This window comes from Nocardioides bruguierae (assembly GCF_023656415.1).
Classification (GTDB): Bacteria; Actinomycetota; Actinomycetes; order Propionibacteriales; family Nocardioidaceae; genus Nocardioides; species Nocardioides bruguierae.
The window spans coordinates 54580-107977 of the sequence record NZ_JAMOIL010000006.1 but is presented as its reverse complement, the minus strand read 5'-3'; the positions used below and the strand labels follow the sequence as shown (position 1 = coordinate 107977).

At 72.7% G+C, this 53398-nt stretch carries 63 protein-coding genes (1 of these 63 cut by a window edge); 18 read left to right on the top strand and 45 right to left on the bottom strand.

What is annotated here, in order from left to right:
- Positions 1-78 precede the first annotated feature (78 nt).
- From M8330_RS06425 to rpsJ, 32 genes are all read right to left on the bottom strand, one after another.
- Positions 79-1095 (bottom strand): DNA-directed RNA polymerase subunit alpha, encoded by a 1017-nt coding sequence (locus tag M8330_RS06425; protein ID WP_250051665.1) that lies wholly within the window; start codon positions 1093-1095, stop codon positions 79-81.
- 121 nt (positions 1096-1216) lie between these two features.
- Positions 1217-1825, bottom strand: coding sequence for a 30S ribosomal protein S4 (gene rpsD, locus M8330_RS06420; RefSeq protein WP_250826637.1), 609 nt, complete (start codon positions 1823-1825; stop codon positions 1217-1219).
- A 30-nt stretch (positions 1826-1855) separates the two neighbouring features.
- Positions 1856-2263, bottom strand: a complete 408-nt coding sequence (rpsK, locus tag M8330_RS06415; protein ID WP_250051661.1) for a 30S ribosomal protein S11 — start codon at positions 2261-2263, stop codon at positions 1856-1858.
- A 68-nt stretch (positions 2264-2331) separates the two neighbouring features.
- The gene (gene rpsM, locus M8330_RS06410; RefSeq protein ID WP_250051659.1) at positions 2332-2706 is read right to left on the bottom strand and encodes a 30S ribosomal protein S13; all 375 of its coding nucleotides are present in this window, start codon (positions 2704-2706) and stop codon (positions 2332-2334) included.
- A 209-nt stretch (positions 2707-2915) separates the two neighbouring features.
- Positions 2916-3029, bottom strand: a complete 114-nt coding sequence (gene rpmJ / locus M8330_RS06405; RefSeq protein WP_136569981.1) for a 50S ribosomal protein L36 — start codon at positions 3027-3029, stop codon at positions 2916-2918.
- Positions 3030-3070: 41 nt separating this feature from the next.
- Positions 3071-3292 (bottom strand): translation initiation factor IF-1, encoded by a 222-nt coding sequence (infA, locus tag M8330_RS06400; RefSeq protein ID WP_136569982.1) that lies wholly within the window; start codon positions 3290-3292, stop codon positions 3071-3073.
- 276 nt (positions 3293-3568) lie between these two features.
- Positions 3569-4621: an LLM class flavin-dependent oxidoreductase gene (locus M8330_RS06395; protein ID WP_250826636.1), complete on the bottom strand. Its 1053-nt coding sequence runs from the start codon at positions 4619-4621 to the stop codon at positions 3569-3571.
- Positions 4622-4699: 78 nt separating this feature from the next.
- Positions 4700-5680, bottom strand: coding sequence for a TerC family protein (locus M8330_RS06390; protein WP_250826635.1), 981 nt, complete (start codon positions 5678-5680; stop codon positions 4700-4702).
- 117 nt (positions 5681-5797) lie between these two features.
- Positions 5798-6637 (bottom strand): type I methionyl aminopeptidase, encoded by an 840-nt coding sequence (gene map, locus M8330_RS06385; RefSeq protein WP_250826634.1) that lies wholly within the window; start codon positions 6635-6637, stop codon positions 5798-5800.
- A 6-nt stretch (positions 6638-6643) separates the two neighbouring features.
- The gene (locus M8330_RS06380) at positions 6644-7213 is read right to left on the bottom strand and encodes an adenylate kinase (protein ID WP_250826633.1); all 570 of its coding nucleotides are present in this window, start codon (positions 7211-7213) and stop codon (positions 6644-6646) included.
- Positions 7213-8514: a preprotein translocase subunit SecY gene (gene secY / locus M8330_RS06375; RefSeq protein ID WP_250051650.1), complete on the bottom strand. Its 1302-nt coding sequence runs from the start codon at positions 8512-8514 to the stop codon at positions 7213-7215. The genes M8330_RS06380 and secY overlap by 1 nt, the downstream gene beginning before the upstream one ends.
- A 186-nt stretch (positions 8515-8700) precedes the next feature.
- Complete coding sequence (gene rplO, locus M8330_RS06370; protein ID WP_250051648.1) at positions 8701-9141, bottom strand: 50S ribosomal protein L15; 441 nt, start codon at positions 9139-9141, stop codon at positions 8701-8703.
- Position 9142: 1 nt separating this feature from the next.
- On the bottom strand, positions 9143-9325 hold the full coding sequence (gene rpmD, locus M8330_RS06365; RefSeq protein WP_250051646.1) for a 50S ribosomal protein L30: 183 nt from the start codon (positions 9323-9325) through the stop codon (positions 9143-9145).
- On the bottom strand, positions 9325-9942 hold the full coding sequence (rpsE, locus tag M8330_RS06360; RefSeq protein ID WP_250051644.1) for a 30S ribosomal protein S5: 618 nt from the start codon (positions 9940-9942) through the stop codon (positions 9325-9327). Before rpsE ends, rpmD begins: the two co-directional genes overlap by 1 nt.
- A gap of 31 nt (positions 9943-9973) precedes the next feature.
- A complete protein-coding gene (gene rplR / locus M8330_RS06355) occupies positions 9974-10357 on the bottom strand; it encodes a 50S ribosomal protein L18 (protein WP_136570116.1) in 384 nt (127 codons plus the stop codon).
- Positions 10358-10359: 2 nt separating this feature from the next.
- The gene (rplF, locus tag M8330_RS06350) at positions 10360-10899 is read right to left on the bottom strand and encodes a 50S ribosomal protein L6 (protein WP_250051642.1); all 540 of its coding nucleotides are present in this window, start codon (positions 10897-10899) and stop codon (positions 10360-10362) included.
- Between the two features lie 30 nt (positions 10900-10929).
- Positions 10930-11337 (bottom strand): 30S ribosomal protein S8, encoded by a 408-nt coding sequence (rpsH, locus tag M8330_RS06345; RefSeq protein WP_250051640.1) that lies wholly within the window; start codon positions 11335-11337, stop codon positions 10930-10932.
- 97 nt (positions 11338-11434) lie between these two features.
- Complete coding sequence (locus M8330_RS06340; protein WP_250051638.1) at positions 11435-11620, bottom strand: type Z 30S ribosomal protein S14; 186 nt, start codon at positions 11618-11620, stop codon at positions 11435-11437.
- Position 11621: 1 nt separating this feature from the next.
- Entirely contained in the window at positions 11622-12206 is a 585-nt protein-coding gene (gene rplE / locus M8330_RS06335) for a 50S ribosomal protein L5 (protein ID WP_250051636.1), read from the bottom strand.
- A 1-nt stretch (position 12207) separates the two neighbouring features.
- Entirely contained in the window at positions 12208-12570 is a 363-nt protein-coding gene (gene rplX / locus M8330_RS06330; RefSeq protein WP_250051634.1) for a 50S ribosomal protein L24, read from the bottom strand.
- Positions 12571-12572: 2 nt separating this feature from the next.
- Positions 12573-12941, bottom strand: coding sequence for a 50S ribosomal protein L14 (gene rplN / locus M8330_RS06325; RefSeq protein ID WP_136569994.1), 369 nt, complete (start codon positions 12939-12941; stop codon positions 12573-12575).
- Positions 12942-13038: 97 nt separating this feature from the next.
- Complete coding sequence (gene rpsQ / locus M8330_RS06320) at positions 13039-13308, bottom strand: 30S ribosomal protein S17 (RefSeq protein WP_250051632.1); 270 nt, start codon at positions 13306-13308, stop codon at positions 13039-13041.
- On the bottom strand, positions 13305-13547 hold the full coding sequence (rpmC, locus tag M8330_RS06315; RefSeq protein ID WP_250051630.1) for a 50S ribosomal protein L29: 243 nt from the start codon (positions 13545-13547) through the stop codon (positions 13305-13307). Before rpmC ends, rpsQ begins: the two co-directional genes overlap by 4 nt.
- Positions 13547-13966, bottom strand: coding sequence for a 50S ribosomal protein L16 (gene rplP / locus M8330_RS06310; RefSeq protein ID WP_250051629.1), 420 nt, complete (start codon positions 13964-13966; stop codon positions 13547-13549). The genes rpmC and rplP overlap by 1 nt, the downstream gene beginning before the upstream one ends.
- A gap of 1 nt (position 13967) precedes the next feature.
- Positions 13968-14792 carry a 30S ribosomal protein S3 gene (gene rpsC / locus M8330_RS06305; RefSeq protein WP_250826632.1) on the bottom strand — a complete coding sequence of 275 codons (825 nt, stop codon included), beginning with the start codon at positions 14790-14792 and terminating at the stop codon, positions 13968-13970.
- Positions 14792-15202, bottom strand: coding sequence for a 50S ribosomal protein L22 (rplV, locus tag M8330_RS06300; RefSeq protein WP_250051627.1), 411 nt, complete (start codon positions 15200-15202; stop codon positions 14792-14794). Before rplV ends, rpsC begins: the two co-directional genes overlap by 1 nt.
- Before the next feature lie 37 nt (positions 15203-15239).
- Positions 15240-15521 (bottom strand): 30S ribosomal protein S19, encoded by a 282-nt coding sequence (gene rpsS / locus M8330_RS06295; protein ID WP_250051626.1) that lies wholly within the window; start codon positions 15519-15521, stop codon positions 15240-15242.
- Complete coding sequence (gene rplB / locus M8330_RS06290) at positions 15521-16357, bottom strand: 50S ribosomal protein L2 (RefSeq protein WP_250051625.1); 837 nt, start codon at positions 16355-16357, stop codon at positions 15521-15523. The genes rpsS and rplB overlap by 1 nt, the downstream gene beginning before the upstream one ends.
- A 26-nt stretch (positions 16358-16383) precedes the next feature.
- The gene (gene rplW / locus M8330_RS06285; protein WP_250051623.1) at positions 16384-16686 is read right to left on the bottom strand and encodes a 50S ribosomal protein L23; all 303 of its coding nucleotides are present in this window, start codon (positions 16684-16686) and stop codon (positions 16384-16386) included.
- 2 nt (positions 16687-16688) lie between these two features.
- A complete protein-coding gene (rplD, locus tag M8330_RS06280) occupies positions 16689-17300 on the bottom strand; it encodes a 50S ribosomal protein L4 (RefSeq protein WP_250051622.1) in 612 nt (203 codons plus the stop codon).
- Positions 17301-17302: 2 nt separating this feature from the next.
- Entirely contained in the window at positions 17303-17962 is a 660-nt protein-coding gene (gene rplC, locus M8330_RS06275) for a 50S ribosomal protein L3 (protein ID WP_250051620.1), read from the bottom strand.
- An 11-nt stretch (positions 17963-17973) separates the two neighbouring features.
- On the bottom strand, positions 17974-18282 hold the full coding sequence (rpsJ, locus tag M8330_RS06270; protein WP_008360994.1) for a 30S ribosomal protein S10: 309 nt from the start codon (positions 18280-18282) through the stop codon (positions 17974-17976).
- A gap of 538 nt (positions 18283-18820) precedes the next feature.
- Between rpsJ and M8330_RS06265 the strand changes: the two genes are divergently transcribed.
- From M8330_RS06265 to M8330_RS06240, 6 genes are all read left to right on the top strand, one after another.
- Positions 18821-20005 carry a hypothetical protein gene (locus M8330_RS06265; RefSeq protein WP_250826631.1) on the top strand — a complete coding sequence of 395 codons (1185 nt, stop codon included), beginning with the start codon at positions 18821-18823 and terminating at the stop codon, positions 20003-20005.
- A gap of 10 nt (positions 20006-20015) precedes the next feature.
- On the top strand, positions 20016-20711 hold the full coding sequence (locus M8330_RS06260) for a DUF4129 domain-containing protein (protein ID WP_250826630.1): 696 nt from the start codon (positions 20016-20018) through the stop codon (positions 20709-20711).
- On the top strand, positions 20708-21883 hold the full coding sequence (locus M8330_RS06255; protein ID WP_250826629.1) for a DUF4350 domain-containing protein: 1176 nt from the start codon (positions 20708-20710) through the stop codon (positions 21881-21883). Before M8330_RS06260 ends, M8330_RS06255 begins: the two co-directional genes overlap by 4 nt.
- Entirely contained in the window at positions 21880-22860 is a 981-nt protein-coding gene (locus tag M8330_RS06250) for an AAA family ATPase (RefSeq protein WP_250826628.1), read from the top strand. Before M8330_RS06255 ends, M8330_RS06250 begins: the two co-directional genes overlap by 4 nt.
- Before the next feature lie 8 nt (positions 22861-22868).
- Positions 22869-24155, top strand: coding sequence for a DUF58 domain-containing protein (locus M8330_RS06245; protein ID WP_250826627.1), 1287 nt, complete (start codon positions 22869-22871; stop codon positions 24153-24155).
- Between the two features lie 247 nt (positions 24156-24402).
- On the top strand, positions 24403-25710 hold the full coding sequence (locus M8330_RS06240; RefSeq protein ID WP_250826626.1) for an NtaA/DmoA family FMN-dependent monooxygenase: 1308 nt from the start codon (positions 24403-24405) through the stop codon (positions 25708-25710).
- Positions 25711-25742: 32 nt separating this feature from the next.
- Here M8330_RS06240 and M8330_RS06235 read toward each other — a convergent pair whose 3' ends face one another.
- A complete protein-coding gene (locus M8330_RS06235) occupies positions 25743-26738 on the bottom strand; it encodes a stage II sporulation protein M (protein ID WP_250826625.1) in 996 nt (331 codons plus the stop codon).
- Between the two features lie 24 nt (positions 26739-26762).
- On the opposite strand from M8330_RS06235, the gene M8330_RS06230 reads away from it, so the two are divergent.
- A complete protein-coding gene (locus tag M8330_RS06230) occupies positions 26763-27590 on the top strand; it encodes an RDD family protein (RefSeq protein WP_250826624.1) in 828 nt (275 codons plus the stop codon).
- Here M8330_RS06230 and M8330_RS06225 read toward each other — a convergent pair whose 3' ends face one another.
- The gene (locus M8330_RS06225; protein WP_250051604.1) at positions 27591-28226 is read right to left on the bottom strand and encodes a hypothetical protein; all 636 of its coding nucleotides are present in this window, start codon (positions 28224-28226) and stop codon (positions 27591-27593) included.
- Positions 28227-28361: 135 nt separating this feature from the next.
- On the opposite strand from M8330_RS06225, the gene M8330_RS22350 reads away from it, so the two are divergent.
- Complete coding sequence (locus M8330_RS22350; protein WP_250826623.1) at positions 28362-29117, top strand: tetratricopeptide repeat protein; 756 nt, start codon at positions 28362-28364, stop codon at positions 29115-29117.
- Here M8330_RS22350 and trmB read toward each other — a convergent pair.
- The 5 genes from trmB to rpsL form a co-directional block, all read right to left on the bottom strand.
- Positions 29081-29824, bottom strand: coding sequence for a tRNA (guanosine(46)-N7)-methyltransferase TrmB (gene trmB / locus M8330_RS06215; RefSeq protein ID WP_250826622.1), 744 nt, complete (start codon positions 29822-29824; stop codon positions 29081-29083). The genes M8330_RS22350 and trmB overlap by 37 nt on opposite strands.
- A gap of 120 nt (positions 29825-29944) precedes the next feature.
- Positions 29945-31138 (bottom strand): elongation factor Tu, encoded by a 1194-nt coding sequence (gene tuf, locus M8330_RS06210; protein WP_250826621.1) that lies wholly within the window; start codon positions 31136-31138, stop codon positions 29945-29947.
- 103 nt (positions 31139-31241) lie between these two features.
- Positions 31242-33314 (bottom strand): elongation factor G, encoded by a 2073-nt coding sequence (fusA, locus tag M8330_RS06205; protein WP_250826638.1) that lies wholly within the window; start codon positions 33312-33314, stop codon positions 31242-31244.
- A 211-nt stretch (positions 33315-33525) separates the two neighbouring features.
- The gene (gene rpsG / locus M8330_RS06200; RefSeq protein WP_250051554.1) at positions 33526-33996 is read right to left on the bottom strand and encodes a 30S ribosomal protein S7; all 471 of its coding nucleotides are present in this window, start codon (positions 33994-33996) and stop codon (positions 33526-33528) included.
- 1 nt (position 33997) lies between these two features.
- A complete protein-coding gene (rpsL, locus tag M8330_RS06195) occupies positions 33998-34372 on the bottom strand; it encodes a 30S ribosomal protein S12 (protein WP_011757353.1) in 375 nt (124 codons plus the stop codon).
- Positions 34373-34725: 353 nt separating this feature from the next.
- Here rpsL and M8330_RS06190 point away from each other — a divergent pair, with 353 nt between their 5' ends.
- Both M8330_RS06190 and M8330_RS06185 read left to right on the top strand, forming a co-directional pair.
- Entirely contained in the window at positions 34726-35028 is a 303-nt protein-coding gene (locus tag M8330_RS06190) for a DUF2530 domain-containing protein (RefSeq protein WP_250826620.1), read from the top strand.
- Positions 35025-35687: a class I SAM-dependent methyltransferase gene (locus tag M8330_RS06185; RefSeq protein ID WP_250826619.1), complete on the top strand. Its 663-nt coding sequence runs from the start codon at positions 35025-35027 to the stop codon at positions 35685-35687. The genes M8330_RS06190 and M8330_RS06185 overlap by 4 nt, the downstream gene beginning before the upstream one ends.
- Before the next feature lie 93 nt (positions 35688-35780).
- On the opposite strand, the gene M8330_RS06180 is transcribed toward M8330_RS06185, so the two are convergent.
- Positions 35781-36560, bottom strand: a complete 780-nt coding sequence (locus M8330_RS06180) for a DUF3027 domain-containing protein (protein ID WP_250826618.1) — start codon at positions 36558-36560, stop codon at positions 35781-35783.
- Positions 36561-36667: 107 nt separating this feature from the next.
- Between M8330_RS06180 and M8330_RS06175 the strand changes: the two genes are divergently transcribed.
- Positions 36668-38089, top strand: coding sequence for an MFS transporter (locus M8330_RS06175; RefSeq protein WP_250826617.1), 1422 nt, complete (start codon positions 36668-36670; stop codon positions 38087-38089).
- A gap of 18 nt (positions 38090-38107) precedes the next feature.
- Here M8330_RS06175 and M8330_RS06170 read toward each other — a convergent pair whose 3' ends face one another.
- From M8330_RS06170 to larE, 3 genes are all read right to left on the bottom strand, one after another.
- The gene (locus tag M8330_RS06170) at positions 38108-38500 is read right to left on the bottom strand and encodes a cold-shock protein (protein WP_250051541.1); all 393 of its coding nucleotides are present in this window, start codon (positions 38498-38500) and stop codon (positions 38108-38110) included.
- Positions 38501-38630: 130 nt separating this feature from the next.
- A complete protein-coding gene (locus M8330_RS06165) occupies positions 38631-39377 on the bottom strand; it encodes a M50 family metallopeptidase (protein WP_250826616.1) in 747 nt (248 codons plus the stop codon).
- On the bottom strand, positions 39374-40828 hold the full coding sequence (larE, locus tag M8330_RS06160) for an ATP-dependent sacrificial sulfur transferase LarE (RefSeq protein WP_250826615.1): 1455 nt from the start codon (positions 40826-40828) through the stop codon (positions 39374-39376). Before larE ends, M8330_RS06165 begins: the two co-directional genes overlap by 4 nt.
- A gap of 206 nt (positions 40829-41034) precedes the next feature.
- On the opposite strand from larE, the gene M8330_RS06155 reads away from it, so the two are divergent.
- On the top strand, positions 41035-43368 hold the full coding sequence (locus M8330_RS06155; RefSeq protein WP_250826613.1) for a S8 family serine peptidase: 2334 nt from the start codon (positions 41035-41037) through the stop codon (positions 43366-43368).
- 19 nt (positions 43369-43387) lie between these two features.
- Here the strand turns inward: M8330_RS06155 and M8330_RS06150 are convergent, their stop codons facing one another.
- On the bottom strand, positions 43388-44224 hold the full coding sequence (locus M8330_RS06150) for a PP2C family protein-serine/threonine phosphatase (protein ID WP_250826612.1): 837 nt from the start codon (positions 44222-44224) through the stop codon (positions 43388-43390).
- 92 nt (positions 44225-44316) lie between these two features.
- On the opposite strand from M8330_RS06150, the gene M8330_RS06145 reads away from it, so the two are divergent.
- Entirely contained in the window at positions 44317-46587 is a 2271-nt protein-coding gene (locus M8330_RS06145) for a helicase C-terminal domain-containing protein (protein ID WP_250826611.1), read from the top strand.
- A gap of 110 nt (positions 46588-46697) precedes the next feature.
- Positions 46698-48368 carry a DNA repair helicase XPB gene (locus M8330_RS06140; RefSeq protein ID WP_250826610.1) on the top strand — a complete coding sequence of 557 codons (1671 nt, stop codon included), beginning with the start codon at positions 46698-46700 and terminating at the stop codon, positions 48366-48368.
- A 153-nt stretch (positions 48369-48521) separates the two neighbouring features.
- Here M8330_RS06140 and M8330_RS06135 read toward each other — a convergent pair whose 3' ends face one another.
- Complete coding sequence (locus M8330_RS06135) at positions 48522-48740, bottom strand: DUF5999 family protein (RefSeq protein WP_250826609.1); 219 nt, start codon at positions 48738-48740, stop codon at positions 48522-48524.
- 131 nt (positions 48741-48871) lie between these two features.
- Here M8330_RS06135 and serA point away from each other — a divergent pair, with 131 nt between their 5' ends.
- From serA to M8330_RS06115, 4 genes are all read left to right on the top strand, one after another.
- Complete coding sequence (serA, locus tag M8330_RS06130) at positions 48872-50080, top strand: phosphoglycerate dehydrogenase (protein ID WP_250051524.1); 1209 nt, start codon at positions 48872-48874, stop codon at positions 50078-50080.
- A 103-nt stretch (positions 50081-50183) separates the two neighbouring features.
- The gene (locus M8330_RS06125) at positions 50184-51110 is read left to right on the top strand and encodes an oxygenase MpaB family protein (protein ID WP_250051522.1); all 927 of its coding nucleotides are present in this window, start codon (positions 50184-50186) and stop codon (positions 51108-51110) included.
- Positions 51111-51238: 128 nt separating this feature from the next.
- On the top strand, positions 51239-52477 hold the full coding sequence (locus M8330_RS06120) for an MSCRAMM family protein (protein ID WP_250826608.1): 1239 nt from the start codon (positions 51239-51241) through the stop codon (positions 52475-52477).
- Between the two features lie 307 nt (positions 52478-52784).
- On the top strand, positions 52785-53398 hold the 5' portion of the coding sequence (locus tag M8330_RS06115; protein ID WP_250826607.1) for a carboxypeptidase-like regulatory domain-containing protein. Its footprint extends 313 nt past the window's final position; only the first 614 of its 927 coding nucleotides appear in the window; it begins with the start codon at positions 52785-52787; its stop codon lies off the right edge, out of view.

Sequence of the window (53398 nt, the reverse complement as noted above, 5' to 3'; positions counted from 1 at the left end):
CCTGGGGGGGGCCCCCGGCGGGGCCGACCCGGGTGGGGCCCCTGCGCGCACGTCGTCGCGCAGGGCCACGTCACGGGGTCAGAACTGCTCGTCCTCCACGAACGCGTCGTCCTCGTCGTCGTTGTAGGCGGCGAGGGCGGCGTGCGGGTCGAAGCCGGGCGCGCTGTCCTTGAGGGACAGGCCCATCTCCACGAGCTTGGCCTTGACCTCGTCGATCGACTTCGCACCGAAGTTGCGGATGTCGAGGAGGTCCTGCTCCGAGCGACCGATGAGCTCACCCACGGTGTGGATGCCCTCGCGCTTGAGGCAGTTGTAGGAGCGGACGGTCAGCTGGAGGTCCTCGACCGGGAGGGCGAGGTCCGCGGCCAGCTGCTCGTCGACCGGCGACGGGCCGATGTCGATGCCCTCGGCCTCGACGTTCAGCTCACGCGCCAGGCCGAAGAGCTCGACCAGGGTCTTGCCGGCCGAGGCGAGGGCGTCGCGCGGGCGGATCGACGGCTTGGTCTCGACGTCGATGACCAGCTTGTCGAAGTCGGTGCGCTGCTCGACACGGGTGGCCTCGACCTTGTAGCTGACCTTCAGCACGGGGCTGTAGATCGAGTCGACCGGCATGCGGCCGATCTCGTTGTCGGCGCCCTTGTTCTGCGCGGACGAGACGTAGCCACGGCCGCGCTCGACGACGAGCTCCATCTCCAGCTTGCCCTTGTCGGACAGCGTGGCGATGCGCAGGTCGGGGTTGTGCACCTCGACACCGGCCGGCGGGGCGATGTCCGCGGCGGTCACGTCACCGGCACCCGACTTGCGCAGGTACATGGTGACGGGCTCGTCGTGCTCCGAGGAGACCACGAGCGCCTTGAGGTTCAGGATGATCTCGGTGACGTCCTCCTTGACCCCCTCGACCGTGGAGAACTCGTGGAGGACGTTGTCGATCTTGATGCTCGTGACCGAGGCGCCGGGGATGGAGCTGAGCAGCGTGCGGCGCATCGAGTTGCCGAGCGTGTAGCCGAAGCCGGGCTCGAGGGGCTCGATGACGAAGCGCGAGCGGAACTCGTCGACCGGCTCTTCCGAGAGGGTGGGGCGCTGTGCGATGAGCACTGATGTGTTCCTTTCCGGGACCGACCGCTATATGAGGGACCCGAACTGCGGGGGTGGAGGAGGTGGCGCGGGGGCGACGGAGCCCCGGCGGGTCGAAACCCGCCGGGGCGCCGTCACGAGGTCACTTCTTCGAGTAGAACTCGACGATGAGCTGCTCCTGCACCGGGACGTCGATCTGCGCCCGGACGGGGAGCTGGTGCACCAGGACGCGCATCCGCTGCGGCAGGGCCTCGAGCCACGCCGGGACGACGCGCTCACCGTGGGTCTCGCGGGCCACGATGAACGGGGTCATCTCCAGGGACTTCTCGCGGACGTCGATGACGTCGTGCGCGGAGACCTGGTACGAGGGGATGTCCACCTTCTTGCCGTTGACCAGGAAGTGGCCGTGGACCACGAGCTGGCGGGCGTGACGGCGGGTGCGCGCGAAGCCGGCGCGGTACACCACGTTGTCGAGGCGGGCCTCGAGCATGCGGAGCAGGTTGTCACCGGTCTTGCCGTCGCGGCGGGAGGCCTCGACGTAGTAGTTGTAGAACTGCTTCTCCATCACGCCGTAGGTGAAGCGAGCCTTCTGCTTCTCCTGGAGCTGAGTGCGGTACTCGGACTCCTTGATGCGGGCGCGGCCGTGCTGGCCGGGGGCGTACGGGCGACGCTCGAAAGCGGCGTCACCACCCACCAGGTCGACGCCGAGACGGCGCGACTTGCGGGTCATGGGGCCGGTGTAACGGGCCATTTCTCAAGTCTCCTGTTCTCGTGCGCGGGGTCAGACGCGGCGGCGCTTGGGCGGGCGGCAGCCGTTGTGGGGCGTCGGCGTGACGTCCTGGATGGTGCCGACCTCGAGGCCGATCGCACCCAGGGAACGGATCGCCGTCTCGCGGCCCGAGCCCGGGCCCTTGACGAAGACGTCGATCTTCTTCATGCCGTGCTCCATCGCCCGACGACCCGCGGCCTCGGCGGCCATCTGCGCGGCGAACGGGGTGGACTTGCGGGAGCCCTTGAAGCCGACGGTGCCGGCAGAGGCCCACGAGATCACCGCACCGGTCGGGTCGGTGATCGTGACGATGGTGTTGTTGAACGTGCTCTTGATGTGGGCTTCGCCCTGAGCGACGTTCTTCTTCTCCTTGCGGCGGATCTTGGTCTTCGCCGCAGCCTGACGGCTCTTGGGAGGCATTTCTCTCCTGAAGTTCTGGTCGAGTGTGGATCGAGGAAGTCAGCGGGAGGCGGCCGTGAGGCCCGCCGTCACTTCGCCTTCTTCTTGCCGGCGACCGTGCGCTTGGGGCCCTTGCGGGTACGCGCGTTGGTCTTGGTGCGCTGACCACGCACGGGCAGACCCATGCGGTGGCGGCGACCCTGGTAGCTACCGATCTCGATCTTGCGGCGGATGTCCGCCTGGACCTCACGGCGGAGGTCACCCTCGATCTGGTAGCTGGCCTCGATCGCGTCGCGAAGCTTGACCAGGTCGTCCTCGGTGAGCGCGTGGACCCGCGTGCTGGGGTCGACGCCGGTCACCTCGAGGACCTTCTTGGCGGAGGTACGGCCGATGCCGTAGATGTAGGTGAGAGCGACCTCGATGCGCTTGTCGCGCGGAAGGTCGACACCGACGAGGCGTGCCATGTCAGTGGCCTTTCTGGTTCTGCGGGAGTGTCGGTCGTGCCGCGCCCCGGGACGTCTCGTCGAGACCCGGGCTCCGGCTCCTGCTCCGGAGGTGGATGCCGGCACCGATCACCGAGGTGAGGGGCGCCTTAGCGGACACGTGTGTGGAGTTGTTGCGGTGGTGCTGGTGCGCGGCCCGTGGGCCACGCGGTGCGTCGAGACGCTCGGGCTCAGCCCTGGCGCTGCTTGTGACGCGGGTTGGAGCAGATGACCATGACGCGGCCGTGGCGACGGATCACCTGGCACTTGTCGCAGATCTTCTTGACGCTCGGCTTGACCTTCATGTCAGGTCCTTCCTGTGGCCCCGGGGGGGCCAGTCGGCTGGCTACTTGTAGCGGTAGACGATCCGACCGCGGGACAGGTCGTAGGGGGAGAGCTCCACCACCACGCGGTCCTCGGGGAGGATCCGGATGTAGTGCTGGCGCATCTTGCCGCTGATGTGGGCGAGAACCTTGTGGCCGTTGCTCAGCTCGACGCGGAACATGGCGTTGGGCAGGGCCTCCACGACGGTGCCCTCGATCTCGATCACGCCTTCTTTCTTCGGCATGTCCTCCGCAATCCGTTGTAGGTGTCTACCGTTGGTGCACCGGGCAGCAGGTCGCTGCTCGGGTGGTCCGGGAACCTCCGACCACGCAGGTGGTCGTGGACCTCGTGCCGCCGCCCACCTCCCTCTTGCCGTGCTGGGCACGGGCAGCCGCGAGGAAAGCGGTACGGCCCACGTTGGACCGACACGCCAGTGTAGGGCGAAGCCGTGTGGAACCACGAATCGGCCTCGCCGGGGCGGGTCCAGCAGTGTAGGCGCGCGGGTGCCCGCGCGCCAGCATCAGCCGGCGAGCAGCCGCAGCGTGTCGACGCGCGCCGGTGCGCTGCCCGGCTCGGTGCCCTCGTGGGCCCCGGCGACCGGGTTGACCATCACCTCGTCCACCGCGAAGCGAGCGGCCAGGTCTGCGACGCGGCGGCGCGCCTCGTCCCGGGCCCCGATCACCCAGCGCGACGCCATGGCGTCGACGATCTCCTGCTGGCCGGCGCCCAGGTCGACCTTCTCCGCCTCCTCCACCGAGGCCAGCGGACGCAGCGGAGCACCGGTGCGCAGCGCGAGCATGGTGAGCAGCTGGGGCAGGGCGAGCCGGTAGGCCTCGTCCGCGTCCTCGGCCACGCTGGCGTTGACGGTGAGGAACGTCCGCGGCTCGGCGAGCAGCTCGGAGGGCCGGAAGGACTCCCGGTACAGCCGCACCGCGTCCGCGGTGGCCCGCTCGTCCCCGCTGAAGTGGTGGGCGAAGACGTAGGGCAGGCCCTTCTCCGCCGCGAGGCGGGCCGAGTAGTCGCTGCTGCCCAGCAGCCAGACGGCGGCCACCGAGTCGGCAGCCGGCGTGGCCCGCAGCGCCTGGGTGCGGCCGGCGACGCTGACCGCGACGCCGTCGGTGTCCATCATCGCCAGCACGTCGTCCACGTACTGCGGGAACCGAGTGACGGCCTGGTCGTCCACTCCCCCGGCACCGTGGCGCAGCGCGTAGGACGTGATCGGGTCCGTGCCCGGGGCCCGCCCGATGCCGAGGTCGACGCGGCCGGGGAACGCGGCCTCGAGCAGTGCGAACTGCTCGGCCACCACCAGCGGGGCGTGGTTGGGCAGCATGACGCCGCCGCTGCCGACGCGGATGCGGCTCGTGGCCGAGCCGATCATCGCGAGCAGCACCGGCGGGTTGGTCGCCGCGACGGCGGGCATGTTGTGGTGCTCGGCCACCCAGTACCGGTGGTAGCCGAGGGCGTCCGCGGCCCGCGCGACCTCGAGGGTCGCGGCGAGGGCCTGCGCCGAGGACTGGTCACCGCGCACGGGGACGAGGTCGAGGACTGACAGGGTGGGGAGCTGCGTGGTCATCACCGGTCACAACACCGGCGCTACCGACGCTGTTCCTCGCGGGTCTCGCCGCGATGCCGCCCCGGCCCTCGACCGGCGTCAGCCGGCCGCGTCCACCCGGTCCTTGGCGTCCTTGAGCAGGCTGGCCACGGTGGTGACGCCCAGGATCACCACGATCGCCACCAGCGAGAGCCAGGTCGGCACCTCGGGCGCCCAGGAGATCGGCTCGCCGCCGTTGAGGAAGGGCAGCTCGTTGGTGTGCATCGCGTGCAGCACCAGCTTCACGCCGATGAAGGCGAGCAGCACGCTGAGGCCGTAGGACAGGTAGACCAGCCGCTCGAGCAGGTCGCCGATGAGGAAGTAGAGCTGGCGCAGGCCCATCAGGGCGAACACGTTGGCCGCGAAGACGAGGTACGCCTCACTGGTGAGCCCGTAGATCGCAGGGATCGAGTCCAGCGCGAAGAGCAGGTCGGTCATGCCCAGGGTGAGCACGACGATCAGCATCGGGGTGCCGAGTCGCCGGCCGTCGACCCGCGTGGACAGCTTCACGCCGTCGTAGTGGTCGGAGAACGGCAGGTGCGTGCGGACCCAGCGCACGGGCGCGGGCTCGGCGGGGTCCTCCTCGCCGTGGTCCAGGACGAGCTTGACGGCCGTGTACACGAGGAACAGGCCGAAGAGGTAGAACACCCAGCTGAACTGGTCGATCGCGGCCGCGCCGAGGGCGATGAAGACGCCACGGAGCACGAGGGCGATGACGATGCCGATGAGCAGGGCGGTGGCCTGGAACTGCCGCGGCACGTGCAGGCGGGCCATGATCAGCAGGAAGACGAAGAGGTTGTCGACCGAGAGGGAGTACTCGGTCAGCCACCCCGCGAAGAACTGGCCGGCGTAGTCGCCGCCGGAGAAGTACCAGACCCCCAGCCCGAACAGCACGGCCAGGCCGACGAAGCCGGCCAGGTGCCGCGCGGACTCCGCGGTGCTCGGCTCGTGCGGCCGCCGGCCGATCACCAGCACGTCGACGAGGAGCAGGGTGGTGGTCAGCACGACGGTGCCGACCCAGAGCCAGACGGGGACGTCCACAGGGGGCCTTTCAGGAACGGACGTCGCGACCCCGGGGCGGACGCGACCTGTTCACCGTACCCAGCCCCGCCCACGTCGACGCAGCCGGCGCCGACGTGACGCCGGACGCCCCGGCCGTCAGTCGGCGAGCGGGCCGAAGGTGGCGCCGAGCGCGGTCAGGCGCTCCTCTCCCCCGTCGAGCGCGGTGAGCACCCAGTGCCCGTGCTCGGTGAGCACGAAGGTGTGCTCGAAGTGGGCGGCGCGGGCACCGTCGGCGGTGACCACGGTCCACTCGTCCTCGAGGATGTCGGTCTCGGGGTCTCCCGCGGTGAGCATCGGCTCGACGGCCAGCGCGAGTCCGGGGACGAGACGCGGCCCGCGACCGGGCTTGCCGTAGTTCGGGACGTTGGGCGGCAGGTGCATCTCGGTGCCGATGCCGTGGCCCACGTAGTCCTCGACGATGCCGAGCGCGGTGCCGGTGGCGTCCTGGGAGCGGACGTAGGACTCGACCGCGTGACCGATGTCGGTGACCCGACCGCCGTCGCGGGCGGCGGCGATGCCGCGCCACATCGACTCCTGCGTGATGCGCAGGAGCTCGGCGTCCGCCGCGGACGGGGCACCACCGACGACCACGCTGAGCGCGGCGTCGCCGTGGAAGCCCTCCACGATCGCACCGCAGTCGATGGAGACGAGGTCACCCTCGGCCAGCACCCGGTCACCGGGGATGCCGTGGACGACCTCCTCGTTCACGGAGGCACAGATGCTCCCGGGGAAGCCCTGGTAGCCCAGGAACGAGGGCACCGCCCCCCGGGAGCGGATGCTGTCCTCCGCGATCGCGTCCAGCTCCCCGGTGGTCATGCCGGGGCGGACGCTCTCGGAGAGGAGCTGCAGCGTCGCGCCGACCACCAGGCCGGCGCGACGCATCAGCAGGAGCTGCTCGGGCGTCTTGATCTCGACGCCGCGGTCACGCCATCCCACGAGGACTCAGGCGCGCGCGTCGAGGGCGGCGAGGATGCGCTCGGTGACCTCGTCGACCTCGCCCATCCCGTCGACCTCGACGAGGAGGCCGCGCTCGCGGTAGACGTCGATCAGCGGGGCCGTCTGCTCCACGTACACCTGCTGGCGGTGACGGATGACGTCCTCGCTGTCGTCGCTGCGCCCGGAGGTCTCCGCGCGCTTGAGCAGACGCTGGACGAGCTCCTCGGAGTCGACCGTGAGCACGACCGCGACGTCGATGCTGTGCCCGGTGGCCGCGACCATCCCGTCGAGCTCCTCGACCTGCGCGGTGGTGCGCGGGTAGCCGTCGAGGAGGAAGCCGGGCTCGGCGTCGGCCTCGGCGATGCGGTTGCGCACCATCGAGTTGGTCACCGAGTCGGGCACGTACTCGCCGGCGTCCATGTACTTCTTCGCCTCCAGGCCGAGGGGCGTGCCCTGGCCGACGTTGGCGCGGAAGATGTCGCCGGTGGAGATGGCGGGGATGCCGTAGCGGCCCGCGACGAGGGCGGCCTGGGTGCCCTTGCCGGCACCGGGGGGACCCATGAAGATCATTCTCATCAGCGAAGGAATCCTTCGTAGTTGCGCTGCTGGAGCTGGCTCTCGATCTGCTTCACCGTGTCGAGCGCGACGCCCACCATGATGAGGATCGACGTGCCGCCGAACGGGAAGTTCTGGTTCGCGTTGATCAGGACCAGCGCGATGAGCGGCACGAGCGCGATGAGGCCGAGGTAGACGGCTCCGGGCAGCGTGATGCGGGACAGGACGTAGGACAGGTAGTCCTCGGTCGGCTTGCCCGCCCGGATCCCGGGGATGAAGCCGCCGTACTTCTTCATGTTGTCCGCGACCTCCACCGGGTTGAAGGTGATCGAGACGTAGAAGTAGGTGAAGAACACGATCAGCCCGAAGTAGGCGATCATGTAGAGCGGGTGGTCGCCCCGCACGAAGTAGGTGCTGATGAACTGGACCCAGCCCGCGTCGCTCGTCTGGTTGAACTGCACGGCCATGGCCGGCAGGTACAGCAGCGACGAGGCGAAGATGACCGGGATGATGCCGGCCTGGTTCACCTTGAGCGGGATGTAGGTCGAGGAGCCGCCGAACATCTTGCGACCCACCATCCGGCGGGCATACTGCACCGGGATGCGGCGCTGCGCCTGCTCGATGAGGATCACGGCGGCGACCAGCACGAGGCCGATCACGAGCACGATGCCGAAGGTCCACCAGCCCTGGCTGATCTGGACCTGCCACATGGCGCCCGGGAAGGTGGCGACGACCTGGGTGAAGATCAGGATCGACATGCCGTTGCCCACGCCGCGCTCGGTGATGAGCTCGCCCAGCCACATGATGACCGCGGTGCCGGCCGTCATGGTGATGACCATGACGAGGAACGCGGTGACGCCGTCGTCGTGCAGGAGGGGGAGCTCGCACTGGAGCAGGTCCCCCGACCGCGCCAGCGCCACGATGCCGGTCGCCTGGAGCAGGGCCAGGCCCAGCGTCAGGTACCGCGTGTACTGGGTGATCTTGGTCTGGCCGGCCTGGCCTTCCTGCTTCAGCGCCTCGAGCCGCGGGATCACCACGACGAGCAGCTGCAGGATGATGCTGGCCGTGATGTACGGCATGATCCCGAGCGCGAAGATGGTGAGCTGGAGGAGCGCACCACCGGAGAACAGGTTCACCAGGCTGTAGAGGCTGGCGTTGGCGCCGGACTGCGCAGCGTCGATGCACTGCTGGACGTTGGCGACGTCCACGCCCGGCGCGGGGATCTGCGACCCCGCTCGGAAGATCACGATGATGCCCAGGACGAAGAGCAGCTTGCGCCGCAGGTCCGGCGTCCTGAAAGCGTTGGCGAACGCGCCTAGCACGAGATCCTCTTTCTGCATTCAGACAACGACTCCCAGGTCACGCCCAGCGAGCCCGGGGAAGCCTAACAGGTGAGATGTTGCATCCACGTCCGACCCGGGAGCCCGTTCGACGAACGGTCCCCGGGGACGCACGAAGGGCGCGGGGCACGCACCGAAGTGGTGCCCCGCGCCCTTCGTCGCAGGGGTTCAGACGAGCGTCGTGGTCCCGCCGGCGGCCTGGATCTTCTCCGAGGCGGAGGACGAGAACGCGTTGGCGCTCACGTCGACCTTGACGGAGATGTCACCGGTGCCGAGCACCTTGACGGGCTGGTTCTTGCGAACCGCACCCTTCGCGACCAGGTCCTCGACGGTCACCGCGCCACCCTCGGGGTAGAGCGCGGAGAGCTTGTCGAGGTTGACGACCTGGAACTCGACCTTGAACGGGTTCTTGAAGCCCTTGAGCTTCGGCATGCGCATGTGGATGGGCATCTGGCCACCCTCGAACGCAGCCGGAACCTGGTAGCGGGCCTTCGTACCCTTGGTACCGCGGCCGGCCGTCTTGCCCTTCGAGGCCTCACCACGACCCACGCGGGTCTTGGCTGTCTTGGCGCCCGGGGCGGGCTTCAGGTTGTGCAGCTTGAGCGTCATGTCAGTCAACCTCCTCGACGGTCACGAGGTGACGCACCGTCTGGACCATCCCGCGGATCTCGGGGCGGTCCTCCTTGACGACGACGTCGCCGATCCGCTTGAGACCGAGCGAGCGCACGGTCTCGCGCTGGTTCTGCTTGCAGCCGATGGTCGACTTCAGCTGCTGGATCTTGAGCTGCGCCATCAGGAGGCCACCTCCTGCGAGGAGCCCTCGGGCACCTCGTTGCGCGCCTTCAGCAGCGCGGCGGGGGTGACAGCCTCGACGGGCAGGCCACGCCGGGCCGCGACGGCCTCGGGCTGCTCCAGCATCTTCAGCGCCTCGACGGTCGCGTGAACGATGTTGATCTGGTTCGACGACCCGAGCGACTTGCTCAGGATGTCGTGGATGCCGGCGCACTCCAGGACGGCACGCACCGGACCACCGGCGATCACACCGGTACCGGGGGCGGCCGGACGCAGCATGACCACGCCGGCAGCCTTCTCACCCTGGACGGGGTGAGGGATCGTGCCCTGGATGCGGGGGACCTGGAAGAACGCCTTCTTGGCCTCCTCCACACCCTTGGCGATGGCGGCCGGCACCTCCTTGGCCTTGCCGTAACCGACGCCGACGAGACCCTCGCCGTCACCGACGATCACGAGGGCGGTGAAGCTGAAGCGACGACCACCCTTCACGACCTTGGCGACACGGTTGATCGCGACGACACGCTCGATGTAGGCGGTCTTGTCCGCGCCCTGGTTGCCGCGACCGTTGTCGCGTCCACGGCGCTCGCCACCGCGCTGTCCGCGCTGGGCTCCGCTCATGAGACTACTTCCTCTACTCTCTCGTTCGCGATCAGAAGGTCAGGCCGCCCTCACGGGCGGCGTCGGCCAGGGCCGCGATGCGGCCGTGGTACTTGTTGCCGGCGCGGTCGAAGACCACGCCCTCCACACCAGCAGCCTTGGCCCGCTCGGCGACGAGCTCGCCGACCTTCTTGGCCTTGGCGGTCTTGTCGCCCTCGAGGGTGCGGACGTCGGCCTCCATGGAGGAGGCGCTGGCCAGCGTCTTGCCGACCAGGTCGTCGACGACCTGCACCGAGAGGTGCTTGGAGGAACGGGTGACGACCATGCGCGGACGCTCGGCCGTGCCGTGCAGCTTCTTGCGACCCCGGACCTGACGGCGCAGGCGGGAGCGGGTCTTCGCCGCGGTGTGCTTGTGGTTGGACAGGGAGATAGCCATCGTCACTTACCAGCCTTTCCGACCTTGCTGCGGACGTGCTCGCCCTCGTAACGCACACCCTTGCCCTTGTAGGGCTCGGGCTTGCGGAGCTTGCGGATGTTCGCGGCGACCTCGCCGACGAGCTGCTTGTCGATGCCCTGGACGCCGAGCTTGGTCGGGCCGTCCGTGGTGAAGGTGATCCCCTCGGGGGCGTCGAACACGATCGAGTGGCTGTAGCCGAGCTGGAACTCCAGCTGCGTGGGGCCCTTGGGCAGCACGCGGTAGCCGACGCCACGGATCTCGAGCTTCTTCTCGTAGCCCTGGGTCACGCCCACGACCATGTTGTTGACCAGCGTGCGGGTCAGGCCGTGGAGGGCCTTGGACTCACGCTCGTCGTCGGGGCGCTTGACCTCGAGGTCCGCCTCGTTGCGCTCGACCGTGATCGGCGCGGCGACCTTGTGGGAAAGCGTGCCCTTGGGGCCCTTGACGGTCACCAGCGCGCCGTCGATGGTCACGTCGACGCCGGACGGGACCGTGATGGGGAGCTTGCCAATACGCGACATGCTTGTAGTTCTCCTATCTCGGTCTCGTCGTCACCAGACGTAGGCGAGGACTTCGCCGCCCACGCCCTTCTGGTTCGCCTGGCGGTCGGTCAGCAGACCCTGGCTCGTGGAGATGATCGCCACGCCCAGGCCGCCGAGGACCTTGGGGAGGCCGGTGTGCTTGGCGTACACGCGCAGACCGGGCTTGCTGATCCGGCGGACGCCGGCGATCGAGCGCTCGCGGTTGCGGCCGTACTTCAGCGTGATGGTGAGGGTCTTGCCGACCTCACCCTCAGCCGGGTCGGCGACCACGTACGAGGTGATGTAACCCTCCTGCTGGAGGATGTCGGCCAGGCCCTGCTTCAGCTTGCTGTAGGGCATGGTCACCGAGTCGTGGTACGCCTGGTTGGCGTTGCGCAGACGCGTGAGCATGTCTGCGATCGGGTCAGTCATCGTCATGGCCGTGAGGCCCTTTCTCCACCCCGGTTTCGCGCCCCGCCCTCACGGGCGGACGCGACCTTGGGCGACTTGTGTGTGGATACGAAGAAGTCTCGGGTCACCAGGAGGACTTGGTCACACCGGGCAGCTCGCCGCGGTGCGCCATCTCCCGGAGGCAGATCCGGCAGAGGCCGAACTTGCGGTAGACGGCCTTCGGCCGGCCGCAACGCTGGCAGCGGGTGTAACCGCGCGAGCTGAACTTCGGCTTCTTGGCGGCCTTCACCTTCAGAGCGGTCTTCGCCATGTCAGTTCTCCTTGAACGGGAAGCCGAGCTGCTTGAGCAGCGCCCGACCCTGGTCGTCGTTCGTGGCGGTCGTGACCACGGTGATGTCCATGCCGCGGGTGCGGTCGATCTTGTCCTGGTTGATCTCGTGGAACATGACCTGCTCGGTGAGACCGAAGGTGTAGTTGCCGTTGCCGTCGAACTGCTTGCCGTTCAGGCCACGGAAGTCGCGGATACGGGGCAGGGCGATGGACAGCAGACGGTCCAGGAACTCCCACATGCGGTCACCGCGGAGCGTGACGTGGCAGCCGATCGGCATGCCCTCGCGCAGCTTGAACTGCGCGATGGACTTGCGAGCCTTGGTCACGGTCGGCTTCTGACCGGTGATCGCGGTCAGGTCGCGGACGGCGCCGTCGATCAGCTTCGCGTCGCGCGCAGCCTCGCCGACACCCATGTTGACCACGATCTTGGTCAGGCCGGGCACCTGCATGACGTTGGCGATGTCGAACTCGGACTTGAGGGCCGGAAGGATCTCCTCGCGGTACCGGGTCTTCAGACGCGGCGGCACGTTCGCGGAGATCACCGGGTTCTCGGTGGTCTCGGTCATCTCAGATCTCCTTGCCGGTCTTGCGGGAGATGCGGACGCTGCGCTCGGACGAGTAGGTCGAGCCGTCGGGGCGACGCTTGGTCACCTCGACGCGCTTGAAGCCCACGCGCGTGGTGTCCTTGCCCTCGACCAGCGCCACGTTGGACACGTGGATCGGGGCCTCGGCGGTCACGATGCCGCCGGTGCTGCCCTCGCGACCGCCGTTGTTGACGGACTTGGTGTGCTTCTTGACGAGGTTGACACCCTCGACGATGACCCGGTCCTCACCGGGGATCGTGCGGATGACCTTGCCCTCGACGCCCTTGTCCTTGCCGGCGATCACCTTGACGGTGTCGCCCTTCTTGACGTTCAGGTTCTTGGCCATGCTCACAGCACCTCCGGGGCGAGCGAGATGATCTTCATGAACTTCTTGTCCCGCAGCTCGCGACCCACGGGGCCGAAGATGCGGGTGCCGCGCGGCTCGCCGTCGTTCTTGAGGATCACGGCGGCGTTCTCGTCGAAGCGGATGTACGAGCCGTCGGGCCGGCGGCGCTCCTTGACGGTGCGCACGACGACCGCCTTGACGACGTCACCCTTCTTCACGTTGCCGCCGGGGATCGCGTCCTTGACGGTGGCGACGATGGTGTCACCGATGCCGGCGTAGCGGCGACCCGAGCCACCGAGAACGCGGATGCAGAGGATCTCCTTCGCACCCGTGTTGTCGGCGACCTTCAGTCGCGACTCCTGCTGGATCATTGCTGTTTCTCCTGGTTGTCGAGCTGGTTCTCACGGGCTTGCGGCTCGTGAGCCTGGCCGAACTTCATGGGTTGGATCTCGCCCTGGGGGCGAGGAGTCACTTGGCCTTCTCGAGGACCTCGACCACGCGCCACCGCTTGGTGGCGGACAGCGGGCGGGTCTCCATGAGGAGGACGCGGTCGCCGATGCCGCACTCGTTGGCCTCGTCGTGGGCCTTGAGCTTGCTCGTGCGACGCATGACCTTGCCGTACAGGGCGTGCTTCACGCGGTCCTCGACGGACACGACCACGGTCTTGTCCATCTTGTCGCTGACCACGATGCCCTCACGGGTCTTGCGGCTGTTGCGCTCGATCGTCTGCTCGCTCATGCGGCACCGTCCTCGTTGCTCGCGCCCGGAGCGGTACGGATGCCGAGCTCGCGCTCGCGCACCACCGTGTAGATCCGGGCGATGTCCTTCTTGACCGACCGCAGCCGGCCGTGGCTCTCCAGCTGGCCGGTGGCGGCCTGGAAACGGAGGTTGAACAGCTCCTCCTTGGCCTCGCGGAGCTTGGCCTCCAGGTCGACGTCGTTGAGCTCGTCGAGCTCGTGCGCCTGGGCGTTCGACATCAGAACTCACCGCCCTCTCGGGTGACGAAACGGCACTTCATGGGCAGCTTGTGGATCGCGCGACGCATGGCCTCGCGAGCGATGTCCTCCGGCACGCCGGCCAGCTCGAACATCACGCGGCCCGGCTTGACGTTGGCCACCCACCACTCGGGGGAACCCTTGCCGGAACCCATGCGGGTCTCGGCCGGCTTCTTGGTCAGCGGGAGGTCGGGGTAGATGTTGATCCACACCTTGCCGCCACGCTTGATGTGACGCGTCATGGCGATACGAGCGGACTCGATCTGACGGTTGGTCACGTAGTGGCCCTCGAGGGCCTGGATGCCGAAGTCACCGAAGGCGAGGCTGGTGCCGCCCTTGGCCGCACCCGATCGCTTCGGGTGGTGCTGCTTGCGGTGCTTGACGCGACGGGGCATCAACATGTCAGGCCTCCGGAGCGGTCTCGGGCGCCGGAGCGGCAGCGGCCTCGGCCGGAGCCTCGGTCTGCTGGTCGCGGTCGGCGCGGGTCGGACGGTCGCCGCGGGAACCGCGCGACGGACGGTCGCCACCGCGACCGCGGTTGTTGCCACCGCGACCGGGGACGCCGGCGCGGGCGGCGGCCTGGGCCTGGCGCTCGGCACGGGAGCCGGACACCTCGCCCTTGTAGATCCACACCTTCACGCCGATGCGGCCGAAGGTGGTGCGGGCCTCGTAGAAGCCGTAGTCGATGTCGGCACGCAGCGTGTGCAGCGGGACGCGACCCTCGCGGTAGAACTCGGTGCGCGACATCTCGGCGCCGTTGAGGCGGCCGGAGCACTGGATCCGGATGCCCTTGGCACCGGAGCGCATCGTGGTCTGCATCGCCTTGCGCATGGCGCGGCGGAACTGCACGCGGCCGGACAGCTGCTCGGCGACACCCTGGGCGACGAGCTGGGCGTCGACCTCCGGGTTCTTGACCTCGAGGATGTTCAGCTGGACCTGCTTGCCGGTCAGCTTCTCGAGCTCGCCGCGGATGCGGTCGGCCTCGGCGCCGCGGCGGCCGATGACGATGCCCGGACGAGCGGTGTGGATGTCCACCCGCACGCGGTCCCGGGTCCGCTCGATCTCGACCTTGGAGATGCCGGCCCGCTCCATGCCCTTGCTGAGCAGCTTGCGGATCGCGACGTCCTCACCGACGTACGACTTGTAGAGCTTGTCGGCGTACCAGCGGGACTTGTGGTCCGTGCTGATACCCAGACGGAAGCCGTTCGGGTTGATCTTCTGACCCATCAGGCACCCTCTCCGTTGTTGGCCGGCGTGACGACCAGCGTGATGTGGCTCGTGCGCTTGTTGATCCGCGTGGCGCGGCCCTGGGCGCGCGGGCGCCACCGCTTCATCGTCGGGCCCTCGTCGACCATGGCGGTCGAGATGACCAGGTCGTCGGTGTCGAGGCCCTCGGTGCTCTCCGCGTTGGCCACGGCGGACTCCAGGACCTTCAGGACCGTCTCGCTGGCGGCCTGCGGGGCGAAGGCCAGCAGGGCGCGGGCCTCCTCGACGCTCGAGCCGCGGACCATGTCCACGACACGACGCGCCTTCATCGGCGTGATCCGCACGAAGCGGGCGGTCGCGAAGGCGCCCGGCTGGTCGCCGAGCAGCGACTCGCGGCGGGCGCTGGTGCGCCGGCGCTCAGTAACGCTCATGTGCTCGTTCTCTCCAGTTCCTCTGGTCGCCCCCGCGTCAGCGGCGGCGGCCCTTCCGGTCTTCCTTCACGTGGCCCTTGTAGGTGCGGGTGGGAGCGAACTCCCCCAGCTTGTGGCCGACCATGGAGTCGGACACGAACACCGGCACGTGCTTGCGGCCGTCGTGCACCGCGATCGTGTGGCCGATCATGGCCGGCACGATCATCGAGCGACGCGACCACGTCTTGATGACGTTGTGGCTGCCCTTCTCGTTCTCCGCGTCCACCTTCTTCATGAGGTGGTCGTCGACGAAGGGACCCTTGCTCAGGCTGCGAGGCATTACTTACGGCCCTTTCCGGACTTGCGACGGCGGATGATCTGCGAGTCAGAGGCCTTGCGCTTGCGCGTCCGGCCCTCGGGCTTGCCCCACGGGGAGACCGGGTGACGGCCACCGGAGGTCTTGCCCTCGCCACCACCGTGCGGGTGGTCGACCGGGTTCATCACGACACCGCGGACGGTCGGGCGCTTGCCCTTCCAGCGCATGCGGCCGGCCTTGCCCCAGTTGATGTTGGACTGCTCGGCGTTGCCGACCTCACCGACGGTGGCGCGGCAGCGCACGTCGACGAAGCGCATCTCGCCGGAGGGCATGCGCAGCGTGGCGCGGGAGCCCTCACGAGCGATGAGCTGGGCGGACATGCCGGCCGAGCGGGCGATCTTGGCGCCGCCGCCCGGGCGCAGCTCCACGCAGTGCACCGTGGTGCCGACGGGGATGTTGCGCAGGGGCAGGTTGTTGCCGGGCTTGATGTCGGCGTTCGGGCCGGCCTCGACCGCGGTGCCCTGCGTCAGGTCGCGAGGCGCGATGATGTAGCGCTTCTCGCCGTCGGCGTAGTGCAGCAGCGCGATGCGCGCGGTGCGGTTGGGGTCGTACTCGATGTGCGCGACCTTGGCGGGGACGCCGTCCTTGTCGTAGCGACGGAAGTCGATGATCCGGTAGGCACGCTTGTGGCCACCACCCTGGTGACGGGTGGTGATCCGGCCCTGGTTGTTGCGGCCGCCCTTCTTGGGCAGCGGCACCGTCAGGGACTTCTCCGGCGTGGTCCGGGTGATCTCGACGAAGTCGGCGACCGACGAGCCACGACGGCCCGGGGTGGTCGGCTTGTACTTGCGGATAGCCATAACTGAGTTCCTCGTATCCTGACCGGTCAGCCGACCTGGCCGAAGATGTCGATGCGGTGACCCTCGGCCAGGCTGACGATCGCGCGCTTGGTGTCCTTGCGCTTGCCCATGCCGTAGCGGGTGCGGCGGCTCTTGCCGGGACGGTTCAGCGTGTTCACGCTCGTCACCTTGACGTCGAAGATCTTCTCGACCGCGATCTTGATCTCGGTCTTGTTGGCGTCGGGGTGCACGACGAACGTGTACTTGTTCTGGTCGAGCAGGCCGTAGCTCTTCTCGGAGACGACCGGCGCGATCAGCACGTCACGGTGGTCCTTGTGCAGGGTGCTCATGCTCAGGCCTCCTTCTTGGTCGCGCCGGCCACGAAGACCTCGTACGCGGCCTGGGTGAAGACCACGTCGTCGGAGGCGAGCACGTCGTAGGTGTTCAGCTGGTCGGCGTAGAGCAGGTGAGCCTCCACGACGTTGCGCAGCGACAGCACGGTCAGGTCGTCCGACCGGTCCACGACGACGAGGAAGTTGGTGCGCTCGGCGACCGTCTTCAGCGCGGCCAGGGCGGCCTTGGTGGAGGGGGTCTCGCCGGAGACGAGGGACTCCACCACGTGGATGCGACCGTTCGCGGCCCGGTCCGAGAGGGCGCCACGCAGGGCGGCGGCCTTCATCTTCTTGGGGGTGCGCTGGTCGTAGCTGCGCGGCTGCGGGCCGTGCACGGTGCCACCGCCGGCGAACTGCGGAGCGCGGGTCGAGCCCTGACGGGCGCGGCCGGTGCCCTTCTGCTTGTAGGGCTTCTTGCCACCGCCGCGGACCTCGCCGCGGGTCTTGGTGGCGTGCGTGCCCTGGCGGGCGGCAGCCTGCTGGGCGACGACGACCTGGTGGATCAGCGGGACGTTGACGTCCACGGCGAAGATCTCGGCCGGGAAGTCGACCTTCACGGTCTTGACAGCCATGCTCAGGCCTCCTGGGTCTTCTTGGCGGCCGAGCGGAGGACCAGCACGCCACCCTTGGGGCCGGGAACGGCGCCCTTGATGAGGATGAGGCCCTTGTCCGCGTCCACCGCGTGGACGGTCAGGTTCTGGGTGGTGACGGTGTCGCTACCCATGCGGCCGGCCATGCGCAGGCCCTTGAAGACGCGACCCGGCGTGGCGCAGGCACCGATGGAGCCCGGCTTGCGGTGGTTGCGGTGGGCACCGTGCGAGGCGGACACACCGGCGAAGCCGTGACGCTTCATGACACCGGCGAAGCCCTTGCCCTTGCTGGTGCCGGTCACGTCGATCTCCTCGCCCGCGGCGAAGGTCTCCACGGTGACCTCCTGGCCGACCGAGTACTCGGTGGCGGAGGTGGTGCGGATCTCGACGACGTGGCGGCGGGGGTTCACGCCGGCCTTGGAGAACTGGCCCGCGACGGGCTTGGAGACCTTGCGGGCCTCGATCTCACCGAAACCGAGCTGCACGGCGTTGTAGCCGTCGACGTCCGGCGTGCGGACGCCGGTGACGACGTTGGTGCCGGCGGCGATCACGGTCACGGGGATGACGCGGTTGTTCTCGTCCCAGAGCTGGGTCATGCCGAGCTTGGTGCCCAGCAGGCCCTTCACATTGCGTTCGAAAGTCATTTTCGCAGACCTCAGAGCTTGATCTCGATGTCGACGCCCGCCGGCAGGTCGAGCCGCATCAGGGAGTCGACGGTCTTCGGGGTCGGGTCGATGATGTCGATGAGGCGCTTGTGGGTGCGCATCTCGAAGTGCTCGCGGGAGTCCTTGTACTTGTGGGGCGAGCGGATGACGCAGTACACGTTCTTCTCGGTCGGCAGCGGCACCGGGCCGGCGACCTTGGCACCCGTGCGGGTGACCGTGTCCACGATCTTGCGCGCCGAGGTGTCGATCACCTCGTGGTCATAGGCCTTGAGCCTGATGCGGATCTTCTGTCCCGCCATAGGTCTCTCTCGTCCTTCTCGTCAGCTGCCGCGTGCGTAGTCATGCGGGACGTCCTCGGGCTTGAGTGGGTCCCGCGCTGCCCTCCCACCCAGCCTTCCTCCGACCCCCGCGGTCGGGCGTGTCGCCATTCACGGGGGAATCGCGGGCATGCCACTGGACCGGGTCCTGGTCGGTTCCGGCTGGTGGCAGCCCTCGGGGGGCTGAATCGGGTCCCCTGGTTCGGCGGGCGCACAGCGACCCCTGGAACACAGTTCTCCTGCCCCGGGAACCCGGGAGAGGGAGACGCGATTCAGAAGTCAAGGTGTGCCGCGCCCCGGCGACCCGCCGGAGCAACTCAGCTATCTTGGCAGACGTACCCCGCTGCGACAAATTCGTCGGGCACCCCCGGTCCCGGGCGCGTCGTCGGGGGCGGCGGAGCCCCGCGACGGGCCTGCGGCGGACCCCTGACGGTGCGCTCTGTCAGGATGTCCCCGCGCACCGCGCGAGGTCCTGCGAGCCGCGGGACCTGCCCCAGCTGCCGAGCGAGCACGGAGACCCATGCCTGCCGACGTCCCCCCAGGCTACCCGCCTCCCGGCGATCCCCGGGAGCCGGGCACGACCCCGCCCGCCCCCGGTCCTCCCCCGCCCGGCTGGGGACAGCCGGCAGGCCCGCCCCCGCGGCAGTGGCTGCCCGCCGTCCACCGGCCCGGCATCGTCCCCCTGGCACCGTTCGGGCTGGGCGACGTCCTCGGCGGTGCCTTCAAGCTGCTCCGGCTGAGCCCCGCCGCCGCCCTCGGCTCGGCGGCGCTGGCCAGCGTGCTCGCCGGCCTGGTGCCCGTGCTGGTCACCGCCCTGGTCTCCGGGGACGGCTCCCTGGACCTGATCGCGCTCGACACCGCGGCCTCCGGCACCGACCCGTTCGGCGACGTCCGGTGGGAGGCGTGGGCGGCCGTCGGGCTCAGCGCCGGCTTCGGGTTCCTGGTGATGTGGGTCGGCTACCTGCTGGTGCAGGGGATGGTCGCCGTGGCCGTCGAGCGGGGGCTGCTGGGTGTCCGCACGTCCCTGGCCCAGGCCTGGGCCGGCACCGCCGGCACCCGCCTGCGGCTGGTCGGCCTCAGCCTGTTGCTGGGCCTCGGCAGCCTGCTGCTCGCCCTCGTCTGGCTCGGGCCGTTGCTGCTGGTGGTGGCGCTCGCCGACGACCCGCTCGTCCCCGCCCTGCTGTGGGGCCTGCTGGGCTTCGTGCTGTGGGCGGTGGCGTCGGTCTTCGCCTGGGTCAGGCTGGCCCTCGTCGCCGTGCCCGCGCTGGTCCTGGAGCGCCGGGGCGTGCTCTCCGCCCTGGGTCGCGCGTGGTCCCTGACCCGGGGAGCCTTCTGGCGCACGCTGGGCATCGCGATCCTCGTCGGCCTCATCACCTCGGTCGTGGCCTCGGTGGTGTCCTTCCCCGTCACCCTGGTGCTCGAGCTGCTGACCTACCTGCTCGACCCCCGCTGGACGATGCTCCTGCTGGTGCTCGGCCAGGTGCTGAGCCAGGTGGTCGCCGGGACGCTGTCGGTGCCCTTCCAGGCCGCCGCCACCACGCTGCAGTACGTGGACCTGCGCATCCGACGCGACGGCTGGGACCTCGAGCTGCTCCAGCGCGCCGGGCTCACGGGACCGGTGCCGACGGCCGGCGTCGCACCCGGCCAGGCCGGCCCGCCCGGAGCCGCACCGGGGCCGCCGCCGTCCGCGCCACCGAGCTGGTGACCGCCCGACCGTGCTCCTGCTCCCCGTGGCCTCGCCGCTGCTCGCTGCCTCCCCGCTGACTCGCGCGCTGATCTCGCCGCCGGCCCCGCCGCTGACGCCGTCGCCGGACGAGGCGCGCGGCCTGCTGCGCGAGGAGTTGACGGACCCGGCCTACACCGACACCGACTGGTGGGGGCGGTTCCTCGACTGGCTCGGCGGCCTGCTGGACGGGGCACCGGGGGCGTCCGGCCTCGACCTGGGGCCGCTGCCGACCGTGCTGACGCTGCTGGTGCTGGCGGTGCTGGGCGTCGGGGTGGGTCTGCTGGCGTCCCGGCTGCGGCACGGTGCGCGGGCCCGCCGCGACGGAGCGGGCGACCTCCTGGGCGCCGGCACGCTGAGCGCTGCGACGCTGCGGTCCCGGGCCCGCGCCGCCCTCGAGGCGGGCGACGCGACGACGGCGCTGCTCGACGGCTATCGCGCCCTGGCCGTGCGGCAGGTGGAGCGCGGCCACCTGGAGGACGCGCCCGGCACCACCGCGGGCGGGGTCGCGCGGCGCCTGGGCCGGGTCCACCCGGAGCACGCCGGCGACCTCCTCGCCGCGGCGGCCGCCTTCGACGCCGCGCTCTACGGGCACCGGGCCCCCGACCTCACGACGGCCTCGGCGGTGCTCGACCTCGAGCACGACCTCGACCACGCCCCGGCGCGGTCGTCCGGAAGCGACGCATGAGGCGGGCCCGGCCGCTGCTCGTCCTCCTCGCCGTGGTGGCGGGGCTCGTCGCCCTCACCGTGGCCCTGGTGCCGGCGCCGACGCCCAGCGCGGCCCTGGACCCCGAGAACCCCGCCCCTGACGGGGCACGGGCCCTCGCCCGGGTGCTGGCCGCCCAGGGCGTCGAGGTCGACGTGGCCCGCGGCGCCGACGCGCTCGAGGGGGCCCTGTCCGGCGGCGGGCCGGCCACGGTGCTGGTCACCTCGTCGTGGGCGCTCAGCCCGAGCACGGCGGCCGCCCTGCTCTCCTCGGCCGGCGAGGGCGAGCTGGTGGTGGCCGGCGCCGGGCCGCTCACCGTCTCCGCCCTCGGGCTCGACGTCGCCGCGCGCTCCGTCGGCGAGCGTCGCGACGTGCCCGCCCGGTGCGACGACCCCGTCCTCGCCGGTGCGCTCGACGGGCTCGTGGTCTCCTCCACCGACGCCTACGCCTACGACGCGCCCGGCTGCTTCGGCCGCGGTCGGGCCCTCGTGACGCGGACGAGCGAGGCCACCCTCCTCGGTGCCACCGGCGTGCTGCGCAACGACCAGGTGCTCGACGCCGACAACGCCGCCGTCGCCCTGCGGCTGCTCGGGGCCCGGGACCGGCTCGTCTGGTACGTGCCGGACCCGGCCGACGCGCTGCCCTCGGAGGCCGGCGCCCTGGCCGAGCTGCCGGACGCCCTGGCACCCGGGCTGTGGCTGACGCTCCTCGTCGTGGTCGCCGTGGCCGTGTGGCGCGGGCGCCGCCTCGGTCCGCTGGTGAGCGAGCCGCTGCCCGTGGTCGTGCGCTCCTCCGAGACCACGCTGGCCCGCGGACGCCTCTACCACCGGGCCGGCGACGCGCCCCACGCGGCCGCGGCCCTGCGCGCGGGCAGCCGCGGCAGGCTGGCCGACCACCTCGGCGTCCCTCCCGGGCCGGCCGCGGGCGAGCCCCTCGTCCTCGCCGTCGCCTCCGCCGCCGGTCGGGACGAGGCCGAGGTCCGCGCCCTCCTCGCCCCCGAGCCTGCGGCCGGGGCACGCCCGGTCGACGACGACCGCGCCCTGACCCGGCTCGCCACCGACCTCGACCGCCTCGAGCACGACGCCGGCGTGCCGGCGCCGGCCACGACGACACCGACCACCACGCCCCCGACCGACGAGAGGGACCCCCGATGACCGACCCCACCCCCACGGACCTGCCCACCGCCGAGCAGGCCCGCGCCCGGCTCGGCGCGGTGCGCGAGGAGGTCGCCAAGACCGTCGTCGGCCAGGACGCGGCGGTCTCGGGGCTCCTCGTCGCGCTGCTGTGCGGCGGCCACGTGCTGCTCGAGGGCGTGCCGGGCACCGCGAAGACGCTGCTCGTGCGCACGCTGGCGGCGACGTTGGACGTCCGCACCCGGCGGGTGCAGTTCACCCCGGACCTCATGCCGGGCGACATCACCGGCTCGCTGGTGGTCGAGCGCGGCGGCGACCTCACCTTCCGCGAGGGCCCCGTCTTCACCAACCTGCTCCTGGCCGACGAGATCAACCGGACCCCGCCGAAGACGCAGTCGGCGCTGCTGGAGGCCATGGAGGAGGGGCAGGTGTCGGCCGACGGCGAGACCCGGTCGCTGCCCAGGCCGTTCCTGGTCGCGGCGACCCAGAACCCGGTCGAGCAGGAGGGCACCTACCCGCTGCCCGAGGCCCAGCTCGACCGGTTCCTGCTCAAGGTCGTCCTCCCGGTGCCCCCGCGCGAGGACGAGGTCGAGGTGCTGCGTCGGCACGCAGCCGGGTTCGACCCGCACGACGTCGGCGCGGCCGGCGTCCGGACCGTGGCGGGGCCGGCCGACGTGCTCGCGGGCCGACGAGCCGTGGCCGGGGTGGAGGTGTCCCCGGAGGTGCTGGGCTACCTGGTCGACGTGGCCCGGGCGACCCGCACCTCCCCGTCCCTCTCGCTGGGCGTGAGCCCGCGCGGCACCACGGCCCTGCTGCACGCGGCGCGGGCCTGGGCGTGGCTGACCGGCCGGGAGTTCGTCACCCCGGACGACGTGCAGGCGCTGGCGCACGCCACCCTCGTGCACCGCCTCGCGCTGCGGCCCGAGGCCGAGATCGAGGGCGTGGACGCGGCGGGCGTGCTGTCCGCCGCGCTGGCCTCGGTCCCGGTCCCCCGCTAGGCACGCGCATGGCGATCACCGGACGCACCCCGCTGCTGCTGGCCCTCGGGCTGGTGGCGGTGCTGGTGCGCCCGGAGCCGTCCACCGTCTGGCTGTGGCTGACCGTGGTGGGCGCGCTGGTCCTGCTCGACGTCGCGCTGGCCCCCTCGCCACGGACGCTGCGGCTCGAGCGCGACCGACCGGGTCGGGTGCGGCTGGGCGAGGCGGGCGAGACGCGGGTGCGGCTGTCCGCCGGGCCCCGCCGCGTGCGGCTCCTGGTGCGTGACGGCTGGCAGCCCTCGGCCGGGGCCGGCCAGGACCGGCACCGCGTGCGGCTCGGCCCGCACGAGAGCACCGTGCTGACGACGGCGCTGCGCCCCACCCGCCGCGGCGACCGGCGCGCGGTCGGGCTCACCGTGCGCTCGGCCGGCCCGCTGGGCCTGGCGGCGCGGCAGCGCACCGCGACCCTGGCGGGGTCGGTGCGGGCGCTGCCGGCCTTCGGCTCGCGACGGCACCTGCCCTCGCGCCTGGCCCGGCTGCGGGACCTGGACGGCCGCTCGGCGGTGCGGGTGCGCGGGCAGGGCACGGAGTTCGACTCGCTGCGCGAGTACGTGCGCGGCGACGACGTCCGCTCGATCGACTGGCGGGCGAGCGCGCGCAACCGCTCGGTGGTCGTGCGCACCTGGCAGCCCGAGCGGGACCGCCGCGTCGTCCTCGTGCTCGACACCTCCCGCACCTCGGCCGCCCGCGTCGGCGACGTGCCGCGGCTCGACGCCGCCATGGACGCCGCCCTGCTCCTGGGCGCCCTCGCCGGCCGCGCCGGCGACCGCGTGGACCTGGTGGCCGGCGACCGGCGGGTGCGCGCCCGCACCCGGGCCGGTGGCACCGCGGTCGTCGGCGCGCTGTCCGAGTCGATGGCCGACCTGGAGCCCGTGCTGGCCGAGGCCGACTGGTCGGGACTGGCCTCGGCCGTCCAGGCCCTCGGACGGCACCGGGCGCTGGTGGTGCTGCTGACCCCGTTGGAGCCCGCGGCCGTGGAGGAGTCGCTGCTGCCCGTGCTCCCGGCCCTCACCGCCCACCACCGGGTCCTCCTCGCGTCCGTGCGCGACCCGGAGCTGGCCGCGCTGCGCACGCGCCGCGACGACGCCGCGGCCGTCTACGGCGCCGCGGCGGCGGAGCAGACCCTCGCCCGGCGCGCGGCCACCGCTTCGCTGCTGGAGCGGCTGGGCGTCGACGTCCTGGACGCCGACGCCGACCACCTCGCCCCGGCCCTGGCCGACCGGTACCTGGCGCTCAAGGCGGCCGGCCGCCTCTGAGGCCGCGCTCCCCGTGCTCCCCCGTGCTGCCCCGTGCTGCGCCGGGTGCCACCCCGGCGTCCGCGAGCAGGGCACGTGACCCACGTCCTGCGGCGGATCTCGCCACCCCGCGCCCTCGGGGACCGGGCAGGAACGGGTGCCGAACGGCGCAACACCCGCGCTGCCTCGGCGCAACGGGGCCCTCACACCGGGCTGCCAGCGTCTCGCGCACCGCCGGGAACCGCCCGGCGCCGAGACGGAGGCACGCATGTTCCACCTGGGATGGTTCCTCGGCGACAGCACCGGCATCCACCAGTGGTGGGGTCCGTGGTCGTCCACGAACGCGACCGACTGGATGAAGCCCGACATCTACGTGGACCTGGCGACGTCGCTGGAGCGCGGCGGCTTCGACCTCATGTTCATCGAGGACACCGCGATGGTGGAGGACACCTACGGCGGCTCGATGGAGATGAGCCTGAAGTACGGCGAGATGGTGCCGAAGAACGACCCCATGCTCTACATGCCGCTGATGGCGCAGGCGACCAAGCACCTCGGCCTCGTCGGCACGGTCTCCACGATCCAGTACCCGCCCTACCTGGCCGCCCGGCAGGCGGTCTCGATGGACCACGTGACGAAGGGCCGTTCGGGCATCAACGTCGTCACCTCGGTCTCGCACCGGGTGGCGCAGAACTTCGGCTACGACCAGCACCTGGCCCACGCGGAGCGCTACGCGATGGCGAATGAGTGGATGGACGTCGTCTCCGCGCTGTGGGAGTCGTGGGACCCGGACGCGGTGCTGATGGACAAGACCGAGCCGCGCTTCGCGGACCACACGAAGGTCCACACGATCGACTTCGAGGGCACGTACTTCAAGGTCCGCGGCCCGCTGAACACGATGCCCGGGCCGCAGCGTCGTCCCGTCGTGGCGCAGGCCGGCAACTCCACCCCCGGTCGCGAGCTCGCCGCCGCGCACGCGGACTGCATGCTGGCGCTGTGCAAGAACCCCGACGAGATGCGGGCCCTGCGCCAGGACATGGACGCCCGGCTGATCGCCCACGGCCGCAAGCCGGGCGACCTCAAGATCCTGTTCATGACCATCCCGGTGGTCGCCGAGACCGACGAGGACGCCCGGGAGCTCCAGCGCCGGGCCGAGGCCGCGCGGCACGACCAGTCGGCGATCGACATGCGCCTGTGGGCGATGAGCTACGCCTCCGGCGGCACCATCGACTACGGGAAGTTCGACCTCGACGGCCCGGTGCCGCAGGAGATCGGCACCGGCGAGACCACCACCGCCAAGGCCTGGCTGGAGAACAGCGAGGACATGACCCTGCGCGACCTGGTGACCGGCCCGTTCAACTACGGCATGGACTTCGTCGGCTCCTACGACACGGTGGCGGAGCAGATGGGTGAGGCGATGGACGCCGCCGGCGGCGACGGCTTCCTCATCTACAAGCCGGTGACCCGCAAGCACATCATCGAGATCACCGACGGCCTGTGCCCGGCCCTGCAGGAGCGCGGCCTCATCCGCACCCGCTACGAGCACCCGACCTTCCGCGAGAACCTGCTGGCCTTCTGATCCTCACCGGCTCAGCCTCACCTCCGACAGGCTCAGCCGCGGACGGCCACGCGGTCCTCCAGCAGGGTCGCGTCCAGGTCCCCGGTCACGCCGCGCGCGTGCGCGGCGCGGCCGGGGACCACCACGTAGAGCACGAAGGCCACCTCGGCCAGGACCCCGATCGCCAGGCGGGCCCACGTCGGCAGCCCCGACGGCGTCACGAAGCCCTCGATCAGGCCGGAGACCGCGAGGACGCCCACCAGCCCGAGCGCGACGGTGCCGGCGGTGCGGCCCGCCTCGGCCAGCGCCTGGCTGCGCGGGCGCGGGCCCGGGTCGATCCAGGCCCAGCACAGCCGCAGGCCCACCCCACCGGCCACGAACACGGCGGTCAGCTCCAGCAGGCCGTGGGGCAGCAGCAGCCCCCAGAACTCCGCTGCCGCGTCGTGCCGGTGCATGATCGAGCCGATCACCGCGAGGTTCGCGACGTTCTGGAACAGCACGTAGACCACCGGCAGCCCGAGCACGCCGAGCGCCAGGCACAGCGCGCTGACCCAGGCGTTGTTGACCCACACCTGGAACGCGAAGTGGGAGGCGGCGTACTCGCTGTAGTACCCGGCGAAGTCGGTCTCGACGAGCTGGTCGACCTCGGCCGGGGTCAGCAGCTGCTGCTCCACGCTGGGGTGCGCCAGCAGCCAGAGGATCATCACGGCGGTGACGGCGACGTTGGCCGCCGCCGTCCCGACCCACCACCAGCGCAGCCGCCACAGCGCCGCCGGGAAGCGCGCGGTCCAGAAGGTGGCGACGCCGGCCCACGTGCCCACCCTGGTGCCGACCGCGCGCCCCCGCGCCCGCCCGAGCAGGGCCGAGAGGTGGGCGACCAGGTGGGGGTCGGGCGCGCTCGTGCGCAGCACCGAGAGGTGCGTGGCCACGCGCTGGTACAGGTCCAGGAGCTCGTCCGCCTCGCGCCCGTCGAGGCGGCGGCGCCCGACCAGCTCCGCGAGCCGGCGCCACTCCTCCGCGTGCGCCTCGGCGTAGGCGTCCAGGTCCATGCGCACCAGCCTATGCTCGCGGCGATGACTCCGTCCGCCGCACCGCCTCCGCCGCCCGAGCACGCCACCGTCACCGACGACGACGTGGTGGTCGGTGAGGGCGTGGCGCTCGACCTGCCGGCCGCCGGCGTCGGGCTGCGGCTGCTCTCGGGGTTCCTCGACGTGGCCGCGACGGGGCTGGTGCTGGTGGGCGCGGTGCTGCTCGCCACCGTGGCGACCGCCGACGTCGACCTGGCCCTCCAGACCGCGGCCACGATCCTCGCCACGGTCGCCTCGCTGCTGGTCTGGCCGGTGCTGTGGGAGACGGGCAGCGGCGGCCGCTCCCCCGGGCGGTTCGCCCTGGGCCTGCGCGTCGTGCGGGACGACGGCGGCCCGATCACCGCGCAGCACGCGTTCGTCCGCGCCCTGCTGGGCGTGGTCGAGATCTGGCTGACCTCCGGGGCGCTCGCGCTGCTGACCGTGCTGCTGCACCCCCGGGGCAAGCGCCTGGGCGACCTCGCGGCCGGCACCTACGTCGTGCGCACCCGGGTACCTCTGCGCTGGCGCGGCGGACCGGGCCTGCCCCCGGCGCTGGCCGGCTGGGCGACGACGGCCGACGTCGGCCCGCTGCCGGTGGGCCTCGGGGTGGCGGTGCGCGAGGTCCTGACCCGCAGCCGCGACCTGGACCCCACCTCCTTCGACCGGGTCACCGCGGCGCTGGCCGCGCAGGTCGCGCCGCACGTCTCGCCCGCGCCGCCGCCCGGCACCCGGCCGGCGGACTTCCTCGCCGGCGTCCTGGCCGTGCGGCGCGAGCGGGACCGTGCCCGCCTCGCCCGCGACGCCGACCTGCGCAGGAGGCTCGTCGGGCGCTGATCAGGCGTGGCCGGAGAGCACCAGCCCGTTGCCGGCCTCCAGCCGCCAGCCCTGGGCAACCGGCCCGCCGAGACCGACGACGCCGGAGCTGACCACGCGCACCGGCACCCGGTCCGCGACGAGCTGCTGGACCACGCGTCGCTGCTCGGGGCTCAGGTGCGCCTGGGCGGGGATGCGCCAGGCCGAGGTGCCCGCGCCACCGCCGGAGACGTGGTCCGGTGCGCCCTGCTCGTCCATCACCATCGTCTGCACCTCGTCGGCCGCCACGTGCAACGTCATGCCGCCACCCTCGCTGGAGATGTCGGTGACCCGACCGTGCTCGTGGGAGGTGACGAAGTGCCGGCCGAGGTCGGGCAGGTGCCGCATCTCGGCGAGACGCCGCCGCAGCACCAGGGCCAGCGCCGTGCCCGCCGCCGCCAGCGCCGCGACGGCGAGCAGCGCGAGGAACGCCGCCACGACCAGGGCGTTGCCGATGCCCAGCAGGACCGTCGCCGCCAGGCCGGTGCTGAGCACCAGCAGCGCCACCGCGACGGGCAGCGCCGGCGACGGCGGGCGCACCGCGCCCGCGAGCGGGCCCGGGTGGGCGCCCGTCGGCGCGGGAGTCGGGCGGGACGGGGAGCGGAACGGCGAGCGCATGGGACCTCCGGCGGGGCTTCGTGGGTCCGGCCAGGCTCCGCCGCAGCCTCGTGCCGTGGCCCATCGCGGGCTGTCGGCCGCCTGTGAGCGGGGCTGCCTGCGCCGGTACGCACCCGGGGAGGGAGGATGGAGGACGTGGTCGACGTCGACGCCCTCTGGGACTTCTCCGACCCGGGTGCGTCCCTCGACCGCTTCCGGGCCGCGGCCGAGGACGCCCGGGGCGACCAGCGGCGGGTGCTGAGCACGCAGGTGGCTCGCGCGCTCGGCATCCTGGACCGCTTCGACCAGGCGCGAGCGGTGCTCGACGAGATCGTCACCGGCCTGCGGCCGCCGGTCACCGCCGAGGTGGGCGTCCGCATGGCGCTGGAACGCGGTCGGGTCGAGCGCTCGCGTGCGCTGGCGCACCCCGGCTCCTCCCCCGGCGACCCCCGCGCCCGGCCCCTGGGCCTGTTCCGCGAGGCCGCGCTGCTCGCGCACGCCGCGGGGCTCGAGGCCCTGGAGATGGACGCCTGGCACATGGTGTGCCTCGAGGTCCCGGCCGAGGAGCAGGTCGACGCCCACGAGCGAGCACTGGCCCGGGCCGAGGCCTGCCGGGACCCGCGGGCGCGGGCCTGGGCGGGGTCACTCCTGCACAACCTGGGCATGACGCACGCAGACGCCGGCAGGAACGAGGCTGCCCTCGAGGCGTTCACCCGCGCCCTCGCGGTCCGCGAGGAGCAGGGCGACGTGGAGCGCGAGCGGATCGCCCGCTGGATGGTCGGGTGGACGCTGCGGCTCCTGGGACGCCTGGAGGAGGCCCTGGCCGTCCAGACGGCACTGCGCGCCGACCTGGACGCCGCCGGGCTCGAGGACCCCTACGTCGACGAGGAGCTGGCGCTGCTGCGTCGGTAGGTCAGGTCGGTGATGCTGCGGCCCGCCTCCGTGCCCTTGCGCTCGAACCGGGTCACCGGGCGCGCGTCCCAGCGGTCGACGACCCCGCCGGTCAGCAGCGGCTCGGCGTCCAGCACCTCGACCATCTGCTCGGCGTAGTCGGCCCAGTCGGTGGCCAGGCGCCACAGCCCGCCCTCGACCAGGCGCTGGGCCAGCACGTGGGAGAACGCCGGCCCGACCAGCCGGCGCTTGTGGTGCTTCTTCTTGTGCCAGGGGTCCGGGAAGAACGTCCACACCTCGGCCAGCTGCTCCGGCTCCACCAGGTGCTCGATGGCCCACTGCGCGTCGACGCCGATGAGCCGCACGTTCTCGGCCCCGGCCTCGGACAGCTTCCACAGGGTGTCGGCCACGCCGGGGCGCCAGACCTCGAAGGCCAGCACGTTGACGTCGGGGCGCGCGGCGGCCAGAGCGGCGGTGGCGTCCCCCACGCCCGAGCCGATCTCCACGACGAGCGGCGCCTCGCGGTCGAACCAGGACGAGAACGCGAACCCGGGGCGGTCGACCGCCTCGTCCGGGATGACCCAGGCGGCTTGGTGCGCGTGCCACGCCTCGGCCTGGCGGGGCGTGAAGCGGGCTCCGCGGCGGGAGTAGCTGAGCACCTCCCGCAGCCTGCGCCCGTCGTCGGTGAGCTTGTGGTGGGGACGAGCGGGAGTGACGCCTTCGGACATGGGCTCATTCTCACCGGGCCGACCCGGTGCTTCGAAATGGCCGGAGCCCCCGGTCCTCGTGCGAGGACCGGGGGCTCCGGGTGGTGCAGGTGCGGGCCCGCCGGGGCTGGACCGCTCAGATCACTTGCTGATCTTGGTGACCCGGCCGGCGCCGACGGTGCGGCCACCCTCACGGATCGCGAACCGCAGGCCCTCGTCCATGGCGATGGGCTGGATGAGCTCGACGCTCATCTCAGTGTTGTCGCCCGGCATGACCATCTCGGTGCCCTCGGGGAGGGTCACGACGCCGGTCACGTCCGTGGTGCGGAAGTAGAACTGCGGACGGTAGTTGTTGAAGAACGGCGTGTGACGGCCGCCCTCGTCCTTCGAGAGGATGTAGACCGAGGCCTCGAAGTTGGTGTGCGGGGTCGTGGTGCCCGGCTTGGCCAGGACCATGCCGCGCTCGACGTCCTCGCGCTTCGTGCCGCGGAGCAGCAGACCGACGTTCTCGCCGGCCTGGCCCTCGTCGAGCAGCTTGCGGAACATCTCGACACCGGTGACGGTGGTCTTGGTCGAGCCCTCGCGGATACCGAGCATCTCGATCTCCTCGCCGACCTTGACGATGCCGCGCTCGATACGACCGGTGACGACGGTGCCACGACCGGTGATCGTGAAGACGTCCTCGACGGGCATGAGGAACGGCTTGTCGGTGTCGCGCTCCGGCTGCGGGATGTACTCGTCCACAGCGTTCATGAGCTCGACGATCGAGCCGGCCCACTTCTCGTCGCCCTGGAGCGCCGGGAAGGCGGCAACCTGCACGACCGGGACGTCGTCGCCCGGGAACTCGTACTCGGAGAGGAGCTCGCGCACCTCCATCTCGACGAGCTCGATGAGCTCCTCGTCGTCGACCATGTCGCACTTGTTCAGGGCGACGACCAGGGCGGGCACGCCGACCTGGCGGGCGAGCAGCACGTGCTCACGGGTCTGCGGCATCGGGCCGTCGGTCGCGGCCACCACCAGGATCGCGCCGTCCATCTGCGCGGCACCGGTGATCATGTTCTTGATGTAGTCCGCGTGACCGGGGCAGTCGACGTGGGCGTAGTGACGCGCCTCGGTCTGGTACTCGATGTGGGCGATCGAGATCGTGATGCCGCGCTGACGCTCCTCGGGAGCCTTGTCGATCTGGTCGAACGGCGAGGCCTCGTTGAGGTCCGGGTAGGTGTCGTGCAGCACCTTCGAGATCGCGGCAGTCAGGGTGGTCTTGCCGTGGTCGATGTGACCGATGGTGCCGATGTTGACGTGCGGCTTGTTCCGCTCGAACTTCGCCTTAGCCACTGGGGGCTCCTCCTGGTGTGGTTGTTACTTGACTCGTGGTGGTACTGGGTCCCGGCCGCCGTCGTGACGGCCGGGACAGCTGGTGCCGAGGCACCGGGAACTGTTACTCGCCCCGGGCCTTCTTGACGATCTCGTCGGCGACGTTCGAGGGAACCTCGGCGTACGAGTCGAACTCCATCGAGTACGAGGCCTGACCCGAGGTCTTCGACCGCAGGTCACCGACGTACCCGAACATCTCGGACAGGGGGACGAGACCGGAGACGACGAGGTCACCGTTCACTTCCTCCTGGGACCGGATCTGGCCGCGGCGGGAGTTGATGTCGCCGATGACGGTACCCAGGAAGTTCTCCGGGGTGGTCACCTCGACGGCGAACATCGGCTCCAGCAGGACCGGCTTGGCCATCCGGCAGGCCTCCTTGAAGGCCTGGTTGCCGGCGATCTTGAACGCGAGCTCCGAGGAGTCCACGTCGTGGTACGCGCCGTCCTCGAGGGACATCTTCACGTCCACCATCGGGTAGCCGGCGAGGACGCCGAACTGCATGGCCTCCTGGGCACCCTGGTCGACGGAGGGGATGTACTCCTTGGGCACGCGACCGCCGGTCACGTTGTTGACGAACTCGTAGCCCGCACCCAGGCCGGTCTCCTCGTCCACGTTCGGCGCGATCGAGATGACGACCTTCGCGAACTGGCCGGAACCACCGGTCTGCTTCTTGTGGGTGTAGGAGTGGCCCGAGACCTCGCGACGGATCGTCTCGCGGTACGCGACCTGCGGCTTGCCGACGGTGGCCTCGACCTTGAACTCGCGCTTCATGCGGTCCACCAGGATGTCCAGGTGGAGCTCGCCCATGCCCGAGATGATGGTCTGGCCGGTCTCCTCGTCGGTCTTCACGACGAAGGTCGGGTCCTCCTCGGCCAGACGCTGGATGGCGACACCCAGCTTCTCCTGGTCCGACTTGGTCTTCGGCTCGATGGCGACCTCGATCACCGGGGCCGGGAAGGTCATCGACTCGAGCACGACCTGGTTGGACGAGTCCGACAGGGTGTGACCCGTGCGGGTGTCCTTCAGGCCCATGACGGCGACGATCTGACCGGCGCCGACCGACGCGATCTCCTCACGCTTGTTCGCGTGCATCTGGTAGACCTTGCCGATCCGCTCCTTGCGGCCGTTGGTCGAGTTCAGCACCGTGGCGCCGGCCTCGAGCTTGCCGGAGTAGACGCGGACGAAGGTCAGCTTGCCCAGGTGCGGGTCCGCGGCGATCTTGAACGCGAGCGCGGCGAGCGGCTCGTCGTCCGAGGGCTTGCGGACGATCTCGTTCTCCGGGGTCTCCTCGGCGTCCGGCTTGTGACCGACGATGCCGTCGACGTCGAGCGGCGACGGCAGGTAGTCGATGATCGCGTCGAGCAGGGGCTGCACGCCCTTGTTCTTGAACGCGGTGCCGGTGAGGATCGGGTTCACCTTGTCGGCCAGGGTCGCGGCCCGGACGAGCTTCTTGATGGTGGGCACGTCGAAGACGTCGCCCTCCTCGAGGTACTTCTCCATGACCTCGTCGTCGGTCTCCGCGAGGGTCTCGACGAGCTTCTCGCGGTACTCGGCGGCCTTGTCGGCGAGGTCGGCCGGGATCTCCTCGACCACGTAGTCCTCACCGGTCTTGGTCTCGCCGCGCCAGACCTTGGCGTTCATCTCGACCAGGTCGACGACACCGATGAAGTCGCTCTCGGCACCGATCGGCAGCTGCATCACCAGCGGGGTGGAGTTCAGCTTGGCGACGATGGAGTCGACCACGCGGTAGAAGTCCGCACCGGTGCGGTCCAGCTTGTTGACGAAGCACATCCGCGGGACGGAGTACTTGTTCGCCTGGCGCCACACGGTCATGGTCTGGGGCTCGACACCCGCCACGCCGTCGAACACGGCGACCGCGCCGTCGAGGACGCGCAGGGAGCGCTCGACCTCGACCGTGAAGTCCACGTGACCGGGAGTGTCGATGATGTTGATCTGGTGGTCCCTCCACCAGCAGGTCGTCGCGGCGGACGTGATGGTGATGCCGCGCTCCTGCTCCTGCTCCATCCAGTCCATCGTCGCGGCGCCGTCGTGCACCTCGCCGATCTTGTAGGAGATGCCGGTGTAGAAGAGGATCCGCTCGGTGGTGGTCGTCTTGCCGGCATCGATGTGAGCCATGATGCCGATGTTGCGGACAGTCTTGAGGTCGGTCGTGATGTCGACAGCCACGGTCTGGTCGCGTTCCTTAGGTCGAAGGGGTGCGGTGGGGCGGGGGGGGCGGGGGGGGGGGGGCCCCGCCCCCCCCCCCCGCCCGGGGGGGGGGGGGGGCGGGGGGGCCGGGGGGGGGGGGGGGGGGGGGGGGGCCGGGTTCGGGGCCGCCCCGCACGGATCACCAGCGGTAGTGGGCGAAGGCCTTGTTGGACTCGGCCATCTTGTGAGTGTCCTCGCGCTTCTTCACAGCGGCACCGAGGCCGTTGGAGGCGTCCAGGATCTCGTTCATCAGCCGCTCGGACATCGTCTTCTCACGACGGTCCTGGGCGTAGCCCACGAGCCAGCGGAGGGCGAGGGTGGTGCCACGACCGCCCTTGACCTCGATCGGCACCTGGTAGGTCGCACCGCCGACGCGGCGGGACTTGACCTCGATGGCCGGCTTCACGTTGTCGAGCGCGCGCTTGAGCGTGACGACCGGGTCGGTGCCGGTCTTCTCGCGGCAGCCCTCGAGGGCGCTGTAGACGATGCGCTGGGCGACCTGCTTCTTGCCGTCCATCAGCACCTTGGAGACGAGCTGGGTGACCAGCTGCGACCCGTAGACGGGGTCGACATCGAGCGGCCGCTTCGGCGCGGGACCCTTGCGCGGCATGTCAGCTCTTCTCCTTCTTCGCGCCGTAACGGCTGCGAGCCTGCTTGCGGTTCTTGACACCCTGGGTGTCGAGGGTGCCGCGGATGATCTTGTAGCGGACGCCGGGAAGGTCCTTCACACGGCCGCCGCGGACGAGCACGATCGAGTGCTCCTGGAGGTTGTGACCGACACCCGGGATGTAGGCGGTGACCTCGACGCCGGAGCTCAGTCGCACGCGGGCGACCTTGCGGAGGGCGGAGTTCGGCTTCTTCGGGGTGGTCGTGTAGACGCGCGTGCAGACGCCACGGCGCTGCGGCGAACCCTTCAGGGCAGGCGTCTTGTTCTTGGACACCTTGTCCTGGCGGCCCTTGCGGACCAGCTGCTGGATAGTGGGCACCGGGTGGTTCCCTCTCTTTGTCGACTCTCTCTGCGCGGCGACCTGCCGCACAGGGTGGTGGCGGGAGATCCCTCTCCCACCTGTGTGCCGGGATGGTGCTCCCGAACCGACCGCGCCACCCCCGAGGTCGGGCGTGTCGCCCCTTGCCTCGTCCCGTGGCGGTCACCCGCTCCGGGTCTTTCAGGGCCCGTGCCCCGCTCCTCCCGACCTTCCGGGCTGAGCTCGCGGGCACGCGCGACGGCCTGGTCGTCCCAGACACGAGAAATGAGGCTACCCGGCGCCTGTGAGGGGGTCAAAAGGACCGCGACCCGGCCACCGCGCGCCCAGGTGGGAGGGCGCTCTAGGCTGGGTGCGTGAGCACCGACCAGCCCGACGAGCACCGTATCGGTCGTCGCACCTACGTGATCGCCCCGGTCGAGCCCCTGGACACGGACGGGGTGCGCACCGTGGCCGTCGGCACCCTCGTCTTCGCGGTCGCCTTCGTCGCCCTGCTCCCCTTCTACGGCTGGCTCGAGCAGACCGACCGCACCTGGTGGCTGTGGACCTGCCTGGCCGGCGCCGGCCTGGGCCTGCTCGGGCTCGAGTACGTGCGCCGCCGGCGCGACCGCCGCCTGGCCGCCGCGGACGCGGGCACCACCCCGGGGCCGACCGCGTGACCCAGCCGCCACCCACCCGCTGGGCGCTGGCCGGGCCGGACGCGTCGGCCGGCTTCGGTCGGAAGTTCGGGGACCTCGTGGCCGAGGGCGCGGACGTGCACGGCGAGGCGCGCCTGGCCGACACCCTGCTGCCCCGTGGCGCTCGCGTCCTGGACGTCGGCGCCGGCATGGGCCGCGTCGGGGCCGGGCTGGCCGCCCGAGGCCACCGCGTCGTCGCGGTCGAGCCGGACGCGGCGCTGGTCGTGCAGGCGCGCGCCACGTTCCCCGACCTCGACCTGCTGCACGCCGACGGTCTCGACCTCTCCCCCGCGCTGCTGGGCCCCGAGCGTCCGCACGAGTTCGACCTCGTCGTCCTCGTGGGCAACGTGATGGTCTTCCTCGCCGAGGGCACCGAGCGCGCCCTGCTCGCGCGCGTCCGCGCGCACCTGGGCGCGCGCGGTCGGGTGCTGGTGGGCTTCCACCTCGTCGGCGCCCCGCCCGCCGCACGGCGCTACCCGCCGGAGGAGTTCGTCGCGGACGCCGAGGCCGCGGGCCTGCGCGTGGACGCGCGCTTCGGCTCCTACGAGCTGCACCCGGCCGGCACCGACTACGCGGTCTGGCTGCTCAGCCCCGTCGACGCGGGCACGCCCGGGGCCACGGACGTCGGGCACGTCCGCTGAGCCCCGTGCAGACGCCGGGTCGGCAGTAGCCTTCACGCCCCGCGGCGCGGGAGCTGAGAGGTACTGCCGACTCGGCGGTGGGTCAGTGGTGCGTCAGAACGACTCGACGTCGCCGGGGGCGAAGTCGTCGACGATCGGCTCCGGCATCGGCAGCGGCTCGTGCTTCTTGGCCAGCCGCACCTCGGAGTGCGCGCCGCAGCCGTGGCCGAGCGCGACGACGCGGCCGTCGTCGTTGGCGTCACCGTTGGCGCAGACGCCGAACCGGCCCGAGAGGGGTCCGTTGAGGCGGACCAGGAAGCCGCAGGAGTCGCAGGAGTCGGACGCGGCCTGGGCCAGCGGGCTGTCGGGGCCGCCGTCGCCGTCCCACCAGCGCTGCGCCGCCTGCTCGCGCCCCTCGGGGCCGAGCGTGCGCGGACGGCCGAGGAAGAGCTCGCGGGCGACGTCGCGCACCTGCTCCTTCTCGTCGGTGTCCAGGGGGTCGTCGCCGAAGGAGTAGGTGGGCACGAGGCGCGGGTCGTCGTCGGCGACCGGCAGCAGGTCGCCGGGCGTCAGGTCGCCGGGGCGGACGCGGTCGCGGTAGGGCACCCAGTCGGGGGCGGTGATCGCGTCCTCGCCGGGCAGCAGCACGACCTCGTCCACCGTGACCGTGCGCTGGCGCGAGGCCCGGGTGAGGGTGACGGCCCAGCGCCAGCCGACGTAGCCGGGGCGCGTGCAGGCGAAGGAGTGGGTGACGAGGCGCTCGCCCTCCACCACGTGGCCGAGGTGCTCCCCGACGTCGCTGGGGCTGTCGACGTCCTCGAGGAGCGCGGCCCGCGCGACCTCGACGGCACCGACGGTGACGGAGTCGGGCTTGGAACGAGCGGTGGTCCTCACGACCGACCATCATGCCCGCACCCCGGCCACCGTGTCGTATCGGGGGCCCGGACGCGCCGGGGCGGGGTCGTGGGTGTGCGGCACCGGGCGCCGGGCAGGATGGGCGCGTGAGCGACCCGCAGCAGCCCTCCGGCCCTGCGCGGCCGGGCGGGCGCGAGCGGGCGGCGGACGCCGGCCGTGCCACCGCCCGTGGCCTGCGCACCGGCGCCCGCAGCACCGCACGGGCCGCCGCCGCGGTGGGGCACCAGGCCCGGCGCGCGGCCGGGGCGCAGGGCGCCGAGGCGTCCGGGCTGAACCGCCTCATCTACCTGCACGCCGCCAACGCCGCGGGGGACGCCGCCGTGGCGATCGCCCTCGCCGGCTCCCTGTTCTTCCAGGTGCCCTCCGGCGAGGCGCGTGGCCAGGTCACCCTCTTCCTCGGGCTGACGATGCTGCCGTTCGCGATCGTGGCCCCGCTGATCGGCCCGACGCTGGACCGGTTCAGCCACGGCCGGCGGTGGGCCATCGGTGCCACGATGGCCGTGCGGGCGTTCCTGGCCTGGGTGCTGGCGGGCGCCGTGGGCGAGGAGTCCCCGGAGCTCTTCGGCGCTGCCCTCGGGGTGCTGGTGGCGAGCAAGGCCTACGGGGTCACCCGGGCCGCCGCCGTCCCGCGGCTGCGACCGCCCGCCCTGACGCTGGTGCGCGCCAACGGACGGGTCTCGCTGGCCGGGATGGTCGGGGCCGGCGTGTCCGCTCCCCTGGCCTTCCTCGCCTCGCTCGCGGGCGCGGACTGGGCGCTGCGCTACGCGTTCGTCCTCTTCGTGGTGGCAGTGGTGCTGGCGATCCGGCTGCCCGAGCGGGTCGACTCCTCGGCCGGCGAGCAGCCGATGGTGCTGCTGGCCTCCCCCGAGGACCGGTCGGTGGAGGGTCAGGCGGACGGGAAGGCGCCGGCCGGTGGGCGCCGCGGACGCCGGGGCCTGAGCTTCGGGGTGCCCCGCTCGGTGGCCTTCGCGCTGCTGGCCAACGCCGGGCCGCGGTTCACCACCGGGTTCCTCATCATGTTCATGGCGTTCCTGCTGCGGGAGAACCCGCCCGCCTCGGCGCTCTCCGACGAGCTGCTCGTGGCGCTGGTGGTGGGCGCGGCCGGGCTCGGCAACGGGCTCGGCGTCGCCGCCGCGTCCCTGCTGCGGCGGCTGGACCCGCGGGTGACCGTCATCGGTGCCGTGGTCGCCGACCTGGCCGCACTGCTGCTCGCGACGCTGTTCTACGGCGTGCTGCCGCTGGTGCTGCTGGGGCTGGTGGCGGGGCTCGCGCAGTCGCTGGCGAAGTTCTGCCTGGACGCCACGATCCAGGCGGACGTCCCGCCGACCGTGGCCGCGAGCGCGTTCGCGCGCAGCGACACCACGCTCCAGCTCGCGTGGGTGGTCGGCGGCTTCGTCGGCGTGGCCCTGCCGCTGGACCCCGCCCGCCTGGGCCTGGGGGTCGCGGCCGCGGTGATGGTCTCCTTCACCGCGTTCGTGCTGAGCCGCGCGCGGGCCGCACGGGCCTGAGCCCGGCGGCGCGGGGGCTCAGAGCTCCAGCTGGTCCGCGAGCGCGCGCAGCACCTTGGCGGTCTGCCGGGCGGCCTGACGCTCGGGGTGCCGGCCGTGGCGGTAGGACTCGCCCATCGCGTCGAGCAGCCGGATGGCGTCCTCGGTGATGGTGGCGAGCTCGTCGGGCTTCTTGCGCCGGGCCGCGGCCTGGTTGCGCGAGACCGAGGCGGGGGCGTCGAGGACGCGCACGTTGAGCGCCTGGTCACCGCGACGGCCCTGGGCGATGCCGAACTCGACGCGGGTGCCGGCCTTGAGGGCGGCACCGTCGGGCAGGGCGTCGGCGCGGACGTAGACGTCGGCACCGCTCTCCTGGGAGAGGAAGCCGAAACCCTTCTCGGCGTCGTACCACTTCACCTTGCCAGTGGGCACTCTCGTCTCCCCCTCACGCCTCACGTCGCACCGGGCCCGGAAGTCCCGTGGCCGTGCCCGGGCGGCCTGGGTGCCGCCCGACCCGGAAGTCTAGGTCGACCTGCCCCACGGGCCCGCTTCGGCGGACCGCTCAGCGCTCGAGCAGCTGCGGGGCGAGGGTGAGCGCGCCGACCACGACGCCGGCGAGGTTGGCCAGGAGCATCAGCCACACCCAGCCGAGGGCCGGCAGCCAGGTGAGCCGGCCCAGCTGGTCGGGGTCCGAGCCGCGTCGGCCGGCGGGCCCGCGGCCCAGCAGCTCCACCAGGGGACGCGGGGCGGCCAGGAGCAGCAGCCAGGTGACCAGGTAGGCGGCCAGCGAGGGCCACGGCGGCGACCCCAGCCAGGTCAGGGCCGCGACGGCGCCGCCCAGCAGCACGAGCACCAGCACGCCGTAGGCGTTGCGCACCCACACCAGGAGCAGCAGGGCCATCAGCACCAGGCCCCACAGCAGGGCCAGCGGACGACCGGCCGCCAGCAGCAGCGCGGCCCCCACCCCGAGCAGCGCCGGCGCCAGGTAGCCCGCGGCCAGCATCGCGACCATCCCGGGCCCCGAGGGGCGCCCGCGGGAGAGCGTGACGCCGGAGGTGTCGGAGTGCAGCCGGATGCCGGAGAGCCGGCGTCCCACCAGCACGGCGACCAGCGCGTGCCCGGTTTCGTGCACCACGGTCACCCCGGTGCGCACGCCGTGCCAGGTCTGCGGAGCGGCGACCAGCAGCAGCGCCACCGCGCCGGTGGCGAGCACGACCCACGCCTCGGGCAGGGGCTGGCGTCCGAGGACGTCGCTCCACACGCGGGCGAGCACGTCGCCCACGCCCGAGGCCAGGCCGTCGCCGGTCATCGCCAGCGCTCGGGGTCGGGCAGCAGCTCGTTCATGGCACCGGAGCGGAACCCGCGGGGGTCGACCTCCGCGTCGGCGAAGCCCACGGCCAGGACGGCGGCGCGCACCCGCTCGGCCAGGGGGTCTCCGGCGGCCAGGCGACCGGCCAGGTCGGCGTCCAGCTCGACGCGGGCGGCGTCCGCGCCGAGGTCGCGCACGCGCAGGTCCCGCACCGGCGTGCCCGCCTCGGCCAGGAGGGCACGCAGCCCGCGCTCGGCCGCCTCGACGCGGGCCAGGCCCGCCGCGGTGACCTCGACGCCGTAGGCGATCCGGGAGGAGAGGCAGGCGGCGGCGGGCTTGTCCCAGGTCGGCAGCCCCCACAGCAGGGACGCGGCGCGCACCTGCGCCTTGGTCAGGCCCGCGTCCGCCAGCGGTCGCACGGCGCCCGCGTCGGCGGCGGCCCGGATGCCCGGGCGGAAGCCGGCCGCCAGGTCGTCGGCGTTGGTGCCGGTCGCCACCGCGGCCAGGCCGTGCTCGGCGGCCAGCGGCACGAGGACGTCCATCAGCTCGGTCTTGCAGAAGAAGCAGCGGTCGCCCGCGTTGGCGCGGTAGCCCTCGCGCTCCAGCTCGTGGGTGGCCGGGGTCAGCACCCGCACGCCGAGGCCCTCGGCGAACTCCCGCGCCGGGTCGCGCTCGGCGGCCGGGAGCGCGTGGCTGTAGCCGGTCGCGGCCACGACGTGCTCGGGCCCGAGGGCGCGGACGGCGGCGGCCAGCAGCAGGGCGGAGTCGGCACCGCCGGAGAACGCGACCAGCACCGAGCCCAGCCCGACGAGGCGCTCCTCGAGGTCGGCGAGGCGGGAGGTGAGCACGTGGGAGTCCAGCCAGGCGGGGAAGCCGGTCAGGTCGTCGAGGACGACGTCGGTGCCGGCGTCCAGCACCTGCTCGCGGCTGCTCGGGCCGGTCAGCACGCTCACCGACAGCGCGTCGGCGGCGCGCGCACCGGCCACGTCGTGCACGTGGTCGCCCACGTAGACCCCGGCCCCGGCGGCGCCGAGCGCGGCTCCCTTGCCCGGGCCCCAGACGTCCCCGGCCAGGGTGTCGACCTCCAGGCCCAGGTGGTCGAGGTGGCGCCGGGCGTTCGGCTCGTGCTTGCCGGTGACCACCAGGACGCTGCCCCCGTGGGCGCGGACGGCGGCGACGGCCTCGCTCGCGCCGGCCAGCGTGGGCGTCGCGGCGACGGCGAGGTCCGGGTAGAGGGCCCGGAACCGGTCGACGGCCGCGTCGATCTCCTCGGCGGGCAGGTAGGGGGCGAGCAGCTGGTCCAGCGGCGGGCCGAGCTGCGAGGTCACCTCGTGCACCGGGATCTCGACCCCCAGCTCGGCGGCCAGCGCCTCCAGGACGGCGGCGATGCCGGGGCGGGAGTCGACCAGGGTCATGTCGAGGTCGAACCCGACGACGAGGGGAGCAGGCACGCGGCCAGCGTAGGAAACGAGCCTGTGCGTCCGGGCCGGTGGGCCCGCACCTCGTGCGCCAGGTCACGTGCCGCACGGCCGGTGCACGGACGTCTTTGCCAAGGAGGGGCTGCGCCACCTGTGCACCATCCGTCACAATGGGCGCTCACATAGCACGGAGCAGAGCCGAAGGTAGGGACGTGGAGAGAGTCGCGTCGCGTGTCGCGGTGAGGGGCCTCGGCCCCGGGGCGAGCGCGCCCGCACGCGGCCTGCGCCGCCTCGTCACGGCCGCCGTGCTCTCGACCTCGCTGGCCTCGCTCGGTGTGCTCGGCACCGCCGCCCCGGCCGCCGCGGTGCCCGACGACGGCTTCGGCGGCGCGGCCCGCACCACCGGTGCCAGCCCGTCCAGCAGCGCGAGCGCCACCCCGTCGTCCACCCCGTCGTCCACCCCGACGGCCTCGCCGACGGCCTCGCCGACGGCCTCGGCCTCCGCGGACGGTGACGCTGGCGCGGCGACCGACGGGACGCAGGCCCCGGCGGAGCGCCGGCTGTACCTGGTGACGCTCACCGGCGCCGGCACCGCGGGGCAGCCCGAGGACCCGCTGGCGACCGTGCGCCTGCGCGCGGAGCAGGACGCGGTGCTCGGCCGCGTCGGCTCCCCCGCCCCCGTCTACCGCTGGACGACCGCGCTGAACGGCGTCGCCGTCAGGCTCACGGCCGCCGAGGCCGACGACCTCGCCGCCCTGCCGGAGGTCGCGCTCGTCGAGCCGAACTCCGTGCGGACCCTCGCGGGCCGGGGCGTCGCGACCGTGGGCGCCGCCACCGCCGAGAGCGCCGGCACCGGCTCGGTGGGCGGCGCCGGCACCGTGGTGGGCGTCGTCGACACCGGCCTGGACCCCGCGAGCGCCGCGTTCGCCGACGTGCCCGGCCTGGGCTCCGCGCCGGGCGGGTTCACCGGCACCTGCGACGGCGAGGGCGCCTGGGGCCAGGCCTCCTGCACCGGCAAGGTCGTGGCCGGGCACTCCTTCGTCGAGGGCTTCGGCGCCGACCGCGTCAGCGCCTCGGCCAGCCTCTCCCCGCTGGACACCGACGGCCACGGCACGCAGGTCGCCTCCATCGCGGCCGGCAACTCCGGCGTCACCGTCCGTGCGGGCGGCGACTCGCTGGGCAGCTTCTCCGGCGTCGCTCCGCAGGCGCGCGTCGCGGTCTACAAGGCCTGCTGGACGGCCCCCGACCCCGCCGACGACGGCTGCGCCACCGCCGACCTCGTGGCCGCGATCGACCAGGCCGCCAGCGACGGCGTGGACGTGCTCGAGCTGGCCGTCGACGGCCCCGCCCGCCTGGACACCGTGGAGCTGGCGCTGCTCGGCGCCGGCGAGAGCGGTGCCGTGGTGGTGGCCGCAGCAGGCAACGCCGGCCGCACCCGCACCGCCGCGCACCTCTCGCCCTGGGTGACGACCGTGGGTGCCGTCCGCGGTGCCCAGCGCACCGGCTCGGTCTCCGTGGCGAGCAGCGACGGACGCACCTCCGGCCCCGTGCTCTCCGGCGCCATGGCGGCCACCACCCGTGTCAGCGGGCGACTCGTGCGCGGCGTGGAAGCCGTCGCCCGCGGCGCGACCCGCGCCGCGGCCCGGCTGTGCGAGCCCGGCAGCCTCGACGCCGCCACCGTGCGCGACGCCGTCGTGCTGTGCGAGCGCGGCGGCGTGGGCCGCATCGACAAGTCCGCCGCGGTCGCCGCGGCCGACGGGGCCGGCATGGTGCTGGTCAACACGGCGCCCGACGGCGTGGACGCCGACCTGCACGCCGTGCCGACCGTCCACCTCGACCAGGCCGACGGCCGCACCCTCGAGCGCTGGGTGGCCGCGCACCCGCTGGGCCGGGCCACGCTCGCCCCGCAGGGCGTCACCAGCGAGCGGGCCCGCGTGCCCGCGTTCTCGGCCGGCGGCACCCCCGACTCCCCCGTCCTCAAGCCCGACGTCGTGGCCACCGGCACCGACGTGCTCGGCGTGCTGCCGGCCTCCGTCAGCAGCGACCGCTGGGGCGTGCTGACCGGCACCTCCGCCGCCAGCGCCGTGGTCGCGGGCGCCGCCGCCCGCCTCGCCGCGGCGACGGGCCTGGAGGCCCAGGGCGTGCGGGCCCGCCTCGTGGCCGGCGCGACGCCGCTGCGGGGGGTCTCGGTGCTGCGCCAGGGCGCCGGTCAGGTCTCCCCGGAGGCCGAGGACTCCGAGGTCGGTCTCCTCGTGCCCGACCGGGGCGACTACCGCGACTGGCTCGCCGGCGCCGGGCGGCTGCCCAGCCCCGGCGTCGTGCTGCGCACCGACGGCGGCACGGCCCGTCGCACGGTGGTCAACGCGGGCACCAGCACCCGCACCTGGCGGGTGCGGGTCACCGGCCTCGACAGCGCGGACGCGGTGGCCCGTCCGGCCACCGTCACCCTCGCCCCCGGCGAGCGGGCCACCGTCCGGGTCAGCGTCGGCGCGAGCCTCGCGGACGAGGGCTCGATCGTGCTCCGCAGCACCGACGGCCTGCGCACCCGCATCCCGGTGCTCGTGCGGCGCTGACCCCGCCAGCCGACCCCTCTCAGCGCTCCCGCGTCTCCATCGGCACGGTGTCGCCGTCGTGCGCCGCCCCGCCGGGGCGGTCGTCGACACCGACCGCGGCGCCGGGGCCGGCGTCCACGTCGACGACGACCGCGGTCGCGTTGTCCCGCCCGCCCGCGGCCACGGCCGCGGAGACCAGGTCGGCCGCAGCCTCCGCGGCCGAGGCGCGGGTGGCCAGCAGGTCGGCGATCTCGTCGTGGTCGATCATCCCGGTCACGCCGTCGCTGCACAGCAGCAGCCGCTCCCCGGGGGTCACGGGCAGCCGGGCGAGGTCGGGCGAGGGCGTGCCGCGGCCGTCGAGGGCCCGGGTGATGACGTTGCGCTCCGGGTGGGTCGCGGCCTCCTCGGGGGCGATGACGCCGGCGTCGACGTAGTCCTGCACGAGCGAGTGGTCCCGGGTCAGCTGCTCGAGCCGTCCGTCGGCGAACCGGTAGGCCCGGGAGTCGCCCAGGTGCCCCAGCAGCCAGGCCGGCTCCGCCCCGTCCTGGACGAGGAGGGCGCACACGACCGTGGTGCCGGCGTGGAAGCCCTCGGCGCCGGCGTCGGCCTGGGCGCGGGCGTAGTCGGCGATGCGGCCCTGGGCGGCGGCGAGCGCGCGGCGCAGCGCCGGCTCCGCCTCGTCCAGGCCCCTGGTGAGGCCGGCCAGCGAGCCGAGCTCCTCGACGGCGAAGGCGGAGGCGACGTCGCCGCCGTCGTGGCCGCCCATGCCGTCGGCCACCGCGAAGACGGGCGGGGCATCGAGGAAGGCGTCCTCGTTGACCGTGCGCACGCGCCCCACGTCGGTGGCGCCGGCGTGCCGGACCTGTACCTGCTGCATCCTGGGTTCTCCTCGACCTGGGTGCTCGTGTGCCCATCCTCGCCCCGACCAGGCGTGGGCCGCGTCCCCCGGGTGTGGCTAACGTGGGTCCGATGTCCACCTCCGGTCACCGGTCGCTCGCCGACCAGCTGCGTGCCTGGCCCGACGAGCGCCTCGCCGGGCTGCTGTCGCTGCGCCCGGACCTGGTCTCCCCCGCCCCGCACGACTCCGGCCAGCTGGCCTCGCGCGCCGCCACGCGTTCGTCGTTGCAGCGGGCGCTCGACCAGCTGAGCCGGTTGGAGCTGTACGTCCTGGATGCCCTCGTGGTGGCCGGTCACACCGATCCCGACGAGGTCGTCGGACTGGTCCGGGCCGCCCCCGAGGCGGTGCGCACGGCGCTGGGCAGGCTCCTGGACGCGGCGCTGGTCTGGGAGGGCACCTCCGGGCTGCGTGTGCTCACCGGCGTGAGCGAGGTGCACGTCGGCGGCCCGGAGGCCGGGGTGAGCGGGCTGCGGCCGCGCTCGACGGACCCGCTGCCCGCCGCCGAGGTGGAGCGTCGGGTCGCGGAGGTCTCCGAGCAGGCGCGCACCATGCTGCACGCGGTGCTGGACGCCGGCGGCGAGGCGACGAGCGGGTCGAGCCGGCACACGGTCAGCCCCGCGGACGCGCGGACGCCGGCCGAGGAGCTGCTCTCGCGGCGGCTGCTGGTGCGGCGCACCGACGGCGTCGTCGTCCTGCCCGGCGAGGTGGGGCTGGTGCTGCGCGGCGGGCGGACGACGACCGAGCCGGTCGACGAGGTCCCGGTCGTGCCGACCTCCTCCCGGGGCGCGGACATGGTGGCCCGCGCGGCCTCGGGCGCGGCGTTCGAGGCGGTCCGCCGGGTCGAGCTCTTGCTGGAGACCTGGGGCACCCACCCGCCGTCCGCCCTGCGCAGCGGCGGCCTGGGCGTGCGCGACCTCAAGGCCGCCACCACCCTCCTCGGCCTGGACGAGGCGGGCACGGCGCTCCTGGTGGAGACGGCCGCGGCCGCGGGGCTGCTGGCGCAGGGCCTGGGCCGCGAGTCGGAGCCCGCGTGGGAGCCGACCGACGACTACGACCGCTGGCTGGGGCTCGGCCTCGCCGCACGCTGGCGGGTGCTGGTGCGGGCCTGGCTGACCAGCCCGCGGATGCCGGCGCTGGTGGGCCGCAAGGACCCCGCCGGCAAGACCTGGAACGCCCTGGTGCCCGAGCTGGTCGGCGCGCACCAGGTGGAGACGCGACGGCTCACGCTGGACGCCCTGGCCTCCCTCGACCCCGACGCCGTGCCCGCCAGCGGCACCGGCCTGCCCGGCGTGGTCGCCCGTGTCTCATGGCTGCGGCCGCGCCGCCCGCGCAACCGCGCGGAGCAGGTGGCCTGGGCCGTGGAGGAGGCCGCCGTGCTGGGCATGACCGGCCTCGGCGGGCTGCCCGACTACGCGCGCACCCTGCTCGCCGGGGACGAGGACGCAGCCGTCGCGGCGCTGGACGCGCTGCTGCCCGACCCGGTGGAGCAGGTGCTGCTCCAGGCCGACCTCACCGCCGTCGCGCCCGGCCCGCTGACCTCCGCGCTGGCGCGCCGACTGGCCTCGGTGGCCGACGTGGAGTCGCGCGGCGGTGCCACCGTCTACCGGTTCACCCCCACCTCGGTGCGACGCTCCCTCGACCTGGGGTGGACGGCGGCCGAGCTGCACGACTTCCTCGGGACCGTCTCGGCCACGCCGGTGCCGCAGCCGCTCAGCTACCTCGTGGACGACACGGCCCGGACCTTCGGCTCGGTGCGGGTGGGCGCGGCCGAGGCGTTCCTGCGCAGCGACGACGAGACCGCGCTGGCCGAGCTGCTGCACCACCCCCGGGCCCAGACCCTCGGGCTGCGGCGGATCGCGCCGACGGTGCTCGTCACCGCCACCCCGATCGACGTGCTGCTCCCCCGGCTGCGCGAGCTGGGCGCCGCGCCGGTCGTGGAGGGGCCCGACGGCGAGGTCCGCGTGGCGGCGCCCGACCAGCTGCGGGCACGGGTGCCCCGCGAGCGGCGGGCCGGCGCGGCCGCCGCCTCCCGGGCTGCCCGCGCCGAGGCGTCCGTGGCCCACGTGGTGAGCGCGGTGCGCTCAGGCGACCGCGCCGCGGCCTCCCGCGCCGAGCCCGGCGCCCCCGTCAGCCCGGCCGACGCTCTCTCGGCGCTGCGCGAGGCGATCGAGGCCCGCCGGACCGTCGTCATCGGCTACGTCGACCAGCAGGGACGACGCGGCGACCGCGTCGTCGACCCCCTGCGCCTGGACGGCGGCGTCCTCACCGGCTTCGACCACCGCGCCGACGACGAGATGCGGTTCGCCGTGCACCGGGTCCACTCGGTGCGGTTGGCCGACTGACCGCCGATAGTGCGCGACGAAAGGCACCACCGAGCCACCGATCCGGGTGCTTGTCGTCGCGCACTATCGGCCAGGACGGCGGGTGTGGACGGGCTCCGTAGGGTGTAGCGGTGAACGACGGCCCCCTCATCGTCCAGTCGGACAAGACCCTCCTGCTCGAGATCGACCACGAGCAGGCCGCGGACTGTCGCCGCGCGATCGCCCCGTTCGCCGAGCTGGAGCGCAGCCCGGAGCACGTGCACACCTACCGGCTGACGCCGCTGGGCCTGTGGAACGCGCGGGCCGCCGGGCACGACGCCGAGCAGGTCGTGGACACGCTGCTGGAGTACAGCCGGTACCCGGTGCCGCACTCGCTGCTGGTGGACGTGGCCGAGACGATGGCCCGCTACGGCCGCCTGCGGCTGGAGAAGCACCCGGTGCACGGGCTGGTGCTGGCCAGCACCGACCGCCCGGTGCTGGAGGAGGTGCTGCGCGCCAAGAAGGTCGCCGGCATGCTCGGCGCGCGCATCGACGACGACTCGGTGGCCGTCCACCCCAGCGAGCGCGGCAACCTCAAGCAGGCGCTACTCAAGCTCGGCTGGCCGGCCGAGGACTACGCGGGCTACGTCGACGGCGAGGCCCACGCCATCGACCTGCTCGAGGACGAGTGGCAGCTGCGCTCCTACCAGCGCGAGGCGGCCGACTCGTTCTGGCACGGCGGGTCGGGCGTCGTCGTCCTGCCGTGCGGTGCCGGCAAGACGCTGGTGGGTGCCGCGTCCATGGCCCACGCGAAGGCCACGACGCTGATCCTGGTGACCAACACGGTCAGCGCGCGCCAGTGGAAGGACGAGCTGGTGCGGCGCACCTCGCTCACCGAGGACGAGATCGGCGAGTACTCGGGCGCGGTGAAGGAGGTCCGACCGGTCACCATCGCGACCTACCAGGTGCTGACGATGAAGCGGAAGGGCGTCTACCCGCACCTGGAGCTGCTCGACGCCCGCGACTGGGGCCTCATCGTCTACGACGAGGTGCACCTGCTGCCCGCGCCGATCTTCCGGATGACCGCCAACCTCCAGGCCCGCCGCCGCATCGGCCTGACCGCCACGCTCGTGCGCGAGGACGGCCGCGAGGGCGACGTGTTCTCCCTCATCGGCCCCAAGCGCTACGACGCGCCGTGGAAGGACATCGAGTCCCAGGGCTGGATCGCGCCGGCCGACTGCACCGAGGTGCGGGTGACGCTGCCGGAGGACGAGCGGCTCGTCTACGCGACCTCCGAGCCCGAGGAGCGCTACCGCCTCGCCTCCTGCACCCATCGCAAGGTGGACGTGGTGCGCGACCTGGTCCGCAAGCACGCCGGGCGCCCGATGCTGGTGATCGGGCAGTACATCGAGCAGCTCGACGAGCTGGCCGCGGCCATCGACGCCCCCGTCATCAAGGGCGAGACGACCGTGAAGGAGCGCCAGCGGCTCTTCGGCGCGTTCCGCTCCGGCGAGATCGACCGGCTCGTGGTCTCCAAGGTCGCCAACTTCTCCATCGACCTGCCCTCCGCCGAGGTCGCCGTGCAGGTCTCCGGCTCGTTCGGCTCCCGGCAGGAGGAGGCCCAGCGCCTCGGCCGGCTGCTGCGCCCCGGCGACCCCGGGCCGCACGGCGAGCGCAAGGTGGCGAAGTTCTACACGGTGGTCTCGCGCGACACCGTCGACGCCGACTTCGCCCAGAACCGGCAGCGGTTCCTCGCTGAGCAGGGCTACGCGTACCGGATCGTCGACGCCGAGGACCTCGGCTCGGAGGACCTCACCTCCTGAGGACTCCCGTCCCGGCACCGGGGGTGCGGGACGGACAGGGGTTCGGGGGCGCCGCGGGCCACGGAGCGTGATGCTCGACGTGACCGTGCGACGCCCCCGAGGGTGCGCCCGCCCGCCGCCAGTCCCGGGCGGGCCCACCAGTGCGGGTGCCGGTCAGGGCGGGACCAGGCATCCGCCGTCGTGGAAGACGATGAGTCCGTTGCACAGCAGCTGCCAGCCCTGGTCGACGTCGTGGTCGGACACGGTGTGGGCCGCCGTGGCGTGGGGGTCCCGGGCATCCGGGCACGTGGGGACGTGGTGGCACATGGTGGTCCTCTCGCCGTCGTCGGTGTCGTCGGTGCTGCTGTGCGTGACAGGGGTTCCATCGGGCACCCGCCGAGCCGGTTGAGCAACCGGTTGAGCAAGGTTGGGACAAGCCGGTCCGAAACTCGCGACGACCGGGCCCGACGTCCAGCACTCGTCGTCCCTGGGGTGATCGCGGCCGGTCGGCCTACCCTGGCCACGTGAAGGCGCTGCTCCTGGAGAACATCCACCCGCTCGCGGTCGAGATCCTCGAAGACCGCGGTTACGACGTCGAGCTGCTCGGCCACTCGCTCGACCACGACGAGCTGGTCGAGAAGCTGCAGGGCGTCTCGCTGCTGGGCATCCGCTCCAACACCCACGTCTCCGCCGAGGCACTCGACGCCGCCCCCGACCTCAAGGCCGTCGGCTGCTTCTGCATCGGCACCAACCAGATCGACCACGCGGCCGCGGCCGAGCGCGGCATCGCGGTCTTCAACGCGCCGTACTCGAACACGCGCAGCGTCGTCGAGCTGGTGATCGGCGAGATCATCATGCTGGCGCGCCGCCTGGCCGAGAAGACCGAGAAGATGCACGCCGGCGTGTGGGACAAGTCCGCCAAGGGCTCCCACGAGATCCGCGGCCGCGTCCTCGGCATCGTCGGCTACGGCAACATCGGCACCCAGCTCTCGAACCTCGCCGAGGCCATGGGCCTCTCGGTGATCTTCTACGACACCGCCGACCGGCTCGCCCACGGCAACGCCAAGCGCAAGCGCACGCTGGACGCGCTGCTGGCCGAGGCCGACGTCGTCTCCATCCACGTCGACGGACGCCCGGGCAACGCCGGCCTCTTCGGCGCCGAGCAGTTCGCGAAGATGAAGCCGCGCTCGCTGTTCATCAACGCCAGCCGCGGCATGGTCGTGGACACCGAGGCGCTGCGCGACCACATCGTCTCCGGCCACATCGCCGGTGCCGCGCTCGACGTGTTCCCGATCGAGCCGAAGGCGCAGGGCGACGAGTTCGAGTCCCCGCTCAAGGGCCTCGACAACGTCATCCTCACCCCGCACGTGGGCGGCTCGACCCAGGAGGCGCAGGAGGAGATCGGCTTCTTCGTCGCCACCAAGCTCGCCGGGTTCCACCTGCAGGGCCGCACCGAGCTCAGCGTGAACCTGCCCGCGGTCGGCGCCCCCGAGCTGCACACCGGCAACCGCCTGGGCTACCTGCACGACAACCTGCCCGGCGTGCTCGCCGAGGTGAACCAGCTGCTCGCCGACTCCGGCGCCAACGTCACCGGCCAGTACCTGGCCACCGTGCGCCAGCAGGGCTACGCGGTGATCGACATCGACGGCGACGTGCCCGAGGAGGTCGTCGCCAAGCTGGCCGGCTCCGAGCACTGCCAGTGGGTGCGCACCTGGCACGCTCCGCAGGACTGACGCCGCCCCACCACCGGGCACGACCGCACGCCGGCGTCCGCCGCCCCCTCGTCGCGACGAGAGGGTGTGCGGGCGCCGGCGTCGTCGTCCGTACGGTGGACGGATGATCACGCAGGCCCGCGCACGCCTGGGCGAGGCGCTCTTCACCCGTGTCGCGGGGCCCGACGGCCCGCGCAACCGCGACCGCATCCACACCCGGCCCGGCCCGCGCTGGTTCGAGCCCGGCTCCCCCATCACCCGGGTGCACGGCGACGCCTCGATGTTCGTCGGCGGCGTGCGGGCCCTGCTGCTGCAGACGCTGCACCCCGCCGCCATGCAGGCGGTCGCCGACCACTCCGGCTACCGGGGCGACCTGTGGGGCCGCCTCGCCCGCACCAGCACCTTCCTGGCGACCACCACCTTCGGCCACGCCGACGACGCGCGGACGGCGGTGGAGACGGTGCGCCGCATCCACGACCGGGTCACGGGCACGCTGCCCGACGGCACCGCCTACGCGGCCGGCGACCCGCACCTGCTCGCCTGGGTGCACGCGGCCGAGGTCGACTCGTTCCTGCTGGCGCACCAGGTCTACGGCGAGCGCCCGCTCACCCCGGCCGAGTGCGACACCTACCTGGCCCAGGCGGCCGTGGTCGCCCGAGCCCTCGGCGTCCTCGACCCGCCCACCGACCGCGCCTCGCTCGCGGCCACCCTCGGCTCCTACCGGGTGGAGCTGCGCGGCACCCCGGCAGCCCGGGAGGCCGCGCGGTTCCTGCTGCTGCACCCGCCCATCCCCCTGGCCGCCCGCGTCCCGTACGCCGCCCTGTCGGCGGCCGGGGTGGGCCTGCTGCCGGCCTGGACCCGGCCGCCGCTGCGGCTGCCCTGGGCGCCGGTGAGCGAGCGGACCGTCGTCCGCCTGCTCGGCTCCGGGGTCGTCGGCGGCATCCGCTGGGCGCTGTCCGGGCAACGCGTCGGCACCCGGTCACCGGAGCAGGCACCGGAGCAGTCACCTGAGCAATCACCTGGGCAGTCACCGGGGCAGGCCGCGTCTTGAGGTGAGCCTGAGCCAACGCTGACGCGATCCTGCGTCGGTCTTGAGGCCACGACCAGGCACTGTTCCTACAGTGGTGCCACCGCACCGGGACGCCAGGGTCCCGGGCCCGCCCCCACGGGAAGTCACGCATGCCGACCCCCCACCGCCCGGCCCGGCCGGCGCTGCTGCTCGCCCTCGTCGTCCTCCTGGGCGAGGCGCTCGTCCCCACGGGCACCGCCTCCGCCGCGGACACCTCCGGCGCCACGGCCACCTCGTCCGCCTCGTCGTCGCCCCCCGCCGAGCGGGGCACCCGCACCACCGTCCGCGGCGTCGTGCGCAACCCCGACGGCGTGGCCATCGTGATGCGCTGGTTCACCCGGGACTGGACCCAGATCGGCGTGCGCCGCGTGCGCAACGACGTCTACTCGCTGCGGCTCGCGCCGGGCGTCTACCACCTGCAGTTCTCCGACAAGCGGCCCTCGTACAACACCAAGAAGTACGCCCCGACCGACGTGACCGTCCGGGTGCGGAAGCGGACGCTGCAGCGCAACGTGCGGATGGTGCGCGGCGCGTCGGTCACCGGCGTCGTGCGCAACCGCCACGGCAAGGCCCTGGCGAGCGCCCGCGTGGTGGCCGCCGACGCGGCCGAGAACAGCTTCACGACGACGGCCGACAAGCGCGGCCGGTTCGCCGTCACCGGCCTGCCCCGCGGCAGCTACAGCCTCTTCACCTGGGACCGGTCGAAGACCTGGGTCGCCCGCTCCACCTACGTCGCCGACCTGGCCGTGGGCGAGGTCCGGGACGTGCCCCTCACCCTCGGCACCAAGGCCGGCAAGCTCCTGGTGGACCTGCGCGCCGGCGGCGAGCCGATCAGCTCGCGGGTGACCGTCACCGTCGTCTCCCGCACGACCGGGCAGTGGTGGACGGTCAACGCCCGGCACGGCACCGCCAACCTCGCCGGGCTCTTCCCCGGCCGGTACACGCTCATCGCCCCCGGCTACGAGAACTACCTCCCGCGCACCGGCGCCGTCGAGGGCGGCACCGTCCGCGCCGGCCGCGCCGACCTCGCCTCGGTCTTCCGCTGGACGAAGCAGGGCGGCCGCGTCCGGGGCCGCGTGGTCAGCAGCGACGGCCGCGCCCCGATGGAGGGCACCACGGTGCGGCTCTACGACGACGGGGGCGACGTGGTCGCGGAGACCACCACCGCCGCCGACGGCACCTTCCTGGTCGGTCAGCAGCTGCGCACGCAGAAGGTGACCGTCCAGGTCCTGCCGAACAGCGCCCAGGCCGAGTACTACAAGAAGTGGACCCGCACCGGCGTGCAGGTCCGGGTGGACCGGGTGAAGCGGATCGGCACCGTCGAGCTGGTCAAGCGCAAGGGCGTCTGATCTTCCCGGAACGGTCCGGTCACCGCGCTGGACCAGTGGACCGAACCTGCCGATCTCATGCACGTGGGGGTATCTGAACAGCCATGATGGCGGCGGAGAGCGACGCCTCCTCCGCCGCCGGGCCGCTGACGTCCGATCGGAAGGACCTCCCGGAGACGTGTGGGCAGAACGTGCGTGCACCGTGGCCGATCTGTGGATGAAGCGTGGCCGACTCTCCGCCTATGGTCGATGACACGAGCCCGGGCACGTGACGGGTGTGACGGATGAGGTGAGCAGGATGCGGGCGACGGACGCACAGGGACAGGTCGTGGTGGAGCTCCACCGGGCCGCGCCGTGCCTCGCACGCCTCCGGTGGTTCGCCGGTGACCGCCTGGTCGGGGAACGCCGCTCCTGGGACGCCCGCGTGGTGCTCCCGGTGGAGCCGGGACCCGTGACCGTGGAGGTCGTCGACGACCGGGACGGCACCGATCCTCTCCGCCTCGCCTCCGTGCGGGTGCAGCTCGTCGTCACTGGGACGGACGACGAACCTGCACCCGTACCGGTCGAGCTCGCACGTGGCAGTCGGCTGGTCGGGCGGGTCACCGCCGCGGACGGCGGCCTCGTGCGGTTCGCCCGCGTCACGGCCCGGGCCTCGGACGGGCGCACCTTCGCGGTCCGCACCGACGGCCTCGGCCGCTACGTGCTCGGCGGGCTCCCCGCCGTCCCGCTGCTGGTGCGGGCCACGCACCGCACCGGTCGCTCGGTCTCCACGGCGCTGACCCCCGGGGTCGGCCGCCTGCACCTGCACGCCCCCGTGCTGACCCTGCCGCCGCTCGCCCCGGAGCCGACGGACACCCCGATCACGGCGGGCGGGGCCTTCCGCGGTCGCGTCCTCGCCGCCGGCGAGCAGGCCGACGGTGGACGGGGCGTCTGGGCGGCCCG

What these genes read in the sequence shown, in the direction of transcription:
- rpsD (WP_250826637.1), bottom strand. Translation starts at nt 1,825, where the DNA reads ATGGCCCGTTACACCGGCCCCATGACCCGCAAGTCGCGCCGTCTCGGC.
- rpsK (WP_250051661.1), bottom strand. Translation starts at nt 2,263, where the DNA reads ATGCCTCCCAAGAGCCGTCAGGCTGCGGCGAAGACCAAGATCCGCCGC.
- rpsM (WP_250051659.1), bottom strand. Translation starts at nt 2,706, where the DNA reads ATGGCACGCCTCGTCGGTGTCGACCTTCCGCGCGACAAGCGCATCGAG.
- rpmJ (WP_136569981.1), bottom strand. Translation starts at nt 3,029, where the DNA reads ATGAAGGTCAAGCCGAGCGTCAAGAAGATCTGCGACAAGTGCCAGGTG.
- infA (WP_136569982.1), bottom strand. Translation starts at nt 3,292, where the DNA reads ATGCCGAAGAAAGAAGGCGTGATCGAGATCGAGGGCACCGTCGTGGAG.
- M8330_RS06395 (WP_250826636.1), bottom strand. Translation starts at nt 4,621, where the DNA reads ATGACCACGCAGCTCCCCACCCTGTCAGTCCTCGACCTCGTCCCCGTG.
- M8330_RS06380 (WP_250826633.1), bottom strand. Translation starts at nt 7,213, where the DNA reads ATGAGAATGATCTTCATGGGTCCCCCCGGTGCCGGCAAGGGCACCCAG.
- rplO (WP_250051648.1), bottom strand. Translation starts at nt 9,141, where the DNA reads ATGACGCTCAAGCTGCACAACCTGAAGCCCGCCCCGGGCGCCAAGACA.
- rpmD (WP_250051646.1), bottom strand. Translation starts at nt 9,325, where the DNA reads ATGGCGCAGCTCAAGATCCAGCAGCTGAAGTCGACCATCGGCTGCAAG.
- rpsE (WP_250051644.1), bottom strand. Translation starts at nt 9,942, where the DNA reads ATGAGCGGAGCCCAGCGCGGACAGCGCGGTGGCGAGCGCCGTGGACGC.
- rplR (WP_136570116.1), bottom strand. Translation starts at nt 10,357, where the DNA reads ATGGCTATCTCCCTGTCCAACCACAAGCACACCGCGGCGAAGACCCGC.
- rplF (WP_250051642.1), bottom strand. Translation starts at nt 10,899, where the DNA reads ATGTCGCGTATTGGCAAGCTCCCCATCACGGTCCCGTCCGGCGTCGAC.
- rpsH (WP_250051640.1), bottom strand. Translation starts at nt 11,337, where the DNA reads ATGACGATGACTGACCCGATCGCAGACATGCTCACGCGTCTGCGCAAC.
- M8330_RS06340 (WP_250051638.1), bottom strand. Translation starts at nt 11,620, where the DNA reads ATGGCGAAGACCGCTCTGAAGGTGAAGGCCGCCAAGAAGCCGAAGTTC.
- rplE (WP_250051636.1), bottom strand. Translation starts at nt 12,206, where the DNA reads ATGACCGAGACCACCGAGAACCCGGTGATCTCCGCGAACGTGCCGCCG.
- rplX (WP_250051634.1), bottom strand. Translation starts at nt 12,570, where the DNA reads ATGGCCAAGAACCTGAACGTCAAGAAGGGCGACACCGTCAAGGTGATC.
- rplN (WP_136569994.1), bottom strand. Translation starts at nt 12,941, where the DNA reads ATGATCCAGCAGGAGTCGCGACTGAAGGTCGCCGACAACACGGGTGCG.
- rpsQ (WP_250051632.1), bottom strand. Translation starts at nt 13,308, where the DNA reads ATGAGCGAGCAGACGATCGAGCGCAACAGCCGCAAGACCCGTGAGGGC.
- rpmC (WP_250051630.1), bottom strand. Translation starts at nt 13,547, where the DNA reads ATGTCGAACGCCCAGGCGCACGAGCTCGACGAGCTCAACGACGTCGAC.
- rplP (WP_250051629.1), bottom strand. Translation starts at nt 13,966, where the DNA reads ATGTTGATGCCCCGTCGCGTCAAGCACCGCAAGCAGCACCACCCGAAG.
- rpsC (WP_250826632.1), bottom strand. Translation starts at nt 14,792, where the DNA reads ATGGGTCAGAAGATCAACCCGAACGGCTTCCGTCTGGGTATCAGCACG.
- rplV (WP_250051627.1), bottom strand. Translation starts at nt 15,202, where the DNA reads ATGAGCGTTACTGAGCGCCGGCGCACCAGCGCCCGCCGCGAGTCGCTG.
- rpsS (WP_250051626.1), bottom strand. Translation starts at nt 15,521, where the DNA reads ATGCCTCGCAGCCTGAGCAAGGGTCCCTTCGTCGACGACCACCTCATG.
- rplB (WP_250051625.1), bottom strand. Translation starts at nt 16,357, where the DNA reads ATGGCTATCCGCAAGTACAAGCCGACCACCCCGGGCCGTCGTGGCTCG.
- rplW (WP_250051623.1), bottom strand. Translation starts at nt 16,686, where the DNA reads ATGAGCACCCTGCACAAGGACCACCGTGACGTGCTGATCGCGCCGGTC.
- rplD (WP_250051622.1), bottom strand. Translation starts at nt 17,300, where the DNA reads ATGGCTGTCAAGACCGTGAAGGTCGACTTCCCGGCCGAGATCTTCGCC.
- rplC (WP_250051620.1), bottom strand. Translation starts at nt 17,962, where the DNA reads ATGACTTTCGAACGCAATGTGAAGGGCCTGCTGGGCACCAAGCTCGGC.
- rpsJ (WP_008360994.1), bottom strand. Translation starts at nt 18,282, where the DNA reads ATGGCGGGACAGAAGATCCGCATCAGGCTCAAGGCCTATGACCACGAG.
- M8330_RS06265 (WP_250826631.1), top strand. Translation starts at nt 18,821, where the DNA reads ATGCCTGCCGACGTCCCCCCAGGCTACCCGCCTCCCGGCGATCCCCGG.
- M8330_RS06255 (WP_250826629.1), top strand. Translation starts at nt 20,708, where the DNA reads ATGAGGCGGGCCCGGCCGCTGCTCGTCCTCCTCGCCGTGGTGGCGGGG.
- M8330_RS06250 (WP_250826628.1), top strand. Translation starts at nt 21,880, where the DNA reads ATGACCGACCCCACCCCCACGGACCTGCCCACCGCCGAGCAGGCCCGC.
- M8330_RS06245 (WP_250826627.1), top strand. Translation starts at nt 22,869, where the DNA reads ATGGCGATCACCGGACGCACCCCGCTGCTGCTGGCCCTCGGGCTGGTG.
- M8330_RS06240 (WP_250826626.1), top strand. Translation starts at nt 24,403, where the DNA reads ATGTTCCACCTGGGATGGTTCCTCGGCGACAGCACCGGCATCCACCAG.
- M8330_RS06235 (WP_250826625.1), bottom strand. Translation starts at nt 26,738, where the DNA reads ATGGACCTGGACGCCTACGCCGAGGCGCACGCGGAGGAGTGGCGCCGG.
- M8330_RS06230 (WP_250826624.1), top strand. Translation starts at nt 26,763, where the DNA reads ATGACTCCGTCCGCCGCACCGCCTCCGCCGCCCGAGCACGCCACCGTC.
- M8330_RS06225 (WP_250051604.1), bottom strand. Translation starts at nt 28,226, where the DNA reads ATGCGCTCGCCGTTCCGCTCCCCGTCCCGCCCGACTCCCGCGCCGACG.
- trmB (WP_250826622.1), bottom strand. Translation starts at nt 29,824, where the DNA reads ATGTCCGAAGGCGTCACTCCCGCTCGTCCCCACCACAAGCTCACCGAC.
- fusA (WP_250826638.1), bottom strand. Translation starts at nt 33,314, where the DNA reads ATGGCTCACATCGATGCCGGCAAGACGACCACCACCGAGCGGATCCTC.
- rpsG (WP_250051554.1), bottom strand. Translation starts at nt 33,996, where the DNA reads ATGCCGCGCAAGGGTCCCGCGCCGAAGCGGCCGCTCGATGTCGACCCC.
- M8330_RS06165 (WP_250826616.1), bottom strand. Translation starts at nt 39,377, where the DNA reads ATGACCGGCGACGGCCTGGCCTCGGGCGTGGGCGACGTGCTCGCCCGC.
- M8330_RS06150 (WP_250826612.1), bottom strand. Translation starts at nt 44,224, where the DNA reads ATGCAGCAGGTACAGGTCCGGCACGCCGGCGCCACCGACGTGGGGCGC.
- M8330_RS06145 (WP_250826611.1), top strand. Translation starts at nt 44,317, where the DNA reads ATGTCCACCTCCGGTCACCGGTCGCTCGCCGACCAGCTGCGTGCCTGG.
- M8330_RS06125 (WP_250051522.1), top strand. Translation starts at nt 50,184, where the DNA reads ATGATCACGCAGGCCCGCGCACGCCTGGGCGAGGCGCTCTTCACCCGT.
- M8330_RS06120 (WP_250826608.1), top strand. Translation starts at nt 51,239, where the DNA reads ATGCCGACCCCCCACCGCCCGGCCCGGCCGGCGCTGCTGCTCGCCCTC.